Source organism: Bifidobacterium sp. ESL0827 (assembly GCF_052606685.1).
Genome location: NZ_CP199597.1, coordinates 1,903,160 through 1,960,830, shown reverse-complemented (window position 1 = coordinate 1,960,830; position 57,671 = coordinate 1,903,160). Strand labels below are relative to the sequence as shown.

At 56.1% G+C, this 57,671-nt stretch carries 45 protein-coding genes, 1 pseudogene and 1 riboswitch (2 of these 47 running past the window's edge); of the genes and pseudogenes, 35 read left to right on the top strand and 11 right to left on the bottom strand.

The features are described 5' to 3' along the window. Nucleotides 1–923: the 3' portion of a glycoside hydrolase family 1 protein gene (locus tag ACUIAI_RS07910; protein WP_445342081.1), read on the top strand. 262 nt of this gene lie to the left of the window's left edge; the window shows 923 of its 1,185 coding nt (coding positions 263–1,185); the start codon falls outside the window, past its left edge; its stop codon occupies nt 921–923. Here the strand turns inward: ACUIAI_RS07910 and ACUIAI_RS07905 are convergent. Beyond that, the gene (locus ACUIAI_RS07905) at nt 904–1,935 is read right to left on the bottom strand and encodes a LacI family DNA-binding transcriptional regulator (protein ID WP_445342080.1); all 1,032 of its coding nucleotides are present in this window, start codon (nt 1,933–1,935) and stop codon (nt 904–906) included. The genes ACUIAI_RS07910 and ACUIAI_RS07905 overlap by 20 nt on opposite strands. A gap of 166 nt (nt 1,936–2,101) precedes the next feature. On the opposite strand from ACUIAI_RS07905, the gene gtfA reads away from it, so the two are divergent. Beyond that, nucleotides 2,102–3,682 carry a sucrose phosphorylase gene (gtfA, locus tag ACUIAI_RS07900; protein ID WP_445342079.1) on the top strand — a complete coding sequence of 527 codons (1,581 nt, stop codon included), beginning with the start codon at nt 2,102–2,104 and terminating at the stop codon, nt 3,680–3,682. 56 nt (nt 3,683–3,738) lie between these two features. On the opposite strand, the gene ACUIAI_RS07895 is transcribed toward gtfA, so the two are convergent. Then, the gene (locus ACUIAI_RS07895; RefSeq protein WP_110413618.1) at nt 3,739–4,155 is read right to left on the bottom strand and encodes a hypothetical protein; all 417 of its coding nucleotides are present in this window, start codon (nt 4,153–4,155) and stop codon (nt 3,739–3,741) included. 282 nt (nt 4,156–4,437) lie between these two features. Here ACUIAI_RS07895 and ilvC point away from each other — a divergent pair, with 282 nt between their 5' ends. After that, nucleotides 4,438–5,487 (top strand): ketol-acid reductoisomerase, encoded by a 1,050-nt coding sequence (ilvC, locus tag ACUIAI_RS07890; protein ID WP_015022635.1) that lies wholly within the window; start codon nt 4,438–4,440, stop codon nt 5,485–5,487. A gap of 311 nt (nt 5,488–5,798) precedes the next feature. On the opposite strand, the gene ACUIAI_RS07885 is transcribed toward ilvC, so the two are convergent. Further along, the gene (locus tag ACUIAI_RS07885) at nt 5,799–7,304 is read right to left on the bottom strand and encodes an amino acid permease (protein WP_445342078.1); all 1,506 of its coding nucleotides are present in this window, start codon (nt 7,302–7,304) and stop codon (nt 5,799–5,801) included. Nucleotides 7,305–7,509: 205 nt separating this feature from the next. Beyond that, a complete protein-coding gene (locus ACUIAI_RS07880) occupies nt 7,510–8,985 on the bottom strand; it encodes an amino acid permease (RefSeq protein ID WP_445342077.1) in 1,476 nt (491 codons plus the stop codon). 96 nt (nt 8,986–9,081) lie between these two features. After that, nucleotides 9,082–9,260, bottom strand: a riboswitch (Lysine riboswitch). Between the two features lie 313 nt (nt 9,261–9,573). Between ACUIAI_RS07880 and ACUIAI_RS07875 the strand changes: the two genes are divergently transcribed. The 7 genes from ACUIAI_RS07875 to ACUIAI_RS07845 all read left to right on the top strand — a co-directional run bounded on the left by ACUIAI_RS07875 (nt 9,574) and on the right by ACUIAI_RS07845 (nt 21,162). Continuing rightward, the gene (locus ACUIAI_RS07875; protein WP_445342076.1) at nt 9,574–10,899 is read left to right on the top strand and encodes an ABC transporter substrate-binding protein; all 1,326 of its coding nucleotides are present in this window, start codon (nt 9,574–9,576) and stop codon (nt 10,897–10,899) included. A 142-nt stretch (nt 10,900–11,041) separates the two neighbouring features. Next, the gene (locus ACUIAI_RS07870) at nt 11,042–11,998 is read left to right on the top strand and encodes a carbohydrate ABC transporter permease (RefSeq protein ID WP_110413614.1); all 957 of its coding nucleotides are present in this window, start codon (nt 11,042–11,044) and stop codon (nt 11,996–11,998) included. Next, nucleotides 11,995–12,930: a carbohydrate ABC transporter permease gene (locus ACUIAI_RS07865; RefSeq protein ID WP_024627072.1), complete on the top strand. Its 936-nt coding sequence runs from the start codon at nt 11,995–11,997 to the stop codon at nt 12,928–12,930. Before ACUIAI_RS07870 ends, ACUIAI_RS07865 begins: the two co-directional genes overlap by 4 nt. Nucleotides 12,931–12,996: 66 nt before the next feature. Next, nucleotides 12,997–15,162 (top strand): 1,3-beta-galactosyl-N-acetylhexosamine phosphorylase, encoded by a 2,166-nt coding sequence (gnpA, locus tag ACUIAI_RS07860; protein WP_445342075.1) that lies wholly within the window; start codon nt 12,997–12,999, stop codon nt 15,160–15,162. A gap of 28 nt (nt 15,163–15,190) precedes the next feature. Further along, nucleotides 15,191–16,276: a phosphotransferase enzyme family protein gene (locus ACUIAI_RS07855; RefSeq protein ID WP_445342074.1), complete on the top strand. Its 1,086-nt coding sequence runs from the start codon at nt 15,191–15,193 to the stop codon at nt 16,274–16,276. Next, entirely contained in the window at nt 16,276–17,748 is a 1,473-nt protein-coding gene (locus ACUIAI_RS07850; RefSeq protein WP_445342073.1) for a UDP-glucose--hexose-1-phosphate uridylyltransferase, read from the top strand. Before ACUIAI_RS07855 ends, ACUIAI_RS07850 begins: the two co-directional genes overlap by 1 nt. A gap of 39 nt (nt 17,749–17,787) precedes the next feature. Then, nucleotides 17,788–21,162: an endo-alpha-N-acetylgalactosaminidase family protein gene (locus tag ACUIAI_RS07845; RefSeq protein WP_445342071.1), complete on the top strand. Its 3,375-nt coding sequence runs from the start codon at nt 17,788–17,790 to the stop codon at nt 21,160–21,162. Between the two features lie 82 nt (nt 21,163–21,244). Here the strand turns inward: ACUIAI_RS07845 and ACUIAI_RS07840 are convergent, their stop codons facing one another. Next, nucleotides 21,245–22,702, bottom strand: coding sequence for an amino acid permease (locus ACUIAI_RS07840; protein WP_254477728.1), 1,458 nt, complete (start codon nt 22,700–22,702; stop codon nt 21,245–21,247). Nucleotides 22,703–23,007: 305 nt separating this feature from the next. Here ACUIAI_RS07840 and ACUIAI_RS07835 point away from each other — a divergent pair, with 305 nt between their 5' ends. The 14 genes from ACUIAI_RS07835 (at nt 23,008) to ACUIAI_RS07770 (ending at nt 39,908) form a co-directional block, all read left to right on the top strand. After that, nucleotides 23,008–24,495, top strand: a complete 1,488-nt coding sequence (locus ACUIAI_RS07835) for an amino acid permease (RefSeq protein ID WP_445342070.1) — start codon at nt 23,008–23,010, stop codon at nt 24,493–24,495. 388 nt (nt 24,496–24,883) lie between these two features. Continuing rightward, nucleotides 24,884–26,296: an ABC transporter substrate-binding protein gene (locus tag ACUIAI_RS07830; RefSeq protein WP_445342069.1), complete on the top strand. Its 1,413-nt coding sequence runs from the start codon at nt 24,884–24,886 to the stop codon at nt 26,294–26,296. 139 nt (nt 26,297–26,435) lie between these two features. After that, nucleotides 26,436–27,242, top strand: a complete 807-nt coding sequence (locus ACUIAI_RS07825) for a carbohydrate ABC transporter permease (RefSeq protein WP_445342850.1) — start codon at nt 26,436–26,438, stop codon at nt 27,240–27,242. Nucleotides 27,243–27,244: 2 nt separating this feature from the next. Continuing rightward, nucleotides 27,245–28,075 carry a carbohydrate ABC transporter permease gene (locus tag ACUIAI_RS07820; protein ID WP_445342068.1) on the top strand — a complete coding sequence of 277 codons (831 nt, stop codon included), beginning with the start codon at nt 27,245–27,247 and terminating at the stop codon, nt 28,073–28,075. A gap of 54 nt (nt 28,076–28,129) precedes the next feature. Continuing rightward, the gene (locus ACUIAI_RS07815; protein ID WP_445342067.1) at nt 28,130–29,476 is read left to right on the top strand and encodes a glycoside hydrolase family 172 protein; all 1,347 of its coding nucleotides are present in this window, start codon (nt 28,130–28,132) and stop codon (nt 29,474–29,476) included. 29 nt (nt 29,477–29,505) lie between these two features. Next, nucleotides 29,506–30,981 carry a glycoside hydrolase family 32 protein gene (locus ACUIAI_RS07810; RefSeq protein ID WP_445342066.1) on the top strand — a complete coding sequence of 492 codons (1,476 nt, stop codon included), beginning with the start codon at nt 29,506–29,508 and terminating at the stop codon, nt 30,979–30,981. A gap of 100 nt (nt 30,982–31,081) precedes the next feature. Next, nucleotides 31,082–32,050 carry a LacI family DNA-binding transcriptional regulator gene (locus ACUIAI_RS07805; protein ID WP_211121036.1) on the top strand — a complete coding sequence of 323 codons (969 nt, stop codon included), beginning with the start codon at nt 31,082–31,084 and terminating at the stop codon, nt 32,048–32,050. Nucleotides 32,051–32,263: 213 nt separating this feature from the next. Further along, the gene (locus ACUIAI_RS07800) at nt 32,264–34,060 is read left to right on the top strand and encodes an FTR1 family iron permease (RefSeq protein ID WP_445342065.1); all 1,797 of its coding nucleotides are present in this window, start codon (nt 32,264–32,266) and stop codon (nt 34,058–34,060) included. 2 nt (nt 34,061–34,062) lie between these two features. Next, on the top strand, nt 34,063–34,686 hold the full coding sequence (locus ACUIAI_RS07795) for an iron transporter (protein WP_445342064.1): 624 nt from the start codon (nt 34,063–34,065) through the stop codon (nt 34,684–34,686). 13 nt (nt 34,687–34,699) lie between these two features. After that, nucleotides 34,700–35,974: a Fe-S-containing protein gene (locus ACUIAI_RS07790; protein WP_445342063.1), complete on the top strand. Its 1,275-nt coding sequence runs from the start codon at nt 34,700–34,702 to the stop codon at nt 35,972–35,974. Nucleotides 35,975–35,995: 21 nt separating this feature from the next. After that, on the top strand, nt 35,996–37,306 hold the full coding sequence (locus ACUIAI_RS07785; protein ID WP_445342062.1) for an ABC transporter permease: 1,311 nt from the start codon (nt 35,996–35,998) through the stop codon (nt 37,304–37,306). A 16-nt stretch (nt 37,307–37,322) separates the two neighbouring features. Further along, a complete protein-coding gene (locus ACUIAI_RS07780) occupies nt 37,323–38,489 on the top strand; it encodes an ABC transporter permease (protein ID WP_445342849.1) in 1,167 nt (388 codons plus the stop codon). 44 nt (nt 38,490–38,533) lie between these two features. Then, entirely contained in the window at nt 38,534–39,361 is an 828-nt protein-coding gene (locus ACUIAI_RS07775; RefSeq protein ID WP_445342848.1) for an ABC transporter ATP-binding protein, read from the top strand. A gap of 1 nt (nt 39,362) precedes the next feature. Beyond that, nucleotides 39,363–39,908: an FMN-binding protein gene (locus ACUIAI_RS07770; protein WP_445342061.1), complete on the top strand. Its 546-nt coding sequence runs from the start codon at nt 39,363–39,365 to the stop codon at nt 39,906–39,908. A 70-nt stretch (nt 39,909–39,978) separates the two neighbouring features. Here the strand turns inward: ACUIAI_RS07770 and ACUIAI_RS07765 are convergent, their stop codons facing one another. Further along, nucleotides 39,979–41,268: a class I SAM-dependent methyltransferase gene (locus ACUIAI_RS07765; RefSeq protein ID WP_445342060.1), complete on the bottom strand. Its 1,290-nt coding sequence runs from the start codon at nt 41,266–41,268 to the stop codon at nt 39,979–39,981. A 188-nt stretch (nt 41,269–41,456) separates the two neighbouring features. Here ACUIAI_RS07765 and ACUIAI_RS07760 point away from each other — a divergent pair, with 188 nt between their 5' ends. Next, entirely contained in the window at nt 41,457–41,867 is a 411-nt protein-coding gene (locus ACUIAI_RS07760; protein ID WP_445342059.1) for a DUF4186 domain-containing protein, read from the top strand. 9 nt (nt 41,868–41,876) lie between these two features. On the opposite strand, the gene ACUIAI_RS07755 is transcribed toward ACUIAI_RS07760, so the two are convergent. From ACUIAI_RS07755 to ACUIAI_RS07740, 4 genes are all read right to left on the bottom strand, one after another. Then, on the bottom strand, nt 41,877–43,520 hold the full coding sequence (locus tag ACUIAI_RS07755) for an MFS transporter (protein ID WP_110413599.1): 1,644 nt from the start codon (nt 43,518–43,520) through the stop codon (nt 41,877–41,879). 562 nt (nt 43,521–44,082) lie between these two features. Continuing rightward, on the bottom strand, nt 44,083–44,976 hold the full coding sequence (locus ACUIAI_RS07750) for a 3-hydroxyacyl-CoA dehydrogenase (RefSeq protein ID WP_254477756.1): 894 nt from the start codon (nt 44,974–44,976) through the stop codon (nt 44,083–44,085). Between the two features lie 198 nt (nt 44,977–45,174). Continuing rightward, nucleotides 45,175–45,570 (bottom strand): VOC family protein, encoded by a 396-nt coding sequence (locus tag ACUIAI_RS07745; RefSeq protein WP_254477758.1) that lies wholly within the window; start codon nt 45,568–45,570, stop codon nt 45,175–45,177. Nucleotides 45,571–45,626: 56 nt separating this feature from the next. Further along, the gene (locus ACUIAI_RS07740) at nt 45,627–46,673 is read right to left on the bottom strand and encodes an NAD(P)-dependent alcohol dehydrogenase (RefSeq protein ID WP_254477760.1); all 1,047 of its coding nucleotides are present in this window, start codon (nt 46,671–46,673) and stop codon (nt 45,627–45,629) included. A gap of 218 nt (nt 46,674–46,891) precedes the next feature. On the opposite strand from ACUIAI_RS07740, the gene ACUIAI_RS07735 reads away from it, so the two are divergent. Next, nucleotides 46,892–47,779: a helix-turn-helix domain-containing protein gene (locus ACUIAI_RS07735; protein ID WP_110413596.1), complete on the top strand. Its 888-nt coding sequence runs from the start codon at nt 46,892–46,894 to the stop codon at nt 47,777–47,779. 287 nt (nt 47,780–48,066) lie between these two features. Here ACUIAI_RS07735 and ACUIAI_RS07730 read toward each other — a convergent pair whose 3' ends face one another. Continuing rightward, complete coding sequence (locus tag ACUIAI_RS07730; protein ID WP_445342058.1) at nt 48,067–49,938, bottom strand: PfkB family carbohydrate kinase; 1,872 nt, start codon at nt 49,936–49,938, stop codon at nt 48,067–48,069. A gap of 338 nt (nt 49,939–50,276) precedes the next feature. Between ACUIAI_RS07730 and ACUIAI_RS07725 the strand changes: the two are divergent. The 9 genes and pseudogenes from ACUIAI_RS07725 to ACUIAI_RS07685 form a co-directional block, all read left to right on the top strand. Beyond that, nucleotides 50,277–50,912, top strand: a pseudogene (locus tag ACUIAI_RS07725) (ECF transporter S component); the annotation flags it as partial. Between the two features lie 134 nt (nt 50,913–51,046). After that, nucleotides 51,047–51,865, top strand: coding sequence for an energy-coupling factor transporter transmembrane component T (locus ACUIAI_RS07720; protein WP_445342057.1), 819 nt, complete (start codon nt 51,047–51,049; stop codon nt 51,863–51,865). Beyond that, on the top strand, nt 51,862–52,707 hold the full coding sequence (locus tag ACUIAI_RS07715) for an energy-coupling factor ABC transporter ATP-binding protein (RefSeq protein ID WP_254477762.1): 846 nt from the start codon (nt 51,862–51,864) through the stop codon (nt 52,705–52,707). Before ACUIAI_RS07720 ends, ACUIAI_RS07715 begins: the two co-directional genes overlap by 4 nt. Beyond that, nucleotides 52,704–53,528 (top strand): energy-coupling factor ABC transporter ATP-binding protein, encoded by an 825-nt coding sequence (locus tag ACUIAI_RS07710; RefSeq protein WP_110413592.1) that lies wholly within the window; start codon nt 52,704–52,706, stop codon nt 53,526–53,528. Before ACUIAI_RS07715 ends, ACUIAI_RS07710 begins: the two co-directional genes overlap by 4 nt. Beyond that, on the top strand, nt 53,521–54,222 hold the full coding sequence (locus ACUIAI_RS07705; protein WP_110413591.1) for a phosphoribosylanthranilate isomerase: 702 nt from the start codon (nt 53,521–53,523) through the stop codon (nt 54,220–54,222). The genes ACUIAI_RS07710 and ACUIAI_RS07705 overlap by 8 nt, the downstream gene beginning before the upstream one ends. After that, nucleotides 54,215–55,186 (top strand): carbohydrate kinase family protein, encoded by a 972-nt coding sequence (locus tag ACUIAI_RS07700; RefSeq protein WP_445342056.1) that lies wholly within the window; start codon nt 54,215–54,217, stop codon nt 55,184–55,186. The genes ACUIAI_RS07705 and ACUIAI_RS07700 overlap by 8 nt, the downstream gene beginning before the upstream one ends. Beyond that, entirely contained in the window at nt 55,186–56,163 is a 978-nt protein-coding gene (locus ACUIAI_RS07695; RefSeq protein ID WP_110413589.1) for a nucleoside hydrolase, read from the top strand. Before ACUIAI_RS07700 ends, ACUIAI_RS07695 begins: the two co-directional genes overlap by 1 nt. A 31-nt stretch (nt 56,164–56,194) precedes the next feature. Continuing rightward, nucleotides 56,195–56,860 carry an HAD family hydrolase gene (locus ACUIAI_RS07690; protein ID WP_211121059.1) on the top strand — a complete coding sequence of 222 codons (666 nt, stop codon included), beginning with the start codon at nt 56,195–56,197 and terminating at the stop codon, nt 56,858–56,860. 1 nt (nt 56,861) lies between these two features. Next, nucleotides 56,862–57,671: the 5' portion of an iron-containing alcohol dehydrogenase gene (locus ACUIAI_RS07685; protein WP_445342055.1), read on the top strand. 414 nt of this gene lie beyond the right edge of the window; the window shows 810 of its 1,224 coding nt (coding positions 1–810); its start codon is at nt 56,862–56,864; the stop codon falls past the right edge of the window.

Sequence of the window (57,671 nt, the reverse complement as noted above, 5' to 3'; positions counted from 1 at the left end):
CCCAAGCTGAGCTGATGCACTATGCCCGGATGATCGAATCTTGCAGGGCGCATGGCGTGGAGCCCATGGTGACCCTTCACCACTTCACCGTTCCAAGGTGGTTTGCCGCCAAGGGTGGTTGGAGCAATCCCTCCGCACCGGACCTATTCGTTCGTTACGTTCGTTTTGTTCTTCCGATCTTGGATGGGGTCACCTGGATCTGTACCATCAATGAGCCCAACATGGTTGCCATGACTCAGGGAGGGGAGACCGGAGAGGATATGGCTGCTTCCTCCCTCCCGGAGCCGAGCGAGAAGATAGCACGTATCATTCTGCAGGCCCATCTTCAGGCTTCTGCTCTGCTCAGACAGGACAGATCCAAACGTGTGGGATGGTCGGTTGCTGCTCAGGCTTTTCATGCCATGCCGGGCTGTGAGCAGGAAACTAGCGATTACGCCTATTGGCGCGAGACTTTTTTCTTCGAGCACGCGGCTGGAGATGATTGGGTCGGTGTGCAGGCCTATCTGCGTACATTCATCGGCAAAAATGGACCGCTGCCGGTTCCTGCAGAAGCTGAAAAGACTAAGAACGGGTGGGAATACTTTCCTCCTGCCTTGGGAATTGGCGTGCAGACTGCCTGGAATCTGACCGGTGGCGTTCCGGTCTTCGTGACTGAGAATGGCTTGGCCACTGATAATGACGCCCGCAGGATCGACTACACTCACGATGCTCTTGTGGGTCTCAAGAAGGCTATGGACCTGGGGATTGATGTTTTGGGTTATCTTCACTGGTCATTGCTCGACAACTATGAGTGGGGTTCATACGATCCAACATTTGGTCTTATCAGCGTGGACCGCAAGACATTCAAGCGAACTCCCAAGCCTTCTTTGACTTGGCTGGGTCAGGTCGCCAGGACAGGTACGCTCAACGTCCCTCGTCCCTAGGAGCCGGACCGGTGGTGGCCCTGTCGATGATATGGGTCTTGACCTGTGTGTGCGGTTCGGTTAAGGGTGAGCCGTCGATGAGCTGCAGGGCCTTTCTGGCGGCCTCGGCTCCTATGTCTCTGGCCGGCTGGGCTACTGAAGACAAGCCGGCCAGAGCGGCCACATCCGAGGAGTCGAATCCCATGATCGAGACGACGTCGGGCACCCTGATCTCAGCCTGGCGCAGTTCAGACAGAAGAGCCAAGGCGCAATCGTCAGACCAGGCGCAGATGGCTGTGGGGGCTGGTGTCATGGAGGCGATCCGATCCGCTGCTGTCCTGGCAGGATGCTCTCTGTCCGGATCCATGGTGAGTACTCCGCAGTCTACCAAGTGGTAGCGGTCGATGGCTTTCTTGTAACCGATAATGCGTTGGTTGGCGCCCCAGGAGTACTCAGGCAAAGGGTTGAATCTGTCGAGAAAGCAGAACCTTGTATGGCCCAGCGATGCCAAGTGCTGCACTGCTTCAATTTCGGATTCGCAATCGTCTATACGGATGGATCCCTGACTGAACGATGTGGCACCTGAGTGGATCGCGACGATGGGCATGTCCAATTCTTGAAGGGCCTTGGTCTCCTTTTGCGTCAGGGTGAAAGAGACCACGATAATGGCATCGGCGTTGCGCTTGGCGGGAAGATTCCTGAAGAAAGCGGCTCGCTCCTCGCTTGTTCCGGCTCGGTAGATGAGCAGATCGTAGCCATGAGTGCTCAGCACATCATAGACGCCTTCCTGAATGTTCCCATTGAACCAACCGGTTATCTGTTCTCCTATCAGTAGGGCGACTCTTTTGGTCTTTCCACTGACCAGTGCGGCAGCTGATTTCGACGCTGAGTAATTGAGCCTGGCCGCAGCTCTCAACACCCTTTTGCGGGTTTCAGGGGCGACATGAGGCTGATTGCGCAGGGCTTTGGATACTGTGAAGGTCGACACGCCCGCTTCCCGAGCCACATCCTTGATTGTGGCTTGTCTGCTCATGAATCCTCCAGTAGTCCGAGCGAAAATGGCAAGCATATTATTTCCATCTTCGTCCCAGAATCAACGATCGTTTCCGGAGCAGAGATGCAAAGTACTCACTGCATACTATATTAGGCTTATCTAAACGATTAGGTAACACTGTTAGTTGCCGAGCTCAGGAGGACGGATGGACAACAAGGTTCAACTCATTACATATGCAAACAGGTTTGGAGGCGATACCCTGGCCTCCTTGACCAGAGTGTTGCGTACGTATTTTGATGGCGTGTATCAGGGAGTCCACATCCTGCCTTTTTTCACCCCCTACGATGGTGCTGATGCAGGCTTTGATCCCATTGACCATCGTCAGGTGGATCCAAGGCTAGGCACTTGGGACGACGTCGCAGAGCTGAGCCGATCGCACAAAATTATGGTTGACGCTATTGTCAATCACATGTCCTCGGAGTCCGAGCAGTTCCGGGAGGTCATGGCCAAGGGGAAGGCGAGCCCGTATTATTCGATGTTCTTGACCATGTCTTCAGTCTTTCCTGATGGGGCCGACGAAGAAGATCTGGCGCGCATATATCGGCCGCGCCCGGGCCTGCCTTTCACCCACTATACCTGGGCAGGTGAAACCCGGCTGGTTTGGACTACTTTTACCCCACAGCAAGTTGACATCGATACCGATTCGTCCCAGGGATGGGCGTATCTGACATCTATACTTGATCGTTTGGCGGCCAGCAATGTCAGCTACATCCGTTTGGATGCCGTCGGATATGGGGCCAAGCAGGCAGGTACCAGTTGTTTTATGACGCCCAAGACTTTCGACCTCATCACTCGTATCAAGCAGGAAGCAGCCACTCGGGGTTTGGAGACTTTGATTGAGGTCCACTCCAATTATCGCAAGCAGATTGATATAGCCTCTAAAGTCGACAGGGTTTACGATTTCGCCCTGCCGCCTCTGCTGCTGCATTCGATCTTCACCGGAGATATCGCAGCACTGGCCCATTGGATCGAGGTCAGACCGACCAATGCGGTCACTGTCCTGGATACCCATGATGGGATCGGAGTGATAGATATCGGCGCTGACCAGATGGACCGTTCCCTGAAAGGGCTCGTGGATGATGCGGCCGTGGACCAACTGGTCCGGACAATTCACTGCAACACTCACGGCCAATCGGAAGCTGCTACTGGAGCTGCTGCCAGCAACCTGGACCTGTATCAAATCAATACGACCTATTACTCGGCATTGGCTTGCCATGACAGGGCCTACCTGGCTGCAAGAGCCGTTCAGTTCTTCCTTCCAGGGGTGCCTCAGGTTTATTATGTCGGGGCGCTGGCTGGTGCTAATGACATGGCTCTGCTAGCGAGAACCCGCAATGGCCGAGATATCAATAGGCACTATTACACCGAAGAGGAGATTGAGCGGAATCTGACTAGGCCGGTCGTTCGCTCCTTGAACGCTCTCTGTCGATTGCGCAATAAGCTGGATGCCTTCAATGGCACATTCTCTTATCGAATCGATGCGACGCGTAGCGTGCTTCATCTTGTCTGGCAGGGGAAGACTAGTAAGGCTGAACTGATCTTCTGCCCATCCGCCGCTGTCGGCACCTTCCCGGCTCTGCGTGACCGGACGGAGACAGTAGGGAAAAACGGCAGAAGTGTCAACCCCCAATCGTCAGGCGACGATCCCTCTCTTGCCACCTTGGTCTGGTCGGATGCTCAGGGTTCGCACCTATGTCGTGATTTGTTGACAGATCTGGGCGAGTAATCCTTTTAGCCCTTTTCCTGGCATGGGGAGGGGGCTGAGATTGATTTTTCGTCACGTTATGTCAGAGCGGCTTCAAGGTAGGCGTATTCCCAGTTGGTCCGGAGTTGCTTGATGGTCAAAAGTAGTGCGGAAAATTGTGCGTCATTTTGTCCAATTGCTCGCAAGCGAAAGTGAATAGTCCATATTGTGAACCCGTCCGGCGCTCCGCTCTGTAATGGCGATATGGTGCCAGTACTTGGCTCCTGCGGGGAGCTGATTGATGCGAAACAAATGGAGAGGAGGCTTTCAGCGATGACTGCACAGTTCAATTGCTTCTTGGTATTGCTGCGAATTATTAGCTCGTCTTCGCTGATGAGCTGATTCGACGCAGACTCGGATCCTGTCAGCGCAGGCAGGATCCGTAATCGCGATTTTCCGACAATAAGATTCAACATCCTGCCGATGGCGAGATTCAAGTTAGCTGATGAGGCCATACCTGTTCGTGTCGTGAATGTTGACCAATTGATTGTCGGAAAGGAGATGACGCGTATCGGAGCGGCTGGTAGCCGCTTTTCGTCCGAACAATGAGTCGTGGAACTTATGCCAGCCATGTCACGAGTATGGTTGAATGCACAGAAGGTGCATCAGGCAGTTCGATTTCGGCAGACGGACAAAATCCTGCGTTGGGATCGATGAATAGCATCCACTGACTGGAATCAAGTCGTAGAACAATTATGCGTGAAGCGGTTGTAACCGCACATAAAGGAGTGTAGATAATGGCAGCACAGATCTGGTATGAGAAGGATGGGGACCTTTCGGTTCTGGATGGCAAGAAGGTGGCCATCATCGGCTACGGTTCTCAGGGACATGCTCATGCGCTGAACCTGCGTGATTCCGGTGTGGACGTTGTGGTCGGCCTGCGCGCCAACTCCAAGTCGGTGCCCTTCGCCAAGGAGCAGGGTCTGGAGGTCAAGACCGTGCCCGAGGCCACTAAGGAGGCCGACATCGTTATGATCCTGGCCCCCGACCAGTACCAGCGCAACATCTGGCGGGACGACATCGAGCCCAACATCAAGGAGGGTGCGGCAGTCGCCTTCGCCCACGGGTTCAACATCCATTACGGCTACATCAAGCCCAGCGCTGACCACCCGGTCTTCATGGTGGCCCCCAAGGGCCCGGGCCATATCGTCCGTCGTGAGTATGTCGCTGGCCGTGGCGTGCCCGTGGTCGTAGCTGTGGAGCAGGATCCGCGCGGCGACGCCTGGGACATCACCCTGGCCTATGCCAAGGCTCTGGGCGCTCTGCGCGCCGGCGCCATCAAGACCACCTTCAAGGAAGAGACCGAGACCGACCTCTTCGGCGAGCAGGATGTGCTCATGGGCGGCGTCAACCACCTGGTCGAGGCTGGCTTCGAGGTGCTGACCGAGGCTGGCTACCAGCCGGAGATCGCCTACTTCGAGGTCTGCCACGAGCTCAAGATGCTGGTCGACCTGATGAACGAGGGTGGTCTGAACAAGGCCCGTTGGTCCTGCTCCGACACCGCCCAGTACGGCGATTTCACCTCCACCGTGGTGGACGAGTCCACCAAGGACAGGATGCGTCACCAGCTGCAGCGCATTCAGGACGGCTCCTTCGCCAAGGAGTTCATTGACGACCAGGATGCCGGCGCCCCCAAGTTCAAGGAGCTCCAGGAGAAGTACTCCCACGAGAAGATCGAGGAGGTCGGTCCCAAGCTGCGCGCCATGTTCTCTTGGAACAAGGACGTCAAGGATGCCGATGAGGCCCAGTCCTTCACCGGCAAGATCGCCCGTTCCCAGGTGCAGTGACCTCTAGGCTCTGTCGGGAGGACCCTGCCTAGTCCGACTGACCATTAAGCGAGTGGCCGTTCCCTCATCCGGATGCAATGCCGATGAGGGAACGGCCATTTAGTTATCCCTGACATTCATATTTCAGTTGCGCGGTCAGATTGTTCGTTGATCGGATTGGTCATATGGATGTGTGGAATATTCAATGCCAGAGGATATGCGGCGGTGCCCCACGGATGGAACGACCATCTGCGGGGCACCATTGGTTATATGCACCATTTGGTTATATAAGGACGTTGAACTACTTACGGGGTGTCCCTGCGCCTGCTGATTCAGCGCGCGGATTCGGCACCGGACACGTCCATGTCCTTGAGGCGCACGATCTTGGTGTGGTTGACGAACTTGAAGCCCAGGTAGAGGACCAGGACCAGAACCACGCTGAAGTAGGTCATAGCCATGTGAGACCAGTTCAGGCTGAGCAGGGAGGGGATGTCCTGTCCTGCGATGACGATGACGCAGAGCACCATGGCCAGAACCGGACCGAACGGATAGAGCTTGGAGTGGTACTTGAGCTCGCTCAGGTCGTGCCCCTGGAGCTTGAAGGCCCTCCGGAAGCGGAAGTGGCTCAGGGCGATGCCGATCCAGGCGATGAACCCGGTCAGCCCAGTAGCGGTCACCAGCCACATGTAGAAGGACTGGCCGAAGATGCTGGAGGCGAAGGTGGCCAGGGACATGCAGACTGTGGCTACCAGGGCTGCCAGGGGGATGCCCCTCTTGGTGGTCCTGGCGAAGATGGCCGGAGCATAATGATCCTTGGCCAGTCCGTAGAGCATGCGGCTGGAGGCGTAGGCCCCGGTGTTGACGGCCGAGAGTATGGAAGTCAGCACCACAGCGTTCATGACGCTGGCCGCCGAGGCTAGGCCGGCCCGCTGGAAGACCAGGGTGAAGGGCGACATGGCGATGTTTCCGTCAGAGGCTCCCAAAAGGTTAGGGCTGGTGTAGGGGATCAGGGCGGCGATGACGAAGATGGACAGCACATAGAAGAGCAGGATCCGCCAGAAGACGTCGTTGATGGCCTTGGGGACCGCCTTGCCGGGGTTTTCGGACTCGCCGGCGGTCACGCCCACAACCTCGGTTCCCTGGAAGGAGTAGCCGGCGATCAGGAAGACGCTCATGATGGCCGGGAAACCTCCCACGAAGGGGGCGTCCTTGTAGGTGAAGTTCTTCAGGCCGACCGCCGGCTGGAACATGATTCCGCAGATCATGGCCATGCCTATGATCAGAAAGACGATGATGGTGGCCACCTTGATCAGGGAAAGCCAGAACTCGGTCTCCCCGAATGCGGAGACTGTCAGGGCGTTGATCAGGAAGACGATGACCAGGACCAGCAGGCTCCAGATCCATCCTGGGGTGTTGGGCAGCCAGTACTGGATCAGAAGGGCGGCGGTGGAGATGTCCACGGCACCCGAGATGGTCCAGTTCAGCCAGTAGTCCCAGCCCATGGCGAATCCCAGTGCTGGATCCACGTAGCGGGCGCTGTAGGCGGCGAAGGAGCCCGACACTGGAAGGTGGGTGGCCAGCTCGCCTAGGCTGGTCATCAGGAAGTAGACCATGACACCCATGGCTATGTAGGCCAGAAGTCCGCCGCCGGGGCCTGCAGTGGAGATGGTGGAGCCGGAGGTCATGAACAGTCCGGTGCCGATGCAGCCGCCCAGGGCGATCATGGAGATGTGGCGGGTCTTGAGGTTGCGCTTGACGCTGCCGTAGCCATGATGCTCTTGCCCGGCCCGGTCGGATTGATTGGTGTTCGACGCTGCATTGCTGGTGTTCTGCGTCATGATCCTCCTCCTTTTGGCTGGGCGACGCACCGGGGAGTCCGGGGTCGTACTGAAATTGTGATTCCTGATATTGCCGGCTGGATGTCGGAATAGATTCATATGGCCGGGTCCTTGAGCCGGTCCTCGAACGCTTAGGGAGTCTATGCCATTGATATGGCCTTTCGGCTCCCGTGGTCACAATGTGTCATGTCAGCTGGCAAATCTTTCATAGCGATTCCGGATCCCCGCTCAAATCCATGGCCTCCAGGGGCACGATTCGGGTATGGTGTCGGATCTTGTAGCCCAGGTAAAGGGCAAGCACCAGGGGCACGCTTATGTAGGTGACGCCGATCTCCTGCCAGTTCCAGTTGACGAAGGCCTCGATGTTCTGCCCGCCGATGACGACGACGCACAGGATCAGGGCCAGGATGGGTCCCAGGGGGAAGAGCTTGGCATGGTAGCGCAACTCCTCAACCCGGTGGCCTTGGACCACCCAGGCGCGGCGGAAGCGGTAGTGGCTCAGGGCGATGCCGATCCAGACGATGAATCCGGTCAGACCCGAAGCGGCCACCAGCCACATGTAGATCCGCTGGCCGAAGATACTGGCGGCGAAGGTGGCCAGGGAGACCACGAGCGTGGCGACCAGCGAGGCCATGGGGATGCCGTGACGGGTGGTGTGCCCGAAGAAGGACGGGGCGTAATGGTCCTTGGCAAGGGAGTAGAGCATTCGGGTGGAGGCGTAGACACCTGAATTGGCGGATGAGAGGACCGAGGTCAGGATGATGGCGTTCATGACGCTGGCTGCCGAGGCCAGGCCCGCTCGCTGGAAGACCAAGGTGAAGGGTGACATGGCGATGTCCCCCTCGGCGGAGCTGAGCAGATTGGGGCTGGTGTAGGGAATCAGCGCGGCGATGACGAAGATGGACAGCACATAGAAGAGCAGGATCCGCCAGAAGACGTCGTTGATGGCCTTGGGGACCGCCTTGCCGGGGTTTTCGGACTCGCCGGCCGTGACGCCGATCAGCTCAGTGCCCTGGAAGGAGAAGCCTGCAATCAGAAAGACGTTGAGAATGGCGGGGAATCCGCCCACGAAGGGAGCGTCCTTATAGGTGAAATTGCTCAGGCCCAAGGCTGGGCGGAACATAATTCCGCAGATCATGGCCAAGCCGATGGCCAGGAAGACGATCACCGTCACCACCTTGATCAGTGCCAGCCAGAACTCGGCCTCGCCAAAGGCCGACACGGTCAGGGCGTTGATCAGGAAGATGACCACTAGGACCAGCAGGCTCCAGATCCATCCTGGGGTGTGGGGCAGCCAGTACTGGATCAGCAGGGCGGCGGTGGAGATGTCCACAGCCACGGTGATGGCCCAGTTCAGCCAGTAGTTCCAGCCCATGGCGAATCCCAGGGCCGGATCCACATAGCGGGCGTTGTAGGCGGCAAAGGAGCCGGAAGTAGGCAGGTGTGTGGCCAGCTCGCCCAGGCTGGTCATTAGAAAGTAGACCATGAGGCCCATGGCTGCGTAGGCCACCAGCGCGCCTCCTGGTCCGGCCTTGGCGATGGTGGAGCCGGAGGTCATGAACAGGCCGGTGCCGATGCAGCCGCCCAGGGCGATCATGGTGACGTGCCGGGTTTTGAGGTTGCGTTGAACCCGGTCGGTGGATGCGGAGGAACTGGTCTTTCCGCCCTGCCTGGTCGCCATAACTGCTCTTTTCCTTGGACTGACCTGAGAGCCCTATGACGACGGTTTCGACAGGCTCCGCTCAGGCGGAATCCAGACGCCTTGCCTGTCTGTGACACTGCACATAGCGCTCCGCAACATCGGGTTGCGACAGTCCCGGACCTGTTCGACCCGGGCCCAACGGGTCGGATGGGCGGATCCGGACCGTTTCGGCCGGACCTCCTTTCGCCGGGTATGCACGACACCGCACTGTCTGATCCCGGTTACTGATAGGTTCGGCGACCTCTTCAGTGGTTTTGCAATTACGGGACAGCATAGAGGGATTCTCAGACAAGGTTGGAGCGCTTGCCTTATAGGGTATAGGGCGAAGTTGTCGAAAACGCTGCTACTGCAAAGCACTACACCCGCTTAGAGTTCGTTGGATCTACTAGGTCGATATCAATTGTGAATGAAGGTAATCAAATGAAAATCCCGTGGTTTAGCACTGATTTGCTAAATCTACATTTCTTGTAATTAAATTAATAAACTGTCCTTGCAAATAAGTACTGCTATACTGAATATGCACTTCGAGGTTAAGACAATGTTGTTTTTATGAAGGGGTGAGTCAAGATGAGAACCAGCAACAAACGTATAATGGCGGCCATGGCTGCAGTGGCGGCCTTAAGCATGGCACTGGCCGGGTGCGGTTCCTCCGGCGGATCCGATGCCAGCAAGGGCGGTGACACCAAGTCGGGCGGCAAGGTCGAACTGACATACCTGCATCGTCTTCCCGACAAGCAGGGCATGACCATGGTCAAGGACACCGTGGCCAGGTGGAACAAGGATCACCCGAACATCCAGGTCAAGGCCACCAAGTTCAATGGCAGCCCCGGTGACCTGATCAAGAAGCTGGAGACCGACGTCAAGGCCGGGAATGCTCCCGATCTGGCTCAGGTAGGCTACGCTGAGCTGCCTGAGGTCTATACCAAGGGCATTGTCGAGGATGTCACTGCAGAGGCAGGCAAGTACTCCAAAGACTTTGCAGAGGGTCCCAGCAAGCTTATGAGCGTGGACGGCAAGGTCTTCGGTCTGCCTCAGGATACCGGCCCCATGGTCTACTACTACAACAAGACTGAATTCGACAAGCTGGGCATTAAGGTCCCCACCACGGCCGAGGAATTCATTGAATCGGCCAAGAAGGCAGCGGCTCAGGGTAAGTACATCATGACCTACCAGCCCGATGGTGCAGGCATGGCCTTCTCCGCCCTGTCCGGCGCATCATCTCCCTGGTACGAGATCAAGGACGGTAAGTGGGTCGTCAACGTTGATACGCCCGGCTCCAAGGCCACGGCCGACTTCTACCAGCAGCTGCTGGATGCCAAGGCGATGAACCTGACCCCCAGCACCGACCCCTCCTTCGCTGGTGCCTTCCATGACGGCTCCATCATCGGATCCATTGACGCCGCCTGGAACGCCCCGATCATGATGGACTGGATCGGTGATGCCGGCAAGGGCCAGTGGAGGGTCACCCAGATCGGCGACTGGTTCAAGAACGGCGGGAAGACCGGGCCCAACGGCGGTTCGGGCGTTGCAGCCATCAAAGGCACCAAGCACAAGGCAGAGGCCATGGAGTTCCTGGACTGGTTCAACACCCAGGTGCCTGATCTGACCTCTCAGGGTCTGATTGTCGCGGCCTCCACCGAGAAGGCCAAGACCCCTCAGTCCTGGACCGAATTCTTCGGCGGGCAGGACGTGATGGCGGAGTTCGCCAAGGCCAACGCCAACATGGGCTCCTTCAACTACATGCCCGGATTCTCCGCGGTGAGCAGCGCCGTCGGCGAGGCTGCCGACAAGGCCGGGAAGGGTCAAGCCAAGGTCTCCGATGCCTTCGACGCGGCACAGAAGACATCCCTTGCCACACTGAAGGATTATGGCCTTCCGATCGCCAAGGATTGATCGGTAACCGCTCTTCGGCGGATACAGCAGGGAGGCCTTCCCTGACAATCTCACCAGGTTGGGGAACCCGGGTCTGTGGCCCGTGTTCCCCGCCTGCGGGAAGGTCGCTCGCCTTATAGGTTCCGAGAGGATGGTTATTCACATGAGCCATCGAACAACAGCTGAGGCAGGGGCTCAGAAGAAGGGGAGATCCGAGATCGTCAAACGCAACGAACGGACGGGTTGGGCATTCATGATGCCTTTCTGCATCCTCTTTGCGATTGTCTTCATCATCCCCATTGCCTATGCCGTCTATATGAGCTTCTTCCAGCAGGTGGCCTCGGGCGGCGGCGCCTACGGCGGGGGCGAGATGATCAATAAGTTCGTCGGGTTGGAGAACTTCCGATTTACAGTTACCTCCGCAGCCTTCTGGACCGGCATCGGCAGGGTCCTGATCTACACGGTCATCCAGGTCCCGGTCATGATCATCGCCGCACTGGCCCTGGCCATGCTCCTGGATTCCTTCATTGTCAAGCACGTCACCCCCTATCGGCTGGGCTACTTCCTGCCCTATGCCATCCCGGGCGCGATCGCGGCCATCATCTGGGTATTCCTTTACAACGACCAGTTCTCGCCCATCGTCAAGGGCCTGGCAGCCATAGGAATCCACGTCAACTTCTTCGCATCCAACGCTCTGATCGCCTCCATGGCCAACATCACCACCTGGACCTTCACGGGCTACAACATGCTGATCTTCCTAGCAGCCCTCCAGGCCATTCCTCGTGATCTCTATGAGGCTGCCCGAATCGACGGAGCCAACGGTTTCCAGATCGCCATGAGGATCAAACTCCCCAACGTAAGGGGGGCCGCTCTCCTGGCCATGCTCCTGTCCATCATCGGCAGCATCCAGCTCTTCAACGAGCCCCAGGTCATGCAGACCGTCGACAAGGGCATATCGAACTCCTACACCCCCATGATGATGGCCATGAACACATCGCGAGGCATCCTCACCCCCAAGGGTGACGGTCCGGCTTCGGCCATCGCAATTGTCATGGCGCTGATTGCCGGGGTCCTTGCCGCCCTCTACGCATACATCGAGAGGAAGGTGAACGAATCATGACCTCGGCCAATCCCGCACGCCTTGCAAAAAAGCAGGACAAGCTCCTCAAGCAGAAGGCCGATGAGCTGCCCCGCTCCATGAGGCCCACCAAGGTGGTCAAGATCACCACCATCGTGGTCCTGGTCTTCGCCTTGATCTACTTCCTCTTTCCCATTTATTGGGCCATCATCGCCTCTACCAAGTCGCCCTCCCAGCTGGTCAGCAGCAACGGCCTCTGGTTTGCGGTCGACCTGAAGAAGATTCCCCAGGCGGTGGCCACTAACTACTCGATCCTCCTAGGCTGGACACATTCACAGTTCTGGCACTGGGTCTTCAATTCCTTGATTTACTCAGGGGTTTCCGCCCTGATCGGCACAGTGGTTTCGGTCATGGCCGGGTATGGCACAGCCAAGTTCCAGTTCCGAGGCAGGGGCGTCGTCATGACCATCGCTATGTCTGCCCTGCTGATGCCCTCGGCGCTGATGACCATCCCCCAGTACTCCATCTTCAACGCCCTCCATCTGAGCAACACCATGCTGGCAGTGATCATCCCCTGCTCGGTCTCGCCCTTCGGTTTCTTCCTGGGAAGGGTGTACGCCCAGAGTTCGGTCCCTACCGAGCTTCTGGAGGCGGCCAGGATCGACGGTGCTGGCGAGGCGAGGATCTTCTTCACGATCGTGCTGAGGATTCTTGCGCCTGCCATGGTCACGATCTTCCTCTTCCTCTTCGTGGCCACCTGGAATAACTTCCTCCTGCCGCTGATGATGCTCTCCAGCGAGAACCTCTTCCCGGTGACCCTGGGCCTCTATGGTCTGGTCTCTCTGCCGGTCTTTACCGATCGAGGGGCGCTGATGATGGGGTCCCTGCTGGGTGTTCTGCCGGTGATCATCCTCTTCTTCTGCCTGCAGCGGTTCTGGCAGGCTGGACTGACCGCCGGTTCGGTCAAGGAGTAAGAGCCCAAGGCTGTACACAGCTTTTCAGTCATTCCGTTACGAGATATTCCAAGGAGATTTGATTCAATGACCACGACCGGGCGCTTTACCCTGCCGGGCGAAGAAAACTTTGCCGAAAAGACCAAGGAACTGGCCAAGCTCTGGGGTGCGGATGCCATTCGCAATTCGGACGGCACGCGTTTGGACCAGGAGCTGCTGAACTTGGGGATGAAGGTGTACAGCGCCTACTTCCCTACTCGCGCCCACAACGAGTGGATCAGCAAGCACATGGACGAGACCCCACAGGTCTACCTGATGTCTGAGCGCATACTGGCCCACGAAGATCAAGTGCAGATTCCCTTGATGGACCGCTATTTCGACCAGCAGCTCAGGCCCAACAGGGATGCCGACCCCCATCGGTACTGGGAGGTCATCGACCGCACCTCCGGGCGGGTCCTGGACCAGTCGGAGTGGAGCCTGGATCCGGATCAGGACCTGGTTCGCGTGACCGAGGCCACCCCCATGCATGAGTACACGGCATCCTTCCTGGCCTACATTATCTGGGATCCGGTCGAGATGTACAACCACCTGACCAACGACTGGGGCGACAAGGAGCACGAGATTCCCCTGGACATCTACCATCCTGCCACCCGAAAGTTCGTCATGGATGCCTATCGGCAGTGGCTGGATGAGAACCCGGCGACCGACGTGGTCCGGTTCACCACCTTCTTCTACCAGTTCACGCTGATCTTCGACCAGCTCCACCGGGAGAAGCTGGTGGACTGGTTCGGATATGCCTGCACAGTCTCCCCCCAGGCCTTGGATGACTTCGAGACCCGGTACGGTTACCGTCTGCGTCCGGAGGACTTCATCAACAAGGGCAGCTACAATTCCTCCTTCTGCATTCCTGGCACGGCACAGCGCGATTGGATCGATTTCCTCTCGGACTTCGTGCGGGAGAACGTGAAGACCATGGTCGACATGACTCACCAGGCAGGCAAGGAAGCCATGATGTTCCTGGGAGACCAATGGATCGGGACCGAGCCCTACAAGCCGGGCTTCGAGAAGCTGGGTCTGGATGCTGTGGTCGGGTCCGTGGGCGATGGCACCACCTTGCGCATGATCTCCGATATTCCCGGGGTTCGTTACACCGAAGGTCGTTTTCTGCCATACTTCTTCCCTGATACCTTCCATGAGGGCAACGATCCCAGTATCGAGGGGTTGGACAATTGGCGCAAGGCCCGCAGGGCCATCCTGCGCAGCCCCATATCGCGCATGGGCTACGGCGGCTACCCATCCCTGGCGGCCAAGTTCCCCAAATTCGTTCAGACCGTGGCCCGCATCGCAGACGAGTTCCGGGATCTGCATGACAGGACCAATGGGAAGGCGGCCCAGGGACAGCTCAATGTGGCAGTGCTGAATTCCTGGGGCGCCATGCGTTCCTGGATGGCCTACACGGTGGCGCACGCCCTGCCCAACAAGCAGACCTACTCCTACTACGGGGTTCTGGAGGCACTGTCGGGCATGAGGGTGAACGTCCGTTTCATCAGCTTCGACGACATTCTGGCCCGTGGCGTGGATCATGACCTGGATGTGATCATCACCGGTGGTCCGGCCGATACGGCCTTCAGCGGTGGCGGGGTCTGGAAGAATCCTGCCCTACTGGAGATCCTGCGGTCCTGGGTCAACGGGGGAGGGGCCCTGGTCGGCATAGGCCAGCCGACCGCTTTGGAAAGAGAGGGGCGCTTCTTCCAATTGGCCGATGTTTTCGGCGTTGATCAGGAGCGCTTCCACACTCTTTCGGTAGACAAATACTTCCCGAAGGTCGCCGAGGGGCACTTCATCACCGCCGATCTGCCCGAGGACGGCAAAGCGAACTTTGGAGAGCCAGTGGTAAACACCTACCCCATCAACGAGGAGGTCACCCTGCTAAGGGCCGACCAGGGTCAGGTGCAGCTGGCGGTCAACCAGTATGGCATGGGCCGTGGGGTCTACCTGTCCGGACTGCCCTATTCGGCCGTCAATGCCAGGCTTCTTGAACGGATCCTTTTCTATGCCAGTGGGCAGGAGGGCCGGTACAGGGACTGGAGCTGCACCAATCCTCATTGCGAGGTGGCCTACTTCCCACAGGAGGGCGTCTACTGCGTCGTCAACAACACCGACTTACCCCAGGAGACCAGGGTTCGTCAGGCAGACGGCCAGGTCAGGGACATTGTCCTGGAACCCAGCGCCATGGTCTGGCAGCAGGCATAAGGGCAGGTTCGGCAGGAAAGGGGCTATTATGACGACGGTTCAGGATCAGGAGCTGGCCGCGGTTGCTGCCCACTACCCACTCGAAGGGCGTGTGGAGAGCATTGCGCCTTATGGCAACGGGCACATCAATCAGACTTATCTGATACAAACGGACAAGCGTCGTTACATTCTGCAGCGAATGAATACCTCGGTTTTCCCTGATACGGCCTCCCTGATGCGCAACATCGAGTTGGTGACCGAATTTCTGCGCTCGCAGGGTCAAGAGACCCTGGACATTATCCGCAATAGAGAGGGCAATACCTACTGTGAGCTGGCAAGCGGAGCCTGGCGGGTCTATGCCTTCATCGAGAACACGATCTCCTACGATCTGGTCCCCAGCCCAGATGTTTTCAAGGAGGCGGGCCAGGCTTTCGGACGCTTCCAGAATTCTCTGGCGCTCTTCGATGCCTCTCAACTGACCGAGACCATCGCCCACTTCCATGACACCCCCAAACGGTTCGAGACCTTCAAACGGGCTGTTCAGGAAGATATCAAAGGCAGGGCATCCACCTGCCGGGCCGAGATCGACTGGTATATGGAACGTGCTGAGCAGTACCCGGTCATCATGGAGGGGCTTGCCGATGGATCCATTCCACTCAGGGTCACCCATAACGACACCAAGCTCAACAACATCCTGATGGATGCCGCCACCGGGAAGGCCAGGGCCATCATCGATCTGGACACGATCATGCCCGGATCCATGCTCTTCGATTTCGGCGACTCCATCCGTTTCGGCGCTTCGACTGCCTTGGAAGACGAGCGGGATCTGGACAAGGTCCATTTCAACCCCGATCTTTACCGTGCCTATGCCCAAGGGTTCCTGGGAGCGGTTGCCAGCAAGGCCATGGACCGGGAGCTGAGCCTCTTCCCGGCTTCCTGTAGGATTATGACCCTGGAGTGCGGCATGCGTTTTTTGACCGACTACCTTCAGGGTGACACCTATTTCGCCACCGCCTACCCGGAGCACAATTTGGTACGGACCCATACCCAGATGCGCTTGGTCGAGGAGATGGAGGCTGACGATGCCCAAATGCAGGAGATGACCGCTCAGGTGGTCGAAGAGGTGAGGAGCTGATGCTGAACCGGGTTTACCGGAGCCTCGATGCTCTGATCGGGTACGCCTGTGCCTGTCTGGACCTGGATCCGTCCGATGTCGACTGGGCTCGCAATCAGATCTTGGCGCTTTTCTCCTTGGACTCCTACGATTCCGGGGATGGATCTGCTGATTCCGCCTCCGGTGGCGTCGATGATCTTCTGGAATCGTTTATGCAGGCCTTGGCCGATGCCGGGCTTATGGCTCAGGATGACGCCCCCTCCATGGCAGATACGGTTATGGGAATCCTGTCCTCCAGGCCATCCCATCTGCAGCGGCGCTTCATGCAGGTGGAGAGGGCTCAGGGTGGTATGGCAGCCATGCACTGGTTCTACGACTATTGCGTCAAAAACACCTACATCAAGAAGTCCCTTCTGGACAGGAACCCTCGTTTCTCCTCCGGGGGCGTGGTGGTCACCATCAACCTGGCCAAGCCGGAATTCAAGGACATGAAGAAGGCTGCGGCGGGCAACAGCACCGCAGGAGGGTACCCCAAGTGCACCATCTGCCATGAAAATGAGGGCTTCGCCGGGCGTGACAAGCGCACATTGAGGACCATCCCCCTGACTCTAGGCGGCCATGGCTGGTTTTGGCAGTTCTCGCCCTATGGGTACTTTCGCGAGCATGGCATCTGCGTCAACGCTGATCACACCCCCATGCACGTGGACCGGGACACCTTCGGGAACCTGCTGGATTTTGTGGACCGTTTTCCCGATTACTTCCTAGGATGTAACGCCGCCTTGCCTCGTATTGGCGGATCTGTTCTGGCTCATGACCACTATCAGGGCGGAGGAGAGCGCCTGCCCATGCATCAGGCCGGTGCTTGGCGAACCCTGCACTTGGGCGGCCACCCTGATACCCCTATCGAGATTCTGGACTGGCCGGGGACCGTGGTGAGAGTGGTTTCGCCATCACGGCAGGAGATTATCGAGGTCAGCGAAACCGTCAGGCAGGCCTGGGTGGATTACGACAATCCGGACCTAGACATCGCCAGCCAAGGACCAGAAGGGCGGCAATCGGCCCTTTCGCCCAGCCTGGTCAAGACTAACCGAGGCTACGAGATGAGCCTGATCCTGCGTAATAACGGTGTCAGTCCGGAGTTTCCGGATGGCATCTTCCACGTGCACCCGGAGTTCTATCCAGTCAAGCAGGAACCCATCGGCCTGATTGAGGCCCAGGGGCTCTTCGTCCTGCCCGGAAGGCTGGTCGGTCAGCTTGCCTGCCTGGAAGAGGCTATGGTGGCAGGTGCCGGGCTTCCCGAACAAGTAGCGGACTTCAGCTTGGAGTATGACGAAATTACCAAGACTCTGCAGGGATCGCATGATCCGGACAAGGTCCATGAGGCCCTTAAGAGTGAAATCGGTAGTGTCTGCGCCCGGATCTTGGGCAACACCGCAGTCTTTAAGCGGCCCGAACAGACCGAGGAGTTCCTGCGGGGGCTGGGTTGCCGATAGGTGGCGTATATGAATAACACCAATGACAGGGGATGACCGATGGGCAGAACAAGCATGGATGGAAATCAGTCGATCACGAGGGCGGGCGCCACGGACTCTTGTGAGACTCTGTGCACCGAAGTTATGGAAGTGCGCCTCAGGCCTGACTTTCCTTCAGTGATTGACTATCGGCTGAAGACACCTCATGCTGAAGGGAGCATGCTTGGGCAGGTCCGGGATCTGCGTCTGGTGGCCATCAACGGCATCGAGATTGAGCTGGGTTCTGATCAAGTGGAGCTGGAGCGGGAAAACCAGACCAGTCTGGTCTATCGACTTCATGCGATCGCTGCAGGCCAGGGGATCGATGCGGTTTTGGCGGTCCGTATCTCAGTCGAGGACGCCTCTCTGAGCTATAAGGTGATTTCGATTAGGAACCAGTCCGGCCCCGATCATCCAGTCCAGACGGTGGCCTTCCCTGGTCAATGCCTGATTTCCGTGACCAGTACTCAGGCGGATGCGGAGTTTACCGGCGCTCGCATGTCTGCGGATGTCTCCATCAGCGGTGATGTGCACCGGGCAGTCACCGAGCAGATGGAGGAGGACCCTATTGGGCAGGACTACATGTATGGCTTCCTCTCCGCGGATGGCCTCAGCGCCGGCCTCTGGAGCAACTCCGAGCACGATGGGACCACTGCCAGCAAAACGGGAACCGGTGGCGCGCAGAACACCAGAGTTATGACGGTTCGCGACCAAGTGGACGGAGTTACCGTCCTTGGCCTGACCAGTGCACCTTGGATATACAACCGGGTGGTTCAGGATTCCCACGGACGCTCTTATACGGTTGAGGAGACGGACAAGCCCGCCATGGCAGTGGCTCTGGCCGGAGACCTGAACGATGACGGGGTGGTCAACTGGCAGGACGGCGCCATCGCCTTCAGGCACATCATGAACAATCCGTACGGTTCTGATGACATCCCGGACCAGGTGGCACGACGCATAGCTATGAACTTCGGCTCTCAGGCCCAGAATCTCTTCATGACAACCTTGGATAACGTCAAGCGGGTGGCCTTGGCTACCGATGGCCTAGGTCAGTCCGTCCTTCTCAAGGGATATGGCAACGAGGGCCACGACTCCGGCCATCCGGACTACGACGACATCGGTCGACGAATGGGCGGAGTCCAGGACTTGAATACCTTGATGGACAGGGGCAAGGCCTATGGTGCCCGGTTCGGCGTCCATGTCAATGTGGACGAGATGTTTCCCGAGGCCAAGGCCTTTTCTGAAAACATGATTCGCAGGGACGACAAGGGCGGCCTCTGCTATGGCTGGAACTGGCTGGATCAGACCGTGGGTATCGATGGCATCTATGACCTGGCCTCAGGCGCCAGGAGGGAACGCTTTGCCGCCCTCGCCCGTGAGGTCGGCGACAGGATGGACTTCGTGTACGTGGATGTCTGGGGCGATGGGACCTCGGGGGAGGAGGATTCCTGGCAAACCAGAAAGCTCTCGAAGATTCTGACCGATAACGGGTGGGGGATTGGCACGGAGTACGCTTCGGCCAATGAGTATGACGCCACCTTCCAACACTGGTCTCTGGATTTGACCTATGGATCCCCCCACGACAAAGGTGAGAACTCCCAGGTCATGCGCTTTCTGCGCAACCACCAGAAGGATAGCTGGATAGGTGATCACCGAGCTTTCGGAGGCGCGGCCAACGCCCCGCTCCTGGGCGGCTACAGCATGAAGGACTTCGAGGGATGGCAGGGGCGCAATGACTTCGATGCCTATATGGATAACCTCTACACCTGCGACCTCTCGACCAAGTTCATCCAGCATTTCAGAATCATGGCCTGGTACAACGACCCCATCAACGTCGATTCCGTCCATGACTCGACCAGGAATCAGGGGAACGAACAGGTCGAGCTGGTTAATGATCAAGGTGACAGGCTGATCATCTCCAGGGGTTCCAATGAGCAGACATCACCCGCCTACCGCGAGCGCACGATGAGACTGAATGGTCGCGTGGTGCTTGTCGGCGATCTGGAGGCCAATGACCCTAAGGCCGACAAGCCTGGGCTTGAAACTGGAACCGGCGCAGGGGCATATCTGCTGCCCTGGGTCTGGAATGCCAATACAGGGGACCTGCTTGATCCGGATGAGCAGAAGCTCTACCACTGGAATACTGCTGGCGGCTCAACCACTTGGGAGCTCCCGGAATCGTGGCGCGATGCCTCTACTGTCATCGTCTACCGGCTGACCGACCAGGGCAGATCGGAGCCAAGGGAGATTCCGGTGGTGCAGGGGAGCCTCACCCTGGATGCCAAGCCTAGAACACCCTACCTGGTCTGTCGGCATGCGGGCCAGGGAGTCCAGGTGGACTGGTCGGGAGAGCATCTGGTTGATGCAGGGTTCAACGGTGGCGAAAGGCTGTTCCAGTCGGTCTGGTCCGTGAAGGGGCCCGGGCGTGCCTCGATCACCAAGGGCCAGTGCGCCAATCCCATGCTCAGACTTGAGGGCTCGGTCTGTGCTGTGCAACCCTTGACCAGCCTGGTGCCAGGCAGACGGTATGCCCTCTATCTAGGGCTTGACAACCGTGGCGGTCGGGTCGAACTGAGTGTGGAGGCGGACCAGGGTGGGCAGTTGGCTCGTAATATGAGCGGCCCGAGCATTGCCGAAAACTATGTCAAGGCCTACGCCCACAACACCGATGACCCAACGACTGACGGCAGCAGCTACTTTCAGAATGCCTACCTCTTCTTCACAGCGCCCAAGGGTGGGCAGACCCGTCTGGCCTTGGCTCATGAAGGGGGTGGTGTCGCCTATCTTGACGACATTCGCCTGGTCGAGAATGACTATGACGGCATCAGCCTGGACCAGGACGGTCATCTGGCTGAGCTTACCTGTGACTTCGAGGATAACGTCCAGGGGATTTGGCCCTTTGTGGTTGCTGGGGCCGAAGGGGTGGAAGACAACCGAATCCACCTGGCTCAGTTGCATGAGCCCTTCACGCAGGCCGGGTGGGACGTCAAAAGGATGGACGATGTCCTCCAGGGTGACTGGTCCCTGAAAGTGAACGGACTGACGGGGAGGTACGCTCTCCTCTTCCAGACCATTCCCCAGAACGTCCCCTTTGCGCCGGGTCGGCGCTACAGGGTCTCGTTCGACTACCAGTGCGGATCGGACGGCATATACGCCCTGGCAACAGGTAGAGGCGAATACCCCGGTGAGGACCTGAACCTGTATCCTTTGCACAAGGCTCTAGGGGCCACCGCCAGATGCGAGTTCGAGCTGACTGGCGATCCGAATGGCGATACCTGGTTCGGCATTTACTCCACTGACAGAAAACCAGATCTGGAAGGCAGCAGCGGCTCGGAGGCCAACATGGCTGGCTACCAGGATCTGGTTCTCGACAATCTGCGGATTACCAGTCTCTAGTCAAAGATTCCTTAGTCAAGAAGGAAGGGTTGCATGGTCAATTTCCTTAACAGCCGGTCGCGCTTATATTGAATCGTTAATTTCAGGCTCGTCGCTGGGTCAGCTGGTAGGCCACTAGAAGGACGATCAACCAGATGGGCCCGGCGATGACGGCCACCCGGTAGCTGGGCGAGAAGCACATGAGCACCACGATCATGGCCAGGAAGGCCAGGACCGCCCAGGGAGTCACCCGGGCAAAGGGCAGCTTGAAGTGCAGGGCGTTCAGAGCGCTTTCGCCGGTCTTGCCCGCCAGGTCGCCGGGGCCCTCGCCTCGGGCTACGGCGCGCCGGAAGAGCATCTCGGTCACCATGATCATGGACCAATTGATGATGGCCGAGATCGTGGCGATGCTCATCAGGTAGTTGAAGGCGAACTGGGGCCAGAGGAAGACCACGACAACGGCCAGGGCGATGATGCAAGCAGAGGTCAGCACTCCTGCGTAGGGTACCCCTCCCCTGGAAAGCCGTCCCAGGTACTTGGGGGCATTGCCCTGCCGGGCCAGGGAGAAGAGCATGCGGGAATTGGAGTAGAGGGCCGAGTTGTAAACGCTCATGACTGCGGTCAGGCAGACGAAATTGAGGATGCCTGCGGCTGCGTGAACTCCAACCGAGTCGAAGATCTGGACGAAGGGGCTAACGACCATACCTTGGGCATTGGGCTTGCCGATGGCATTCCAGGGGACCACGGCCATGATCACTCCAAGTGTCAGAATGTAGAAGACCAGAATCCTCCAAATGATGGCGTTGGTGGCCTTGGGGATGGTCCGCCGGGGATCGGAGGCCTCCCCGGCGGTGATGCCGATGAGTTCCGTGCCGCCGAAGCTGAACATGACCACCGCCAGCGACATAAGCAGACCGGTCCACTGGCCGTTGGCGCCGTGACGCATAAGTCCGTTGGGCAGGAATCCGCCGCCCACGGTGAACCAGTTGGCGAAGGAGGCCCGAAGCCCGTTGGCCGTAGGCAGGGCCATGACCACGACGGCCAGTCCGCCGATGATCATGGCGACGATGGCTGCGATTTTGATGATGGCGAACCAGAACTCGAACTCGCCGAACTTGCTGACTCCCATCAGATTGGCGGCCGTGATGATTACCAGGAAGAAGGCTGCAGAGACCCAGGCGGGTATTGCCGGGAACCAGAAGTTGACGAAGGTGCCCACCACGGAGAGTTCGACCATGGATACCAGGACGTAGTTCATCCAGTAGTTCCATCCCGACACAAAGCCCGCACGCTTGGACCAGTAGCGGGTGGCGTAGTAGCTGAAAGCGCCGGACTTGGGGTCTTCCACGCTCATTTCGCTCATGGCCCTGACGATCATGAAGATAGCCAGACCGCCTATCAGGTAGGCGATGATGATGGCCGGTCCAGCCAATGAGATGGATTCCCCGGACCCGTAGAAGAGTCCCGTCCCGATGGCGCCGCCCAGCGAGATGAGCTGGATGTGCCTGTTCTTCAGGGTTTTGCGCAGGTTCTTACCCTGCGACTCCTTGGATTGATCCATGGGAATGCCATTCCTTAGGTGGTGATGGTTGTCAACTGGATACCGCCGGCTGACAGGGCCAACCCTATCGGAGACGACCCATGCAGAATGACTATGCCTTTGCATTGTGGAATATAGGCGTCCGCCATATGAGACGTTAAATTCACCGAATCGTGACCGTTGGGTCCTACCATGGGCGTCGGTGCCTGCCGCCTGTTCCCGGTTATCGGCACCTCTGTGGTATTGCTGTCCTACCGGCCTCGAGGGGATGTCCCTTCCTGGACGGCGATGATTAATGGGTTGTGAAGACAAGGAGGTGCAGTCGCATGAACCGTACGGGCAAGGGCCCTTTGGCGCAGCAGAATCAAGGTGACAGCGCCTCGGCAGGCGACGGTATGGAACGCGGTCTGAGCAACCGTCATGTGCAGTTCATCGCCATCGGCGGCACCATCGGCACTGGGCTCTTCCTGGGGTCGGGCAAGTCCATAGCCCTGACCGGTCCCTCCATCATCCTGGTCTACATCGGCGTGGGGCTGATCATGTACCTGCTCATGCGGGCCATTGGCGAGCTCATGTATCGCAGCCCCGTCCAGCACACCTTCATCGCCTTCATCAGCCGCTACCTGGGCCAGGGGTGGGGGTCTTTCGCCGGCTGGTCCTACTGGATCGTGCTCATCCTGATCGGCATGTCCGAGCTGACTGCCGTGGGCACCTACTTCGTCACTTTCTTCGGCACCTTCGGCATTGATCTGAGCGCCTGGCGGGGTCTGATTGAGCTGTGCTTCCTGACGGCCATGGTGTGCATCAACCTGATTGCCGTGAGGGTTTTCGGGGAGACCGAGTTCTGGTTCTCCATGATTAAGATCACCCTGATTCTGGCCATGATTGCTACAGCCGTGGTCATGGTCATCACGGGATTCCACTATCCTGCCGTTCACATGCCGGGACAGGATCGGATCAGCCCGGCCGGTCATGCGGGCCTGGACAACATCACCACTGGACTAAGCCTGGCGCCCAACGGGTGGATGGCCTTCTTCATGAGCTTCCAGATGGTCTTCTTCGCTTACGAGATGATCGAATTCGTGGGAGTCACCGTCTCCGAGACCCAGAATCCCCGTAAGGTCTTGCCCAAGGCCATCAATCAGATCATCCTGCGCGTACTGATTTTCTACGTGGGTGCCCTGGTCGCCATTATGCTGATTGTGCCCTGGCGCTCCTTCCGCCCCAACGCTGACGGCAGCTTCACCTCGCCCTTCGTCATGGTCTTCCGTTACGCCGGAGTGGACTGGGCGGCTGCATTGGTCTTCTTCGTGGTCATCACAGCAGCCAGCTCCTCGCTGAATTCCCTGCTCTACTCCGCCGGCCGCAACCTCTTCCAGTTGGCCGCCGCTGGCCGCTCTCCTGTGATGCGCAGCCTGCATACAATCTCACGCCGCGGCAAGGTGCCCGCCCGGGCCATCATCCTGTCCGGAGTGCTGATCCTCTTATCTCCGGTGCTGCATATGCTGCCCGGCTTTGAGGACACTTTCGTCCTGTTCACCTCCTGCTCCAGCGCGGTCATCATATTCATCTACATTCTGACTCTGCTTGCTCACCGCCGCTACCGGACCAGCCCGGACTTCATGCCTGATGGGTTCATCATGCCGGCCTACCGGGTGACTGGAGCCGTTGCCATCGCCTTCTTTGTTCTGATCTACCTCTCGCTCTTCCTGGCCCCCGACACCAGGTATCCAGCCATACTGGGATTGGTCTGGCTGCTGGTATTCGGCGGCATCTGCCTGTGGAAGCATAGGGAGGATTCGGCGCTGGTCTAAGTCCGAGCCGGCAACTGATCATATCGGGCCATGCATGGCATGTCAGCGGGTCATCGCCCTGGTTCCTGATGGCCCGTTGCTTATTCCCGTCATCGTTGATGGATCTGCTGCACTTCATTTATGCTGCACCCTTTTTGCTGGCCGGACACTATCTACTAAGTGAATTGCAAACCCAAAATTTAGGGGCATATGTTATCCGGTTGACATATGTCGTTATTGATGTAGGCTGTAACCAGCAGGTTCAAGGAAGGCTTGTAAATACAGTTATCTACGACAGATTGCTGATGTAAACCAGTACTCCAGTTTTGGAACTGTACTCAATAGCATCCTGAATATGTTATTCGATTAACATATAACGGATCGCAACTGTCTGATGCTTGGTCTGCTGATGAAGGTGGAGAGTTACTGTGACCGGGTCCAAGACGAACGTGCTCTTGTTTCTGAAGGGAAACGGCTACTGGTGGGTTACAAAAAGGATAAGAAAATGAACAGACACAACGTGGTGAAAACTGTTGCGGCCTGCTTGGCCGGGATTTTGTCCTTGGGCATGCTGGGAGCGTGCGGCAATCAGGGCAAGGATGCCAGCGGGTCTACGATTATCAAATTTGGCATTCATGTGGCCAACCCGAAAAAGCAGGAGGCTGTGACTTATGACATAGTGCAGGCATTCAACAAGAAGCATCAAGGCAAATATAAGGTGGTCTTCGAGGCATCTGACAAGGAATCTCACTCCAAAAATATGAAGCTCGAAGCTTCTGATGGCACATTGCCCCAACTGTTCTGGATCGATGCCAGCGAAGCTCCCGAATACAGTAAGTCCGGCACTTTGTTGGACCTCCGTGATTTTCTGCAGAAAAATCCTTCAGCAGCCAAGGCAATTGCCGGGGGGAAGGACTCGTTTGAAGATAAGCAGACTGGCCAATACGGGCTTCCTTATCAGAGCAATGTGCAAGGCTTTTTCTATAACAAGGGAATTTTCGACAAGTTGGGGATTTCTTATCCCAACGATGACACCACATACGAGCAGCTGATGGAGACGCTTCCCAAGATCAAGGCAGGAGGATATACGCCTATCGCTATAGGCAGCAAAAACAGCTCCTATACGATGTGGGAATTTAACGAGTTCTTGGTTCGATACGGCTGGCAGGATAATCTGAAGAAGATCGAGGCAGGAAAAGAGCAATTCAACAATCCTGATTTTCTAAAGGCATTTAATAAAATTGAAGGGCTGGCAAAGGCCGGTGCGTTTCCGGAAAATGTTTCGACCATTGAATACTTCGATGCCAAGCAGCAGTTTAATGACGGGAAAGCTGCTTTATTCGGATCCGGGCAGTGGGATTGTGCTGAATTTGATTCTTCATTAGGGGACAAAGTTGGATTCTGGTGGGGTCCAAAGTTCAGCGATTCCTCATATGACCAAAATGTATCCATGAGAGTCCCGGCGAATCCTATCGTGGTCAACAAGGCTGTAGGCGATGATGCGACCATGAAAGCCGGTGTCTACGAGTTTCTCAAGTTCTATTACGGGGAGCAGGCGGCAAAGATGTCCTACGCCAAATCGACCTTCCCCGCGACCAGCTATCCAGGGCTGAAAGCGACGTCAAGCCAGTATGCCATGAATGAGATGCTCAAGGCGCTTGGCAAGGATTGGCCTTCCCCGGCATCTGCGCCGGATCTCACCTTGGATGCAGCCAGTCAGCAGGCTCTCTATGACGCTATTTTCGGAGTGATCCAAGGTACTTATACACCTTCCGCAGGCTTGGACAAGATCGATCAAGCCTGGAAAACCAGTCATAAGTAATTGAATATGCCCGCCTCTTCTCCAAACGGGGGATTTGGGGGAATGCGGGGATCATACACGGAAGAAACGGCATTATATGCGCTGGCTCAGCAAAACGCGGTACAAGGTGGGATTTCTGATACCCACGTGTTTGGTTTACGTGATCTTTATCATTGCTCCCATAGCTATAGCTATCTGGTACAGCTTTACCAGATATTCCGGAATCGGACAGGCAAGATTCATCGGATTGTCCAACTATGTTCGACTCATCCATGATCCATTCTTTTGGAAATCGGGCGCGAACACAATAATCATCTTTGTTGTCGCTTCCGTGCTGCTCATGATTCTTTCCTTCTTCATCGCACTGCTTCTCAATAACAAACTACGATTTATTGATCTTTCCAAATCGTTGATCTTCTCTCCAGCGATTATCGCCCCTATTATCGTGGGCATTATTTGGGTCTACATATTGGATCCGAAGGTGGGCATCATCAATGGTCTGCTTAGAGCAATCGGATTGCGGGGGTGGGCCAAGCAGTGGATAGGCGGGACTGTTCTTTCCCCGTACAGCATCGCCATTATCTACTTCTGGCAGCAACTAGGATATCTGGTCACCATCTTCATCGCCGGGTTGAAGATGATCCCTGAAGAGGTTCTGGAGGCCGCTCAAATCGATGGTGCTACGGGCTGGCAGCGCGTGCGTTATGTCGTAATACCGATGATGCGCTCCACAATATCGACTGTTGCAGTCCTAATCATCACAGGGATATTTAAGATATTTGAAATTGTACAGCAGACCACCGGCGGCGGCCCCAACCATCTCTCTGAGACTCTGGTGACCTACAGCTATTCCATGACTTTCACCAGCAGCGACTATGGATATGGCATGTCCATCGCCAGTGTCACGTTCCTTATTTCACTGGCCCTTACAGGGCTGTACTTCATCTTCAGTAGGAAGAGTGAGTAAGCATGCTTGCGAAACGAACAAAACGCATAATGTATGTTCTAATCGCCATCATTACCGTTCTGGTGGTGTTCCCCTTCATCTGGATGCTTGTGCTGTCGTTTAAAAGCACCGCAGAAATTCTGTCCAATCCACTGGCTTTGCCGCATACCTTAAGTTGGGGCAACTACGTCAACGCACTAAAAACACTTGATTATCCAAGGCTATATGCCAATACCTTCATGGTCTGCGTGGTCGCCTTGGCCATCGAGCTTGTCATAACCTTCCTGAGCTCATTCGCTCTTGCAAGGATGGTGTTCGAGCATCCCAATCTGCGGCGGCTGGTCTATGGGTTTCTTATAGCAGGGTTGTGCGTTTCACCCTTCATTCTGCTGTTTCCGGTGTATAAGATCAACATATTCTTCGGACTGCGCGAACAGTGGGCCCTGGTGTTTCCCTATGTGGCCTCGTCCATTTCTTTCAACACCCTCCTCTTCGTCGGCTATCTCCAAGCGTTGCCGCCTGAAATTGACGAGGCGGCGATTATTGATGGGTGTTCCATATGGGATCTTATGGTTCGTATCATCCTGCCCATGACCAAACCGGTCATCGCTACTGTGGTCATATTCAACGTGCTTTACATGTGGAATGAATATCCCTTTGCATCGGTCATGCTGCGCAGGCAGGCCGACTACACACTGGCCATGGGCGCCTCGTTCTTCAAAGGTACCTACACGGTCGACTATGGCGGAATTGTGGCATCCAGCGTCATGATCATCATCCCCGAGCTGATTTTCTATGGGGTCTTCCAAAAGAAGATCGTAGGCGGCATGGTTGCCGGGGCCGTCAAGGGATGAATTAGGAATCACTGCTTGACCATCGCTAATCAATAGACAACGAAAGGGTAGAAAATGAATAACATAAATGGACTGTTTGGAGACCTGACAAAGGTTGCTAATGCGCGCAATGGCAGATTGTCGAGCTGGGACCATAGCGGAAAAAATCAGGATTATTGGGAGGTTCCGGCTGGTAAGACCACTTGCTTGGGCGAAATAGAAGGCCCTGGCTGCATCACGCACATGTGGATGACATCCTCCTGCAGGAGGGTGGTGGCTCCTTCGATCATGGATCCCCAGAAGATGGCACAGGCAGCTCCAGTCATGGAAATCGGTCCCGCCCTAGGCGTGGTCTGGGATGATTATGACCCGTTCTATTATCGGAAAGTGCTGATCAGCATTACATGGGATGATCAGGACAGCCCAAGTGTTCTTGCCCCCCTGGGAGACTTTTTCTGTATAGGGAACAGCTATCCGGGCAATTTCTCATCTCTGCCCTTTAATGTTTCGCTCAAACCTGAAGAAGCAGGAAGATTTGGCGCACCCTGTTCGGTGTCGTGCTACTTCCCGATGCCGTTTAATCGAAAGGCTCGCATCGATATCATCAACGAGGGTGATCTGCCTTTCATTCTGTATTTCAACATTGATTATGAAATGTATAGGGATCGTCTTCCTGCTGATACGGCGTATTTCCATGCTTGCTGGAACAGAACCGCCCGCTGTGCGGGGTGGGGTAACGATCTGCAGGTCAATGCGCCAGAAGTCAATGGAGTACGAAACCTCAAGGGTGAGAACAATTACACCCTTTTGGATGTCAAGGGAACGGGACACTACGTAGGGTGCAATCTGACTGTCCACCACTATCAAGGCAGTTGGTGGGGTGAAGGCAACGACATGTTCTTCATAGATGGAGAAGAATATCCCAGCCTCAATGGTACCGGCACCGAGGATTACTTTAATAATGCCTGGGGCATGCAGAGAAACTCTTTCCCCTTCTTCGGCACCATTGTCCATGAAGCAGATTCAGATGGTGTGCAGGTCTCATATCGATTCCATATCACTGATCCAGTCAGATTCTCTAAGAGTCTGAGAGTCAGCATCGAGCACGGACACGCCAACCAGCTTTCTGATGACTGGAGTTCGACCGCTTACTGGTATCAGACTATGCCTGATGAAACGCCGTTGCATATCCTGCCGGTAGCTCAGCGGATACCCGATGTGCCTACCTATGCCACGCGAGACGGTGATATGCCTTCATTGACTGACGATATGCGTGAGGCCAGGGAATCCTACAAGCGTCGTTGGAAGGCTTATAGACCGTTGCGACAGGAGCAGTTCCGCCTCAAGGAGGAGAAGACTGCTCGCGAGTCTGAATTGAATACGCAGTTTGCCGCAGAGCAACGTCGGGCGTTTGACCGCTGACCATTGACCAAGTGAAAGGAAAACCGGAAATGTCCCAGAAGAGCATGGCCTTTGCCATTGCGCATGCACAACAGCATATTAACGATCATAAGGCTCAGGTGTCTGCAGGAGTTATGAGGCAGGAATACCACTTCATGGGACAGACCGGTTGGATCAACGATCCCAATGGCTTGATCTGGTTCCGCGGGCAATATCACATCTTTTATCAGTTCAATCCCTATAGCGGGTTTTGGGGTCGTATGTTTTGGGGTCATGCGGTCAGTGATGATCTTTTCCATTGGAGATATCTGCCGATCGCATTGGCTCCAAGCGAATGGTACGACGACCATCCGCAAGGTGGCTGTTTCTCCGGGAGCGCCATTGTCAAGGACGACAGGCTGTATCTGCTGTATACCGGCACCTCCAATAATGGCAGAGGGTTTGAGCAGAATCAGTGCCTGGCCTGGAGCGATGATGGCATCCACTTCAGCAAATATGAAGGTAATCCGATCATCAGCGCCCCCGAGGGGGTGTCTCACGATTTCTTTCGTGATCCCAAGGTCTGGGAGCATGAAGGCGCTTATTACCTGATATGCGGGGCGCAACGGCACGGTCAGGCCTGTGTCCTCCTCTATCGTTCCAACGATCTGATCAACTGGCAGTTCCTCAATACCATGGCGGAGAGTAGGGGCGAATGGGGCTATATGTGGGAGTGCCCCGATTTCTTTCAACTTGGTGACCGTTATGTCCTAATCTGTTCGCCAATGGGGGCAGGAGAACGCACAGTCGTCTATTTCATTGGCGATTTCGATTATAGGACCGGACGATTCTCTTATACCTCGAATGGAGAGATTGACTGGGGATTCGATTTCTATGCGCCTCAGACCTTTCTGGATGGTGCAGGACGTAGGATCATGCTGGCTTGGGCGAATTGCTGGGATTGGATGCCGTTTTGGAAGGACTGGGGACCGACATATCGGGAAGGTTGGTGTGGGTCATTCTGTGTTCCGCGGGAGGTACGCCTCGAAGGTGGGGATAAGCTGGCATTCGAGCCTGTTCGAGAGCTCTCACTGTTCCATGTTGACCCGTATGAGTCGCAGCATATGGTAGTGGGGACAAAGCCAACCGATATTCCTGTGTCTGATGGTGTGCATTATGATCTGACCTTTTCGATTGATCTGGCATCTACCACAGCTGATGTCGTCGAACTGCACATGCGTGCAGATAAGCAGCACGAAACCGTCTGCTATCTTGATCTGAAACGCGCACTCATGGTGGTGGATCGCAATCGGGCTGATGGGTGGAGCAAGGGGGCCACCCGGAGTACTTTGACTGGTGTGAGGAATGGTACTTTATCGATTCGTATCGTCAGTGACCGTACATCACTGGAGATTTTTGCGGATGAGGGTAGAGTATGCCACTCGCTCAACATATTCCCCAAAAATGGGTGCAAGGAATTTGCCATTTCGACGCAAGGCGGCGAAGCTAGCCTGTTAGATCTGCAATCGTATGGGGTGCGGATTTGATGTCTTTGCCGCGGCGGCAGGCGTAATCTACTAATGATGCGGGTTATCCCGACGGGTGCTGTGGTTGGCAGAGGTACCGAACACGTGTGATGGAGCCAGTATGACGACGATTAATGATGTGGCACAGTATGCTGGAGTTTCTAAAAATACTGTGTCCCGTTATCTCAATAATCGTGGATACATATCGCAGATGACTCGAGAAAAGATACGCAACGCCATCAATGTCCTTCAATACCATCCCAACCAGATTGCTCGAAGTCTGTACAGCAGCAGGACCAACCTCGTCGGTTTGGTCATACCAGACGTGACTCAGCCTTTCTTTTCGACGATGACTGCCTGTATAGAGGATCAATTGGATCGCAAAGGCTACAAGATGATCCTGTGCGATACCAAAGACTCTTCAAGCAAGGAGAAGAAGTATCTGGAGATGCTCCAGGAAAATAAAGTCGATGGCATCATCATTGGTAGTCATTCCATTGACATACGGTATTCGGACATCAGCGCTCCAATTGTTGCCTTGGACAGGAACCTTGCCGATGACATCCCTGTGGTAAGCGCGAACCATGAGCAGGGCGGACGTATAGCTGCGCAGGCCTTTATTAGGCATGGGTGCAAGAAGGTCATCCAGCTGGTCGGATATACAAAGGTGAGAACACCTTCTGGCAAACGTCATGCGGCTTTCGGCGAAGAAATGATGAAACATGGCATCGCCTGCCACACTTATGAGCTCGGACTGAATCAGTTCGATTTTGACTCGTATCTGGATGTCGCGGATATGATTTTGGATCGGTATCCTGATCTTGACGGCGTGTTCGCTGCTGATATGGTGGCGCTCGCGGTTCAAAAGAGAGCCCTGACAAGAGGGCTGGCTATCCCCAGTGACTTGCTGGTGTTCGGGTATGACGGGTCCTTCATATATAAGACTGCGTACCCGCCATTGCCTACGATCATTCAGCCCTACCGACAACTGGCAAAGGTTGCGGTTTCCGTTCTCATGAAGCTCATTAACAAAGAGAAAGTTGATCAGCTGTCATACACGATCGATGTGAAGCCATCTATGCAAGAGTAGGGCATTTAGGATGGCTGCGGCAAGTCTTGCAGAGCTTGATCAGGGTCTAAAAAAGTAGAGGCGCATTTTCCTCATAGTGCGAAATGGGCAAAAAGTCAAACCTATTTTTTCTGTTTGCTTTGCAGTAGATTAACCCAAGGATCATGTTGTGCGGAAATATACAGCTTTATTGATCCTGGTAACGCAAGTGAGAAGCTGATGCAGGAGGTCAGGATGGCCACGAATGGACGCATATCGGCGCGCATGCCGTCGGTCCTGGCATTGCTGGCTGTCTGCTTCATCCTCTGTTGTTTGCCAGTGCAGGCGGCTCTAGGGGCAAATGCGTCGACCAACTATGCTACTTGGACCGATGTGGTCAAGGCCATTGATAAGGATCTTGATTCTGGACGACAAGCCTATGCTGTTGGTGATCACGCGGGAGCGGCTGCCAATTTTATGGCTGCCTATAATTCAGGCTACATCGGTTCGAACTTTGTTACAGTTACCGCTTCAACATTGGGACAGGATCGACGTACCGGCTTGGATGCACGTTTTCAGTCCCTCCAATCGAAAGCTTATGCAGATGACAATCAAGCTGGCATAGACCAAGATTGCCAAGCTTTGCAAGCTGATCTGGCCGCTGCGGCCACCCAGCTGGATGCCACCCAGGGGCTGGCCAATCCCCGTGCCTATGCCAAGGCTCAGCAGGAGCAGATCAAGGCGGACCGTCGACGGTTGGACGCGGCCAAGAAGCATCGGAACAACGGTAAGGGCGACCGGACTTGGACCCAGGTGGCCCACGAGATGACGCCCATCCTGGATCAGGCGCTCGCGCAGGCATCCAAGGGACAGGGCCAGGCAGGATCCGACCTGGTCAACAAGGCCTATTACCAGTATTACGAAAAGCTGGGCTTCGAGAAGAACGTCATGAATGCCATCAGCGGCAACAGGGTTTCTCAGGTGGAATACCAGTTCAAGGAGACCCGGATGGCCATGGTGGCGGGCAAGCCGGCCAAGACTCTGGTGAACGACCTCAAGAGCATGCTGGTCGAGGACGCAACCATTCTGGACGGAGGTGCTGCGGACAAGGTCAATGGATGGACGTCCTTCCTGACATCCGCTTTCGGCCAGGCCTTTGTGGTCCTATTGAGGGAGGGGCTGGAGGCCATCCTGGTGGTGGCGGCCATCATTGCCTACCTGGTCAAGGCCGGCCATAAAGACAAGGTTGGGCACATCTACTGGGGCATTGCAGCGGGCTTGGTAGCCAGCGGGCTGGTGGCCCTGCTCTTCACCCTGCTCTTTAACGGGAATGGTCCCCAGCAGGAGATTCTGGAGGGCGTGGTGGCCTTGGTGGCTATGCTCATGCTGCTCTACACCAGCAACTGGATGCTGTCCAAGTCCTCTGTGGAATCCTGGAACCGCTACATTCAGAGCCGGACGGTGGCGGCCATCTCGAAGGGCAGCGTGATCTCCCTGGCCCTGCTCTCCTTCCTGGCGGTCTTCCGGGAGGGGGCTGAGACGGTCATGTTCTACCAGGCCATCTTCGCCATGGCCCCCGGCGGCAGACGGGAGATCTGGACCGGTTTTGCGGCTGCCGCCGTGGTCCTGGTCATCGTTTTCGTGCTCATCCGCTTCACCTCGGTCAAGATTCCCATCCGGCCCTTCTTCATCATCACCAGCCTGCTCATGGCGGTTATGGTGGTCATTTTCGCCGGGGGCGGCGTCCATGCCCTGATCGAGGGCGACCTGGTGCCGGCCACCTACCTGCCCGGGGTGCCCACCAGCGACTGGATAGGGCTGTATCCCTACACGCAGACCATCGGTGCCCAGATCCTGGCGGCCCTGGTCGTGGTCGTGCTGGCGATTGTGTCGACCCGCCGCCTGCACAAGCAGAAGCGGTCGCGGTCGAATCGGGACTCCGGCGGGTCGCCGTCGGCAACCGTCCATCGGACGGAAGCCGATCAGGCCGCCGAAGGGGCTGTGCCCTCTGAGGCCACGGCATCCATGCAAACACCAAAGAGCGAAGGATAATCATGAAGAAGAGACAATTGACCGCCCTGGTCGCGCTGGTGCTCTCAGGCACCCTGGCCCTGGCAGGGTGCGGCTCCAGCGGATCAGGCACCCGTGAGGCCCCCGCGCCTGAGGCTTCCAGCAGCTCCAAGTCTTCGGATGGCAAAGGGGCCGGGTTCGAGGAGATTCCGATCCCGCCCGACGATCAGCAAAAGGGCCCTCTGAACATCGGCACGGTCTTCTTCCAGCCCATCGACATGGAGCCCGCTTCCATGGGGCTGAAGGCTGCGGATGCCAGCCTGCATCTGGAGGCTGATATCCACGCTTTGCCCAACAACAACCTGGGCTATGCCAAGGGGGAGTTCGTTCCGGATCTGACCGTCAACTACACCATCCAGAACAAGGATGATCCCAACGACAAGCAGTCCGGCACCTTCATGCAGATGAACGCTTCGGATGGCCCACATTATGGAGCCAACATCAAGATGGAGAAGGCCGGATCCTACAAGCTGACCTATTCCATCGACTCTCCTGAGAAGAAGGGTTGGATGCTGCACGTAGACCCGGAGACCGGCGTGAAGGGACACTTCTGGACCGAGCCCATCGTGGTCAGCTGGGACTGGGACTACACGCCCCACCAGTGGTAAGCTGCTATGCGCCATGCTTGAGCAATTTGTCACGGTCTTGCCGGGGACACTGGCCCCGGCCCTCCTGGTCATGGTTTTCAGTGTGCTTCTGGGGGTTGGCGAGGGCCGCGATCGGCCCCGTTCCTCCTCCTGGCGACTGATTGGCCTGGGGGTCGGCGTGCTGGGGGCATTGGTCTTCGCCCTCCTGCGCGCCACCGTGATCATCAACCGCCGGACCATGGTCAACTATCCGACCCTGGTGGCTTGCGTTCTGGCCGACCTGGCGGCCATCGCGGTGGTGCTGGTCGCTGACCGGCTGGTTTCAGACTGGCATCGCCACCCCTGGGCCATGGATCTGGCCAACGCTCTGGCAGCCCTGGCCATAGCCCTGACCACCTTCCGAGCCCTGCCTGATGTCATCCTGCAGCTTACGGCCTTTGTGGAGCCGGGGGAGCCGGTGCTGACCTCGGCCATGCTCCTGCGGGCCCTGGGCTTCCTCCTGGGTCTGGCTGCCGCTGTGACAGTGGCTGCCATTCTGAGGACCATGCATACCTCCTGCCCCCGGATAGCCTTCCGTCTGGCCGCCCTGCTCATGGTGGTCCTGCTGCTGGTCCGGCACGGCGTAGCCTTGGTGGCCCTGATGCAGACGACCGGCCTGGTTCTTCTGCACGGCTGGGCCTTCCGGATCATGGCCCTGGGATACAACGCCGACCTGATCCTGGTTCTTGCCCAGGTCCTGGTCTTCATCATTCCTGTCCTGGCTTGCTTGGTTGCAGGCTGGCGCATGCCGGTGACCGGAGCCTCCACAGCCGACGACCGCAGCCACCGGGCCTTCCGCCGACGGGCCCTGGCATCAGCGGTCTGGAGCCTGGTGGCCATGATCGGCGTCACCTTGGCCCTGACGGTGGGTACCGCCAAGGCCCACCAGGTGCCTGTGCTCTCGCCTCCGGAGAAGTATTCCTTGACCTCCGATACGGCTACCATCCGTTTCTCCCAGGTGGAGGATGGCCACCTGCATCGATTCAGCTACCGGGCCAAGGACGGCACCGAGATGCGCTTCATCATCATCCGCAAGAATGGCGCAGCCTATGGGGTCGGGCTGGACGCCTGCGATAATTGCGGGGATGCGGGCTATTACGAAAAAGACGGCAAGATTATCTGCAAGAAGTGCGACGTAGCCATCAACCTGGCCACCATCGGGTTCAAGGGCGGCTGCAATCCCGTTCCCTTGCCTTACAAGACAGGCCGAGGGGCCATACTGATCAGCACCGCCGATCTGGATGCGCTGTCCTCGCACTTCAAGAGCTGAGAGAGGGAAGGAGCGGTTGTTATGTTCTTCATGCGAATGATGCTGCGGTCATTCAGCCGCCAGTTCGGGCGAAGAATGCTCATCGCCGTCACAGTCTGTCTGTCTGCCTGCGTGGCTACGGCAATGCTGGGGGTGGTCTTCGACGTGGGCGACAAGCTCAACGCGGAACTGTCCACCTACGGATCCAACATCACGGTCCAGGCCAAGGCGGATGCTGTGGTCTCCGACCTCTACGGCGACCAGGAGGGCGGTCCCTCAGGCGACGAGTCAATGCCGACCGCCTTTCTCAAGGAATCCCAGGTGCCCAAGATCAAGACCATCTTCTGGGCCTACAACATCACCGACTTTGCTCCGCGCCTGGACCTTCGTGGCACCGTGGACCAGGTCGGCGCCCCCCTGGTGGGCACCTGGTTCGGCCGGACCGTCAAGGTCGATAGCGGCGAGAGCAGCACTGCAGGTCTCAAAGGTCTTCGGCCCTGGTGGAAGGTTCAAGGCCGCTGGCCCAAGGATGGGGCTGGATCCGGCGGCCGGACCGAGGCCATGATGGGCAAAGAGCTGGCTGCACGACTGGGCGGCCGTCAGGTTGGCGACCAGGTGAAGGTGGGTCTGGATGGTAAACAGCAGACCGCCACCATTGTGGGCATCTTCGACTCCGGTGATTCTGATGCCTCCTCCCTCTACCTGCCTACCAGGCCGTTGCAGGAGATGTCCGGTCTGACCGATCAGATCGACCAGGTGGAGGTCAAGGCTCTGACCACGCCCGAGAACGACCTGGCCCGCAAGGCCGCGCGAAATCCCGCTGCCCTCTCCCAGGATGAGTGGGAAACCTGGTACTGCACGGCCTATCCGTCCTCAATCGCCTACCAGATCGAGGAGGCCATCCCCGGGTCCATGGCCAAGCAGGTCAGACAGGTGGCAGCCCTGCAGGGCGACGTCCTGCAGAAGACCCAGGCGGTCATGATTCTGATGACTGTACTCAGCCTGCTGGCGGCGGCCATCGCCGTGGCCAACCTGATGGCATCCTCCATATCCGAGCGGTCCTCGGAGTTTGCCCTGCTCAAGGCTCTGGGCGCCACCGACGGGGCCGTGTCCCGACTGGTGCTGGCCGAGACGGCCCTGATCGCCTTGGCCGGGGCACTGGTCGGCGCTCTGCTGGGCTCCGGAGTGGCCCAGATTGTGGGCAGAGTGGTCTTCGGTTCGGGCATCACTATGAGGCCCATGGTTTTCGTGCTGGTCTTCGTGCTGCTGGCCCTGACCGTGCTGCTGGCATCCATCTCGTCCATTAGATCGATTCTGCGGCTTCGGCCGGCGGAGGTGCTTCATGGCCGCTGATCGCCATACAAGCCATATGACCAACACCCGCATGTTCCTGACCATGCTCTTCGGGGCCGTCTTCCGCCGTAGGGGCCGGGCCCTGATGGCCGTGGTGGCCTCCCTGGTGGGTGCGGCCACCCTCTTCTGCCTGGCGGCGGTCTGCATCGAGGCCCCCAGGCAGATCAACCAGGAGATGCGCTCCTACGGAGCCAATCTGGTCGTCTCACCCATCCAGGGGGGCAACCGGTCCGGCTCCGGCATCGAACAGGGCATGGTGGACCATACCACCCATATGGTGAACGCCAAGGCCCCGGCCCGGTACGCCACCTATCGATATGAGACGGTGCAGGTCAACGCCGGGGCCCGCGAGATGGCCGGCATCCACCCCGACCAGGTGCGTCAGCTCAACCGTCACTGGAGTGTGGAGGGTTCCTGGCCGCAGCCCGGTTCAGTCATGGTGGGGCGGGATCTGGCAGATTCCCTGGGGCTGACCACCGGCAGGCAGATGACCATCGGCTACCCGGCCAGCCAGGCCACCAGCACCGGCAAGACCGGAGGTCAGGGGCGAGACTTTCGTGTGGGCGGCATTGTTGATACCGGTGGTCCCGAGGATCGGATCATCTACGCCGACCTGGCCGATCTGGAGCTCCTGACCGGGGCCAAGCGGGGCACCGATGTCATCGAATACTCGGTCAACACCATGACTTCGGGGCTGAAGACCATTGCCGCAGGCATCAACGACATGACCTCCATGGGGGTCAAGGCCCGGCCGGTCACCAGGATCACAGCGGGCGACAGCCATACCATCGCCATGCTCCAGTCGCTCTTCTGGCTGGTTTCGGTGGTGGTGCTGGTCCTGACCTTTGTGGGCGTGGGGACCACCATGGCCTCCATCGTCTCCCAGCGGCGCAGCGAGATCGGCCTGCGCAAGGCCCTGGGCGCTTCCTCGCGGGGGATAGCTATGGAGTTTCTGGCGGAATCGGCCTGCTACGGATTGGCAGGAGGCCTGATCGGCACGGCCCTGGGCTATGGCTTCGCCCGGCTGCTCTGCCTGTCCGTCTTCCAACGGCCGCTGGGCTTCAACTGGTGGCTGGCCCTGGGTACGGTACTGCTGAGCGTGGCCATATCAATGATCGCATCCATACGGCCGGTCCTCCGGGCTTCGCGTATCGACCCGGCCCTGGTTTTGAGGGAGGAATGACAATGACGCAGGCAAAGGCGAGCGAGTCCCAGTCGGGCGGCGGCATGCTGCTGGACTTGGACCATGTATCCAAGATCTACGGCAATCTGCATGCCTTGGACGACCTGAATCTGAGCGTTCCACAAGGTCAGTGGCTGGCCGTGGTGGGGTCATCCGGCTCAGGCAAGACCACGCTGATGAACATTCTGGGCTGCATGGACACCCCCAGCCGGGGCTCGGTCCGTCTGCAGGGGCGGCCGTTGGAGGATCTGAGCCAGTCCCAGCTGGCCGATGTGCGTAAGAACGTAATCGGTCTGGTTTTCCAGAAGTTCTATCTGGTCCCGCATCTGACCGCCCTGGAGAACGTCATGGTGGCCCAGTACTACCACTCGGTGGTGGACGAGGACCAGGCCATGAAGGCTCTGGACCGGGTGGGTCTGGCGGATCGGGCCCGCCACCTGCCCAGTCAGCTTTCGGGTGGCGAGCAGCAGCGGGTCTGCGTGGCCCGGGCGTTGATCAACGAGCCCAAGCTGATCCTGGCTGACGAGCCCACTGGCAACCTGGACGAGGCCAATGAGCGGATTGTGTTGGACCTCTTCAGGCAATTGCATGACCAGGGAACCTCCCTGATTGTGGTCACCCACGATGCCCTGGTGGCCTCCTGCGCCCAGCGGGAGATCATGCTCAACCATGGGGTGCTGGCCGGCGAGCAGTGGAATGATGAGGAGGCCAAGCGGGCCTACCTGGCAGCTGGAGGTCGGCCGGCCTTCAGTGGGGCTCCTGGCGACACCGGGGACCAGGATATTCCCGTGGGCTTCCATGACCCTACTAAGATGGCCAAGACAGGTGGGTCTCTGCCGGGATCGGCCGCTGAATCAGGAGGAAGGCGCTGAAATGGCCAAAAGCAAGTCTCGTGGACTGGCCACTGCTTCGGCAACATTGGCGACTCTGGTGGCGGTCGGCTCCCTTCTAGGCGGTTGCGGCAGCCAGCAGGCCAAGCCCATGGACGATGAGTTCGCCGGATCGGGCGCAGAGGCCAGCTCTGCTCCAGAGTCGGGAGCCGGTGCTGCGGGCGAGGGCAATCCCACGGCCGTCTCCCGTGATGGACTGCCGACCGCCCCGGCTGACACGGGCAACTATCACGATGGCACTTACGCCCTGACGGGCAAGTACGGGCATGACGGGGCTGACAGCATCGATGTGGATCTGGACCTGTCGGGAGGCCAGGTGACCCGGGTCCAGGTCCAGGGGCATTCGGACTCGCCCATTTCGCGCGGTCATATGGAACGCTTCGCCAAGGCTGTGCCTGGAGTAGTCCAGGGGCGTCCGCTCAAGGACCTCAAGGTGGACAAGGTGGCCGGAGCCAGCTGGACTTCGGATGCTTTCAATAAGGCTTTGGACCTGGCTCGGCTGGAGGCTTCGGCGGACAGGTCTTCTTGAGTTCTGAGCTGTAGGGTGGCGGAAAAGAAAAAGGCGAGGAATCGAATCCTCGCCTTTTTTTTCATATCAACTACCGGTCCCACCAGGGGCGGAGCGGATAGGTGTCCGTGCCGGTCTCGGGATCGGGCTTGATGCACTGGAACTGGTGTATCTGAATGTTGTCGAGCTCGAAGTTGAGCCGTGCACCAGCCATGTACAGGCCCCAGAGCCGTGCCTTGGGTTCGCCCACCATGGGTTTGGCCTGGTCCCAATGCTCCTGGAGGTTCTCGGTCCAGTGCTTGAGGGTCAGCGCATAGTGCTGACGCAGGTTCTCTTGGGTGATGACCTCGAAGCCGGTGTCCTGGATGGCCAGTTCGATCTCGGCCGGGCTGGCCAGCTCGCCGTCGGGGAAGATGTAGCGGTCGATGAAGCCACCGGCCCGCTTGTGATCGTGGGAGTTAGTGCGGGTGATCTGGTGGTTGAGCAGGATGCCGCCCGGACGCAGCTTGTCCATCATTTCCTTGAAGTAGGAGGGGTACTGCTTGTAGCCCACATGCTCCATCATGCCGATGGAGCAGATTCCATCGAAGCCGGACTCGGGCACGTCGCGGTAGTCCATCAGCCTGACCTCGGCCAGATCCTGCAGGCCCTCCTGGCGGATCCAGTTCTGGGCCCACTCCACTTGCTCCTCAGCCAGAGTCACGCCGATGACGTGGATGCCGCGGCGTGCGGCCGCAATCTCCATGGACCCCCAGCCGCAGCCCACGTCCAGCAGACGGTCGCCCTTGTTCAGGTGCATCTTGTCCAGAACCATGTTGAGCTTATGCCACTGAGCGTCCTCCAGACTGCCGTCTGCCTTCTCGAAGACGGCGCAGGTGTAGGTCATGGAGGAGCCCAGGAAGAGCCGGTAGAAGTCGTTGGACTGGTCATAGTGGTAACTGACGGTGGCTGCGTCGCCCCGGCGAGTGTGGGGACGGATGCCCTCGGTCAGTCGCTTTGCCAGGGAAGGCCCCTCGATGGCCGGTGGCTCGGGTACCCTCACCCCGTGTGAGAAGACGGCTGCAGCTGCTCGGGCCAGCTCCATCTTGCTGGGATGCTTGACGAAGTGCTTAAGACCCATCAGATCCTTGAGAACCTGATAGGGGTTGCCTGGCAGCAGCTCAGGAGAATCCAGATCGCCCTGCAGGTAGGCACGGGCCAGACCCAGGTCGTTGGGATTCTCCGTGATGTAGTACATGGCACGGGAATTCTTGACTTCCAGATGCAGCGGCGCTTGCTCCTGCCCGAAGACCGACCCATCAAAGGCGGTCACCTGCACAGGCGCGTCAGGGGTGAGGAAGAGCCCGATCATCTCGGCTACAGTCATCTTGCTTTTGGCCATAAAGCCCCCTTGTGTGACCCGACATGACCGAACATGGCGGGTCTGGTAGTTAGTGGATACAAGTACTGTCTTCACCCTACCCCTGACACTGGTCCCTGTTGGTCCTATGTTCGGGGAATTATTCCGCATGGGAAACCTTGCCTGGGTACAGACTCTTTGGTAAGGCTGAGCATGGAGGCAAGCAGGAAATGACCAGCAGCGGATCAGCGTCGGTTGGGGCAGATGAGGCCTGGGTTCAGGACACTCTTGCCAGATTGGGGCATTCGCGCTTCCGGGCCAGTTTCTCCCTGTCGGCCAAGGATCGCGCCTACGCTCGCGCCAAGGGCAAGGATACCATCGATCGCCACGCCCATGAGATGTTGGCCAAGCGTGTGGGGGCTGCCCACCCTTTGAAGGACGGCAAGCAGACCCCCTACCGCGGGCATCCGGTCTTCACGGCCCAGCATGCCACGGCCACCTGCTGCCGGGGATGCATCGAGCGCTGGCATCACATTCCGCGCGGCCGGGCTCTGACCGATGCAGAGGTGGATGCCCTGGCCAGGCTGGTCATGGCCTGGATCGAGCGCGATTTGGTGAACCATCCGGTCCATTCGGTTTGACAGAGGTCGTTATTTCTTGTTCTTGGCTTCGGAACGGGGAATGCCTAGAAGTTTACGCGTCTCGGCAACCAGCTTTTTCGGCGTCTTACGCACCCCACTCTCTTCCGCATCCTTGATGATAGTCTTCACGTCCAGGTCGGGGTTGTGATCCTGGGTGGCCACTAGGTCGCGTGCCTCCTGCCGGTTGAGCACGGTGGGCAGTGTGCCGGGCATGGGACGCCGGGCGGTCTCTGCCAGGAAGAGCACAGTGATCAGACCGCAGGTCGAGGTGAACATAATCCAGTAGGCAGGTGCCAGGGACTTGCCGGTCGCAGTTACCAGTCCCTCCATGATGACAGGCGCGGTTCCGCCGAAAACGGCTACGGCCAGGTTGTAAGACAGTCCCATGCCTCCGTAACGGGAAGCGGTGGGGAAGAGGGCCGGCAGGGTGGAGGCCAGGTTGGCCACGAAGAAGATGACTGGTATGGCCAGCAGGACCAGTCCGCCGAAAACGGCGCCCGTGGTCTCGTGCTCCAGCAGTCGGAAGGCCGGCAGGGACAGACAGAGTCCAGTGAATGCTCCCATGAACAGCACCTTTTTGCGCCCAAAGCGGTCGGAAAGGGCTCCAGTGATGGGGATGCAGCAGGCCACCATGAGCAGGACCGGCAGGGAGAGCAGGTTGGCCTGGGCTGTGTTGTAGTGCAGGGTGCCCGACAGGTAGGTGGGCATGTAGGCGGTCAGCGTGTAGCTCAGGGTGTTGGCCGCAGCCACCAGAATGAAGGCCATGAGCAGCTCCCGCCAATAGCCCCGGATCAGGTCCAGCAGGCTCTTGTGCTGGCTCTTGGTCTTCTCGTCGCTTGCATCCTGGGCCTGACGGAAGGCGGGGGTGTCCTGGACCTTGGCCCGGAAGTAAACAGCGATGGCGGCCAGCGGCAGGGCGATGATGAAGGGGATGCGCCAGCCCCAGGCCAGCATGGCTTGCGGGGAGATGGAGAACTCCAACAAGGAGACCAAGGCTGCTCCGAAGGCATAGCCCAAGTAGGATCCCACGTCCAACAAGGATGCGAAGAAGCCGCGATGCCGGTCAGGAGAATATTCGGTGACCATGGTCGAGGCGCCTGCGTATTCGCCGCCGGTGGAGAACCCTTGGATCAGTTTGAGCAGGATGAGCAGGATGGGTGCCAGGGGACCGACGGCCGCATAGCTGGGCAGGAGGCCGATCAACAGGGTGGCTGCAGACATGCTCAGCAGTGTAAAGGCCAGGATGCGCTGGCGGCCGACCTTGTCGCCCAGCTGGCCCAAGACCACGCCACCCAGGGGTCGGGCGATGAAGGTGACAGCGAAGACACCCAATGAGAAGAGCCGTTGTACGGCATCGGATGCGTCAGACAGGAAGACGCGGCCGATGGTGACCGCCAGGTAGCCGTAGACCCCCACGTCGTACCATTCCATGAAGTTGCCGACCACGGTACCGGCGATGGCCCGCTTGAGGGTTGACCTGTCCACCACGTTGATGTCGGTCAGATGCAGGCGCTCGCTCCAGCCCCGATGTGGACGTGGGTTGCGCTTCTTGGCCTTGCGCTTAGCTACGGCTTTAGCCTTTTTGGCCTGCTTTTGTTTCTGCTTCTCGTCGGTGCTGTATCCGTCAGTTGAACTTGTGTCGATTTGTGCCATTATTCCTTCTCGGGCTCTAGGCCGTTGTGCGTATCGAGTGTCTTTGTTTGCCTCAGTGGTCTCCTGTCCGGTGTCCTTTGAAAAATGTCATAAACATCTATTATAACACTTCAGTTATTTGCAGATAGTTTGGGGGTAGGTCGACTGCCTGTGCCGGAATAATGCTGCACCTCGGCTTATGCCGGTCGTTTGAATAGCCACATCGTGAATCTGATTGCCAAGGGTGAGCAGAAGCCTGGCCTGAGAAGAAGGGCGGCAAGAATAAGGCTATCCCGAATAAGTCAGGTGATATCCCTGCTTGCATGGCGGAATCTATTGTATGAATATATGTGAATTACTGGCTTAGCCTCTGATGGATAGGAGGTTAGCTTTGCTAAAAAAATGACATGGAATCCTATATTCCATGACAGTGTATGCCGATTGCTTGTCTGGCTAACAGCAGGGTCCAGAGGACTCCATAATGGAGTCCTCTGGACCCTATTGATTCTCGCTGTGATCAAGCCGTCAATCTGCCCGATGAGCTGGGCCGGATTATATGGCGCCTGGAGTCAGCTCAGCTGAATCATGCCTTCAGGAAGTTGGGATCCTGGAATTCGGGATTCGGATAGTGGTAGAAGCCTTGTCCGGATTCTTGCCCCAGCTTGCCTTCGTCGATCATGGCCTTGAGCTTCTCGAGTAGGGGCTTTGCCTGAGGGTTGTCGCCTTGGCGCTGGCTGATGATGTTGTAGGCAGTGCGCAGTCCGACCATGTCGAAGATGGCAAAGGGTCCCTTTGGGGATCCCATGGCGATCATCCAGGTCTTGTCGATGGTTTCCGGATCGGCTATGTCGTGGGCCCACAGCATGCCGCCGGCGCCCATGAAGGGCATCAGGAGTGAATTGAGCACGTAGCCTGGTTGTTCCTTGTGAAGCTCAATGGGTACCATGCCGATTTCTTTGGCGAACTCGACGATTTCCTCGTATATGGCGGGATCAGTCTGACTGCTGCCCATGATTTCCGCAGTGTTCATCAGCCAGATTTGGTTGGCGAAGTGAAGGTTGAGGAATTTCTCGGGGCGACCAGTGTCTCCTGCGAAGGTGCTGGGTACATAGGTGGAGGAGTTGCTGGCGAAGATTGTCTTATCGGGAGCGACTTTGGCCAGGCTGGTATAGAAGTCATGCTTGATCGATGGCTTCTCAGGAATTGCTTCAATAACCAGATCGGCGTCAGCGACAGCCGTTTTGAGATCTGAGGTGAAGGTCAGGTTCTTCAGTCCGGCATCGAATTGTTCATCGGTTGCTTGGATATCGCGCTTGTAGGAATCCCGCAGAGCGTTGACGCGCTTCTCCGCAGCTGCCACCGCATCGTCGTTAATGTCGTATACGGTGACTTTCTTCCCCTTAAAAGCCGTCTGATAGGCAATCTGGCTTCCTAGCACGCCACCACCAGCGACGGTAACTTGCTTAATATTTGTCATGCGCAACTTCTTTCATTATTGGTATCCATCGTCGGATACGTACTTCAATCCTAATACAGCGCTGTTCTCACGAATCTGGCGGTTTCCAGGAAGAATGCCGGTTTTTAGCCAAAACTGGCTGTTGGCTCCAGGTTGGGTCACTGATAATTTTGTATTGTTCCTCACATTTACAGCCGGCCCGAATGGCCATAGGCCGGATCAGCAGATTTGGCAGAATTCGATTGTCTCCCTATTGGGTCCATAGACGTTGAAGTAGCGGATGCCCTTGTCCCAGAATGTAGGTATCGATTGAATGCTGTCTTCTTTGATCTCCAGCCCTAAATCTTTCGCGTTCTGATAGGCGGCGTTGATGTCCGGGGTGTCTAAGGCCCAGTGGTTGATGGCTCCCGTAGTCATCGGCGCTTCGTCACCTTCCCATGTCTCGATGGTCAGATGCCCGTACCGAAGAAAAGCGCAGCGGTTCTCTTTATTGGGGAATATCCCTGCTATTTCGAAACCGAGTTTGTTGGTGTAGAAATCAATTGTTTCGTCCAGATTCTTGGCGATCATGCCCGAGTGCTGGAAATCTGTAGTGAATGATGACATGGGTTGCATGGATTGCTCCTTGAAAATATGCGTTGACAGTTATCTGTAGGTCTCCTTGCTGCCCTTTAATGCTTCTGAGGTACTTCGATCTGGATTTTGACGTCTTCGGGGTGGCCCTCGGCAAATCTGTCGAAAGCTTCCTTGGCCTGCTCCATGGGATAGGTCCGGGAAACGAATGGCTTAAGCTCGATCTTGCCGGAGGCCACCATGTCTATTGCTTTCTGATAGACGTTGGCGTAGCGGAATACATTTTCGATTCTAGTCTCGCGCGCTTGGACTTCGGTGACGTCCATGGGTATCTTTCCATCGGCAGGAATGCCGATGATGACAGTAGTGTTGCCGGGAGCTCCCAGTCTCCAAAGATCATTGTACGACTTGAGGTTTCCTGAGGCTTCGAAAACCCGGTCTGCACCCCAGCCATCAGTTTCCTCCATGACTCTGTCAAGGAAGGATTCTTCTTTCAAGTTAACGGGAATGACTCCCGGGATGCTGGCTGCCAGCTCTAATTTATCCTGTGAAATATCGGAGATCAGCACTTTAGCACATCCGCCGGCTATAGCTGATGCTGCTGTCAGGAGGCCAATTGTTCCAGCACCTGCTACGGCCCCAATGTCTCCGGGCTTGATGCCAGCTTTCGTTGCAGCCCACATCCCTACTGATAGCGGTTCCATCAGGGCCCCGTCTTCGTAGGTGAGGTTGTCGGGCAGTTTATAGGTAAAGGCAGCCGGATGCACGACTTCCTCGCTCAGACACCCATCCACAGGCGGAGTGGCGAAGAAGCGAACAGAAGGGTCAATATTGTACAAACCGAGTTTTGCGGCCCTGGAGTTCATATCAGGAATGCCTGGTTCCATGGCTACTCTATCGCCAACCTGGAACCCCTTGACTCCCGGCCCTACCTCTAGAACTGTGCCAGAGGCCTCATGCCCAAGAATCATAGGTTTTTCCACCACGTATTTTCCGACGCGTCCGTTCAGGTAATAGTGCGCGTCGGATCCGCAAATGCCCACGGTATGGGGCGAAATGAGGAGCTCGCCAGGACCTGGGGCCGGAGGGTCCGGCACTTCTCGAACATTGATGACGCCTTTCTTCTCAAGGACGACAGCTTTCATAATCATGCTCCTTTGCCAGATTGAAGGTCTCTATACCAAGAAACCAGTTGTTTGATTTCATCTTAAGGGCGCCCGAGGGTAAGAAGGCGTGCTCTGATAACGAGTTTTGATACTATTTTGATTCTTTGCTGTTAGAATGAGAGAAATAGTTCTTTCTGCGTCCGTGCACAGGCTGTTGAAGTGTCGCCTTCCTGCACGTGCTGAAGGCGGTTGAGTGCATGAATCATAATGTCATCGATCCAGGGTCCCTGGAAATTGTTGTACCCAAGGGAAATGAGTCTATCCGATGGCTCGAGCACGGGTATCCATCAGCCTTGGCCAGGTGGCATTACCATCCTGAGATAGAGATCCACCTTATTCGAACGAGCATGGGAACCATGATGGCCGGTGACGGAATGGTTCCCTTTGGCCCAGGTCAGGTATCGCTCTTAGGCAGTAATGTCCCCCACAATTGGATATCCGAGATGGGGCCGAATGAGAAAACAAGCATACCAAATCGTGATGTGGCTTGTCAGGTGCTTCCTAACCGGATTCAAGCCCTAGCGCAGATTTTTCCCGAGGCCATGCAAATAATGACTCTGCTGAGACGGGGTGACCAGGCCATTGTCCTTAATGGTCAATCCGCGCGCAGAGTGGCCTCTATCCTGACTGCGATGGGCGCGCATCACGACTTGGATCGGTTAATCGATCTTCTTGAGATCTTCCGCATCTTCGTACAGGCTCCACGAGGGGAATGGACAACTGTGGTCACCCCAGGCTACCAGCCTGAGGCTTCGGCTGGGATGGCGAAACGAGTCAACCAGGCCCTTGCTTATATAAAGGCCCATATCGGAGACCGCGTCACCCTAGAAGAGGTGGCAGCTCAGGTGGCAATGGATCCGTCAGCATTTTCCCGGTTCTTCAAAAAAGCCGCAGGTATCAATTTTTCAGAAATGGTCTGTCGTTTGAGGACAGCTCGTGCCTCGCTTCTTTTGGTCACTACAGACCTGACGATTGCGCAGATTAGGACCATGAGCGGATTCAGGAATGCGGCCAACTTCAACCGACGCTTCAAAATGGAAACAGGCACTACTCCTCGCGCATACCGGCAAGCGCATTATCGTTAGAACCGGGTATTTCGTTGTGAACGGTGACTTCCGATCTATTGATGCTCTGATCTTTCATCGTCACGGAGTAGAAGCCAACAGAGGATTCCCCTAGATCATCACCTCTATAGAGGAGATTGCAGTGTAAGTGCAGAGGTAGTGATTTTTCTTTTCGAGCTCATAGAGCTCTCGAAGTCGGTTTTGATGCATATAAGAAGATGTTTTTTGATATGTCACATCGAGTCGTTGAATACGACCTCTTGTTTTAGTGCCGGAAGCCCGCAAAGAAATATTTGGCGGTAGCGCTTTCAGGCTAATAGGGACTTCAGCTGTTGCCTGCTGATCAGAGATGGGATAGCACCTTCGTGAGCAACGCTGAAACCTGCGGCGAGGTTAGCTATGCGTGCGGCTTCTTCCAGTGTGCGGTTCTCCAAAAGGCTGGATGCAAGACAACTGATGAAAGCATCGCCCGCACCTGTGTCATCAATGACCCTGGCTTGTCCTGCAGGGAAAAGCGTATGGGTTTTCTCTGTAACCAGAACGCAGCCTTGATCACCCAGCGTTACTATAACTGTTCCCACGCCTTTTGATATGGAGTATCGTGCTTTATCAACTATGGAACCGGGTTCCGGAAACAGCGCCTCTATTTCATTTTGGTTCGGAACAAGAATATCTATTAAATTTAGAATGTCATCAGGGAGATGGGGGCATGATGACGGTTTCAAAATTGTGATTGCATGATGTTTTCTTGCCACTATGCAAGCTTCTTTCACTGTTTCAAGTGGAATTTCGGTTTGTACCAGGCAGTAGGCCGTATTGCTAAAGATATGCTCTCTTCCGTCAATGTCATCAGGCGCTAAGGTGCTATTGGCTCCCGATACCAGGGAAATCATCGATTCGCCATTGTTGTCGACAAAGATATAGGCTTTGCCGGTATCGGTTCTTTTGATTCGCATTACACCCGTGGTGTCAACATGAAATCTATTCATGGCCTGGTAGATGAAGTCGGCCGAGGTATCGCTGCCTACGTTACCGATCAAAGAGACATGATGCCCTAACTTTGCCACACCCACGGCTTGGTTGGTGGCTTTTCCTCCGGGCGTTGAGGCGAAGTTGCGCGTCGTGACGGTCATGCCAGGCTTAGGCAGCGTCGGCGTAGCAAGATATGTGTCAACATTGATGCTGCCGATGACGACGATCTTCTTATGTCGCATGTTAGGCGGCTGGCTTACGGTGTGTTCATTATCCAGAATGAAAATGTGTTTAAATTCTGTCTGTTCGGTTTTGTTGTGCTCGATTGCGTCGATCAGTCTGGAGCACAGATGAGTTCCAAAGTCCGCGTTCCTCATGTTGTAGGAGGATATTTCTGGTATTCCGGGATAGTGCAGAGGCTCATCGGAATCGTTCCTGAGGGTGACAAGTGAAAAATCCTGAGGAAGGCGGTAATGCAGCGATTGTGCATATTGTTGCAGCTCCACGGCGTGGCGGTAGTGTGACGCGACGAAACCTGTAACGTGGCGGTTTTCCATGACTGTGGTCAGGTTGTCGTCAATATCGTTGAACACCATATCGTTGTGGAAGGCAATGTTGTTCTCGAAAAGGCAGCGACGGTATCCCCTCAGAAAGCTTTGCGTCCGTCTGCCAGGAGATAGAAGGCAGGCGATGTTGCTATGGTTTCGATCTATGAGTTCCTGCGTTAGGTTATATGCCGCTTCTTCATATGGAAGCAGTGCAGATCGATCGTCACCCAGAGGGCCAATGATTAGCTCGGGAATTTTTTTCGCTGTGATGGTTTTATTGAGCTTTAGGCTGCTTTTATCAATCGGTTCCCAGATTATCCCGTCCACACGGTGCTCGATCGCAGCCTGAATATTCTGTTCTTCCTGCTCCTGACTCGAGTAGCTGTTGAATACCAGTGTTCCATAGCCGCTTGCCTGCGCTTGCTGAATGATGCCATCCAGAGTTGAGTCAAGGGAGATGGAGGAGCTCAGAAGCACGCCGATGCGCCAGCTGGTTGTATTGGGCTTAGATGAAGCATAAGGAGTATAGTGATATTTTTTTACTAAATCGAGTACCTTACTCCGTGTTGCTTCTGTGATACTCGAGTCTTTGTGATTTACGATTTTTGAAACCGTTGAAGTGGAGACGCCTGCAAGTTTGGCAATGTCCTTAATGTTCATGGATCTCCTTGCCGAATCTTGTATTCCTGTGCCTTGCGCGGTTGTTGCCTGCAAATACTGTCTTATCCGGACGGACTTTCAGTCTACTCGGCTACTTGCACCAGTTTTATCATTTCCCTCTTCTCGAGTCGGTTGATAGCTTGCTTGGCAGGCTTATCGGTTAGCTTCTGGTTGCTTCAAGATTGCGCCTTCCGAATTTGACACACCTTCTGGCGGCTGATACTCTCTGACTGAGAAAACATTTTAGGAAAATAATTTCCTAAGATAAGCAGGCTAGATGACTTGAGACATTGATTACCTGGAAAGAAAGTAGTCAAGGACCAAAGGTGGCGCAGAGGATGAAGTCAAAATCGTTTTTGAAAGGTATCGCTGCACAGTTTTCCACGAAATCATTGGTTCTGATTCCCATCGCAGTGGGGATCAATCTTATCGGCGGCACATTGAGCTCGACACTGAAGCTTCCGCTCTTTCTGGACATGATCGGCACTACTGTCATAGCCTGCTTATCCGGTCCTTGGGTGGCCGCTCTATGTGGGTTGTTGACCAACGTCTTTCTGTCTTTGGTCGCTAATCCCGTTTACCTGCCTTATGCGCTATCAAGTGTCCTGTGCGGCCTGGTAGTTGGCTACATGGTCAAGGCTGGACTGTTCAAGAAGATCTGGGGCGTAATACTTGTGTGGTTGGCTTGCGCCCTGGTCAATACCATAACTGCTTCTTTAGTGACGGTTTTTGTATACGGAGGTGCAACTGGCGTCAATGGCACTTCCGTACTGACGGCGGCCCTGGTGGTCGCTATGAAGAATATCGTTATTTCCGTCGTTTCCTCTTCAATGCTGGAGAACTTGGTAGATAAGGGAATTACCGTATTCATCGCTTATGTCATAGTGCGCCGTATCCCCAAGCGGTTCTTGAGCCAGTATGCTCTTGATGATACTGACGACGACGAATTGGACGACATCGATGAGGACGATGATTCGGCTGAAGATTCGTCTGAAATGTCTGTGAAGTCTACCGAGACAGCGACTGATCACGTTGAGGGCGCTCCTTCGGAATCCGTCGAAGGCAATGATGAGACAAGCAATGACTCGAGAAATCAGGGAGCGCGCTGATGTCCGGGCCTGCTTCCGTTGCCATACCTGACTCGCCCTTAGCGCGAATGCATCCCATCGCGAAAATCGTAGGGATTTGTTCGCTTGGTTTGTCCACGATAGCATGGCCGGACTTTACCCTTGGGTTGTTTTTTATCCTCGTGCTTTTCTTGACGGCTACAACAGCACATGAGCTCAGGCCGTTCGCCAAGATCATGCTTGGTTTCGGCATACCGGTGACGATCATGCTGCTCTTCATCCAAGGCTGCTACAGTCCAAAGAACACCAAGACCATACTTGATTTGGGATTTGCAAAGATGGGGCTGGAAGGCAGTCTTTACGCAGCCAAGATAGTGGTCACCCTTATGGTTTTCCTGGGGTCTTTCTATCTGACGACCAAGACCACATACATGGGCCGTTTGGTAGCCGCATTAAGCCAGGTTGGAGTTCCGTCCAAAGTTGGTTACCTGATACTGGCGAGCTTGAATGTTGTCCCTCAAATGCAACGCCGAATAACGGTTATCGAGCAATCCCAGCACTCTCGTGGGTTGGAAACAGGCGGGAACATTATTTCCAGAGCGAGAGCTTTCATACCGCTGCTGGGGCCGGTGGTTCTTTCATCCCTGACTGACTCTCAAGAGAGAGGCATGACATTGGAGACCAGAGGGTTTGGCATCAAGGGAATTCGCCAGACCAGTTATATCGAGGTCCAGTGGAGACGGGCAGACACCTTGTTCACTGCATGCATCACGCTTCTTTTTTTGCTGGTCCTGGCAGGTTCCATCCTGTCTGGCATGGGTATCGTCCCCCTTGGCATTCAGTGGGGAGGTCGGGCATGAGAAAAGCAATTGAGGTGAAGGATTTCTCGTTCCGCTATCGAAATGCCTCGTCAAGTGCTTTGAAGCGCGTCAGTTTTGCAGTTGAAAAAGGCAGCTTTTTCTGCATCATCGGTGCCAATGGGGCTGGAAAATCAACCCTCTGTAACGCACTGGTCGGATTGGTCCCGCACTATTTCGTGGGCAAGTCTAAAGGGCTGGTTCAAATTGAGGGTGTCGATGTTGCCAAGACGACCATAGCTGAATTGTCGAAGACTATTGGCTTGGTTTTTCAGAACCCATTCAATCAGCTTTCGTATACAGCCGGCACAGTGGCTGAGGAACTTGCATTCGGTCTTGGCAACTATGGAGTGCCACGGGAGATCATGCATGAAAAAGTGCTCCAGGTGGCGCACCTTATGCATCTGGAAGAACTGCTCGACAAAAACCCCTTGGACTTGTCGGGCGGGCAGGTTCAACGAGTGGCGTTCGGTTCTGCGTTCATCATGGAGCCCAGCATCTTGGTGCTTGACGAATGTACTGCTCAGTTGGATCCCTTGGGAAGCGAAGAGATATTCAATATTGTCAAAGACCTTAATTCCAATGGGGTGACTGTCGTCATGGTTGATCATGACATGGAACGCGTCGCCCAGTATGCCGACCAAGTCATGGTAATGCGCATGGGCAAGGTTGTCGCTCTGGGAACGCCAAGGGAAGTATTCACTGACCCCCGTACGTCGGATTGGGGCATTGATGTGCCTGACTATGTCAAGTTGGGCAGAGGCCTGCAGTCTGCTGGTTTTGATCTTGCTGAGTTGCCTATTGATGAGAGTCATGCTGTTCAGACGATCAGGGGTTTGCTATGAAAATTGTTGTCGAACACCTGAAGCATGCCTATCCGAATGGCTATTGTGCCCTACAGGATGTCAACCTGACTTTTGAGGGTAACCAGCCTGTGGCCTTGATTGGTCAGAACGGTGCCGGCAAGACGACCTTGGCCAAGCATCTGAATGGAATACTCAAGCCCACTTCTGGTCGAGTATTGATCGATGGGGTTGATGTCGCGACTGCGCAAACAGCTCAATGGGCCCGAAAGGTAGGGTATATCTTTCAGAATCCGGATGACCAGCTGTTTCTGGATAGTGTGCGTAAGGAATTTGAATTTGGACCTCATCAACTAGGTGTGAGCCAGGAGGAGATAGAGCACAGGATAGCCAAGATCGCCGAATTGGTCGGGCTGGAGAAAAAGCTAGACAGCCATCCCTTCGATTTAAGCCCCACCGAGAAGAAATTCTGCGCTATCGGTTCTGTACTCATGATGAATACCGGAGCCTTGGTGTTTGATGAGCCGACTTGCGGACAGGACAAGCTTGGGGATGACCGCCTGGCGACCATCATTTCAAGGCTGAAAGATCAGGGCAAGCTGTGTATCACGATTTCACATGATATGAAGTTTGTCGCCAGAAATTTTCCTCGTGTGGTCCTTATGCGAAAAGGACAAGTTCTTTTGGCGGGAAGCAGGGAAGAGGTCTTTTCGCGCCAAGAGATTCTTCAGAAGGCCTATGTGACGCCTCCTCCAATCACGCGAGTGGCGCAGGAAGTTGGCATAGCCAAACCAGTTTTCACTGTTGCAGCATTTACCGAAGTCATTCGACAAGCAGGACAGAAAGGAAAAGAACGTGGCTAAGGTCATCGTCCAAATCTACGGCATCAGAAGCGTTGAGGATGCACGAATGGTCATCGATGCAGGGGGTGACCACCTTGGCGTCTCCTACGGAAGCATCAAACGCACCCCAGGCCAGCTCGATTGTGCACAGGCCAAGGCGATATTTGATGCCATAGGTAACGACGCTGTCAAAGTCGGGCTTACCGTTGCTGAAGATATTGACGAAATCAGCGATAACCTCAACGAAGCCTTGCCTGATGTCCTGCACCTTTCTGGTGACATCGATGCCATCGAACCCGATCAGATACGGGTTCTCCGCAAGCGGTTCCCGTCTTTGCGAATCATGCAGGCCATCCCGGTATTGGCCGGCGTTCCGCTGGATGAGCAAAGAGTCATGGAATATGTCAAGGAATACGAGCCAGTTTCGGATTTCTTCCTCATCGACACCAAGACGCCTGAGGCCGGAGATATTGGTGCAACCGGTCTGACTCATGATCGCAGCATCGACAAGGCCATCATCGAGGCTACTGACGTCCCTTGCATCATTGCCGGCGGACTCGATGAGCAGAATGTGGCTGAGGCAATAGCGCAGACAGATCCATATGGAGTCGATTCGTTCAGCTTTACCAACTACTCCGATGAGCGAGGTGATGGTCTTCACTGCAAAGATCCCCAGAAAGTCATAGCTTTCGTCCAGGCGGCGCGCGATGCCTGAAGTAGCAGTTGTAGGCGATGCCAATGTGGACATCATTGTTCCTTTTCCGCGTTTTTTGAATCCGGAGAGGACCAGGGTCGAATACCCGACTCCAGAAGTCGTAGGAGGGGGTACTTGTGCCAACACGGCGGTGGCTCTTGCGAAGCTGGACCGCGATGTGCTCTTCGCTGGCACTGTGGGTGATGATTCTTACGGCCGCTTTACCAAAAAGGACTTGATAGCGGCGGGAGTGGATGTTGACGGTCTGATAGTTGATCGAAAGGTCAATACTGTCGGTGTTTTCGCCTTCATCGATGAGACCGGCGAACGGTATCTCTGGGGCTGGCCGAGGGACCATCAATCCTTCAAAGAACTGGATTGGGACAAGCTTCCTATGAAGAAGCTTGCCGAGGTCTCCTGGATCCACAGTTCAGGCATGTGCTTGACCTATGCGGGTGGTTCACGAGACAGCATCATCCGCTTGTTCGCTTGGGCTCGTGAGCGAGGGATTCGTACTTCACTGGACCTGAACCTTCGCGTAGACAATGGAGAACTGGATCCCGACTTTGCCGGCGCATTGAATGAGATCTTGCCTCAGGTGGATTATTTGCTTGGTTCAGGGCCCGAAGAATTTGCCTATCTGGGTCGAGATAACTGGAGGGAGAACGCCAGGAAGCTTGCCTGCGATGGCCGTGTGGTGGTCGCGCGTGATGGCAGTCGGGGTTCCATCGGATTTACTCAGGGGAACCCGGAGATTAATGTTCCTGCTTTCAAGGTCGAAGTGGCAGACACCGTCGGCGCTGGAGATACCTACAATGCGGGTTTCATTAGTGCCATTCTGTCCGGCGAAGAACTCGTGGGGGCGTTGAGACAGGGAAACGCTGTATCGGGTTACGAGGTCAGCCATAAGGGCGCTCGGCACTGTCCCGATATTCAACAGCTTGACGATTTTTTCAACAATCACGAATTACTCAAGGAGGAATAATGAAGAAAAAAGTAATCCTGGACTGCGATCCTGGACATGATGACGCTTTCGCAATGATGCTGGCGGTCCAAAACCTGGATGTGCTGGGCATTACGACGATCGGTGGCAACTGCACCCTGGAAAACGTAACGCGGAATGCCATCAAGGTTTTGGAAGTCATCGGCCAGGCTGACAATATTGGTGTTTACCCTGGTCATAGCAGGCCAACGGTCATGCCTCTGGTCACTGCCCCTCAGTTCCATGGGGAAACCGGACTGGATGGTCCCGATCTGCCCGAGCCCACCCATTCGCCGCAGGACAAACATGCCGTCGACTTTATTGTTGATACGGTCATGAGCACTGATGACGTGACCCTCATTGCCACGGGACCGTTGACCAATATCGCTGCTGCCCTTAATCGCGAGCCGCGCATGGTCGACCGCGTCCGTGAGATTTGCATCATGGGCGGATCGGTGACTTTTGGCAATTGGACTCCTACTGCGGAATTCAATATTTATGTTGATCCCGAGGCCGCTTATCGAGTCTTTAATTCTGGAATTCATGTCAAGATGACAGGGATCAATCTGACGAGGCAGTGCTGTCTGACCGAGAAGCATATTGCAGATTTCCGGAATATTGGCACCAAGGCTGCCAACTTCGCTGCTGATTTGACCGAGTACTTCCTGAAAACCTGCGAAGATGAAACGCAATTGACAGGAGCCACCATTCACGATGCTTGCGCAGCGGCCTGGATCATCAATCCTGATCTCATCAAGTCGGCTCCCATGCATATTGATATCGAGCTTAAGGGTGAATTGACCAGGGGAATGACGGTATGCGATTACCGGCACCTGCGTGGCATTGATCCAGCTGTCGACATCGAACGTACGCCGCAGATGGATTTCCGCGGGGAGCAACCCAACGCGGAGGCAGCGCTTGAATTGGATTTCCCTGGTTTTGTGGATCTGCTGTACAAGACGCTACGTCAGTATGACTGAAAACTAAACGACAGGAATTAGGAGTTTTTTGGTGGGTATTCACATGGTGCTGTGGGACTTCGATGGGACCCTTGCAGACAGCAGCAGCGATGTATGGCGCTCGCTTGTGTATGCTGCAAGTCTCGAAGGCGGTGGCTTCCCAGCTGCATTCATGCAGGACAATAGTAATTTGAGCGCCCCTATGAGGACCATTTTCAACCATGTGAATCCCCGCCCTAGCCCAAACAGGCTGGAAACTTTCGAAAAGAACGTGAACACCCACTACCGGACCATAAATGACTTCCCCTCTACTCGGCTATATCCGGGTATAGCAATCATTCTTGAAGAATTGAGATGCAAAGGCATAGGAAACGTAATCGTCACCATGAAGCCGAAGCCGGCTCTTGAACGATTGCTGACCACCAAGGGCTGGGAGGACAAGTTCCAAGGATGGATTACCCCTGAAGTGGCTTCCGGTCGAGAGATGACCAAGGAAGCCATGGTCTCTTATGTTTTGGATCGATGGCACCTATCTGCGCAGGACTGCCTATTGATCGGTGATAGCCAGGGAGATATTAGGGCTGCTGCAACTCATGCAGTCAGGTCAGTCGGTGTGACCTATGGCGACGGTGATACCGAGCATCTACTTGAAGCGAATCCGACTTATGTGGCTCACGAGGTAATTGATTTGGCTTCGATTCTGAAGAAAGAAGTATGATATGTTTCAAGATTTCACTATCTGCATTAACACCAGATTCATTTTTGGACGAGGTGCTGAGGAACAAGTAGGCCAGGAATTTGCAAAACTCGGGGTGCATAAGATCCTCATCCACCATGATGATGGCAGCTACCTGCAAACCACGGGTCTTCTGGACACGATCAAAAAGAGCTGCGACCAGGCTGGTGTCAAGTATGTCGAGCTAGGCGGTGTGCAGCCTAATCCCAGGTTGAAGAAGGTGCGAGAGGGCATTGAACTCGCCCGCCGCGAAGGTGTGGAAGGCGTTCTGGGCATCGGTGGTGGCAGCAGTATCGATTCCGCCAAGGCTATTGGTCTGGGCCTGGCGAGTGACCGCGATGTCTGGGACTACTTCACGGGCGCTGCCGAGCCCCAGGCAACGGTTCCGGTAGGTGCAGTCCTGACCTGCCCTGCAGCCGGCAGTGAGTCGAGCCAGGTGGCAGTAATAAACAATGAGGATGAGCACCGCAAGTTGCTGGTGAGCAATCCCGTTGTTCGCCCGGCTTTGGCTTTTATGGACCCGCTGCTTTCCGAGTCTCTTCCAGCTTTCCCGACCGCTTGCGGAGTTGTGGATATGTTCTCGCATATCTGTGAGCGCTACTTCACCAAGGATGACACTTTCGGGCTCATAGACCGTATGTCTGAAGGCGCTCTGCGTACCCTGGTCGCCATTGGCCCTAAGTCAGTGGCAGACGGGAAAAACTATGAATACCGTGCGCAGATAATGTGGGCCTCGACGATAGCGCAGAACAACACCCTAGGGGTCGGTCGTGAACAGGATTGGTCAACCCAC

Excerpts from the sequence above, each read along its gene's own strand:
- ACUIAI_RS07905 (WP_445342080.1), bottom strand. The coding sequence starts at position 1,935 with ATGAGCAGACAAGCCACAATCAAGGATGTGGCTCGGGAAGCGGGCGTG.
- gtfA (WP_445342079.1), top strand. The coding sequence starts at position 2,102 with ATGGACAACAAGGTTCAACTCATTACATATGCAAACAGGTTTGGAGGC.
- ACUIAI_RS07895 (WP_110413618.1), bottom strand. The coding sequence starts at position 4,155 with ATGGCCTCATCAGCTAACTTGAATCTCGCCATCGGCAGGATGTTGAAT.
- ilvC (WP_015022635.1), top strand. The coding sequence starts at position 4,438 with ATGGCAGCACAGATCTGGTATGAGAAGGATGGGGACCTTTCGGTTCTG.
- ACUIAI_RS07885 (WP_445342078.1), bottom strand. The coding sequence starts at position 7,304 with ATGACGCAGAACACCAGCAATGCAGCGTCGAACACCAATCAATCCGAC.
- ACUIAI_RS07880 (WP_445342077.1), bottom strand. The coding sequence starts at position 8,985 with ATGGCGACCAGGCAGGGCGGAAAGACCAGTTCCTCCGCATCCACCGAC.
- ACUIAI_RS07875 (WP_445342076.1), top strand. The coding sequence starts at position 9,574 with ATGAGAACCAGCAACAAACGTATAATGGCGGCCATGGCTGCAGTGGCG.
- ACUIAI_RS07870 (WP_110413614.1), top strand. The coding sequence starts at position 11,042 with ATGAGCCATCGAACAACAGCTGAGGCAGGGGCTCAGAAGAAGGGGAGA.
- ACUIAI_RS07865 (WP_024627072.1), top strand. The coding sequence starts at position 11,995 with ATGACCTCGGCCAATCCCGCACGCCTTGCAAAAAAGCAGGACAAGCTC.
- gnpA (WP_445342075.1), top strand. The coding sequence starts at position 12,997 with ATGACCACGACCGGGCGCTTTACCCTGCCGGGCGAAGAAAACTTTGCC.
- ACUIAI_RS07855 (WP_445342074.1), top strand. The coding sequence starts at position 15,191 with ATGACGACGGTTCAGGATCAGGAGCTGGCCGCGGTTGCTGCCCACTAC.
- ACUIAI_RS07850 (WP_445342073.1), top strand. The coding sequence starts at position 16,276 with ATGCTGAACCGGGTTTACCGGAGCCTCGATGCTCTGATCGGGTACGCC.
- ACUIAI_RS07845 (WP_445342071.1), top strand. The coding sequence starts at position 17,788 with ATGGGCAGAACAAGCATGGATGGAAATCAGTCGATCACGAGGGCGGGC.
- ACUIAI_RS07840 (WP_254477728.1), bottom strand. The coding sequence starts at position 22,702 with ATGGATCAATCCAAGGAGTCGCAGGGTAAGAACCTGCGCAAAACCCTG.
- ACUIAI_RS07835 (WP_445342070.1), top strand. The coding sequence starts at position 23,008 with ATGAACCGTACGGGCAAGGGCCCTTTGGCGCAGCAGAATCAAGGTGAC.
- ACUIAI_RS07830 (WP_445342069.1), top strand. The coding sequence starts at position 24,884 with ATGAAGGTGGAGAGTTACTGTGACCGGGTCCAAGACGAACGTGCTCTT.
- ACUIAI_RS07820 (WP_445342068.1), top strand. The coding sequence starts at position 27,245 with ATGCTTGCGAAACGAACAAAACGCATAATGTATGTTCTAATCGCCATC.
- ACUIAI_RS07815 (WP_445342067.1), top strand. The coding sequence starts at position 28,130 with ATGAATAACATAAATGGACTGTTTGGAGACCTGACAAAGGTTGCTAAT.
- ACUIAI_RS07810 (WP_445342066.1), top strand. The coding sequence starts at position 29,506 with ATGTCCCAGAAGAGCATGGCCTTTGCCATTGCGCATGCACAACAGCAT.
- ACUIAI_RS07805 (WP_211121036.1), top strand. The coding sequence starts at position 31,082 with ATGACGACGATTAATGATGTGGCACAGTATGCTGGAGTTTCTAAAAAT.
- ACUIAI_RS07800 (WP_445342065.1), top strand. The coding sequence starts at position 32,264 with ATGGCCACGAATGGACGCATATCGGCGCGCATGCCGTCGGTCCTGGCA.
- ACUIAI_RS07795 (WP_445342064.1), top strand. The coding sequence starts at position 34,063 with ATGAAGAAGAGACAATTGACCGCCCTGGTCGCGCTGGTGCTCTCAGGC.
- ACUIAI_RS07790 (WP_445342063.1), top strand. The coding sequence starts at position 34,700 with ATGCTTGAGCAATTTGTCACGGTCTTGCCGGGGACACTGGCCCCGGCC.
- ACUIAI_RS07785 (WP_445342062.1), top strand. The coding sequence starts at position 35,996 with ATGTTCTTCATGCGAATGATGCTGCGGTCATTCAGCCGCCAGTTCGGG.
- ACUIAI_RS07780 (WP_445342849.1), top strand. The coding sequence starts at position 37,323 with ATGACCAACACCCGCATGTTCCTGACCATGCTCTTCGGGGCCGTCTTC.
- ACUIAI_RS07775 (WP_445342848.1), top strand. The coding sequence starts at position 38,534 with ATGCTGCTGGACTTGGACCATGTATCCAAGATCTACGGCAATCTGCAT.
- ACUIAI_RS07770 (WP_445342061.1), top strand. The coding sequence starts at position 39,363 with ATGGCCAAAAGCAAGTCTCGTGGACTGGCCACTGCTTCGGCAACATTG.
- ACUIAI_RS07765 (WP_445342060.1), bottom strand. The coding sequence starts at position 41,268 with ATGGCCAAAAGCAAGATGACTGTAGCCGAGATGATCGGGCTCTTCCTC.
- ACUIAI_RS07760 (WP_445342059.1), top strand. The coding sequence starts at position 41,457 with ATGACCAGCAGCGGATCAGCGTCGGTTGGGGCAGATGAGGCCTGGGTT.
- ACUIAI_RS07755 (WP_110413599.1), bottom strand. The coding sequence starts at position 43,520 with ATGGCACAAATCGACACAAGTTCAACTGACGGATACAGCACCGACGAG.
- ACUIAI_RS07750 (WP_254477756.1), bottom strand. The coding sequence starts at position 44,976 with ATGACAAATATTAAGCAAGTTACCGTCGCTGGTGGTGGCGTGCTAGGA.
- ACUIAI_RS07745 (WP_254477758.1), bottom strand. The coding sequence starts at position 45,570 with ATGCAACCCATGTCATCATTCACTACAGATTTCCAGCACTCGGGCATG.
- ACUIAI_RS07740 (WP_254477760.1), bottom strand. The coding sequence starts at position 46,673 with ATGAAAGCTGTCGTCCTTGAGAAGAAAGGCGTCATCAATGTTCGAGAA.
- ACUIAI_RS07735 (WP_110413596.1), top strand. The coding sequence starts at position 46,892 with ATGAATCATAATGTCATCGATCCAGGGTCCCTGGAAATTGTTGTACCC.
- ACUIAI_RS07730 (WP_445342058.1), bottom strand. The coding sequence starts at position 49,938 with ATGAACATTAAGGACATTGCCAAACTTGCAGGCGTCTCCACTTCAACG.
- ACUIAI_RS07720 (WP_445342057.1), top strand. The coding sequence starts at position 51,047 with ATGTCCGGGCCTGCTTCCGTTGCCATACCTGACTCGCCCTTAGCGCGA.
- ACUIAI_RS07715 (WP_254477762.1), top strand. The coding sequence starts at position 51,862 with ATGAGAAAAGCAATTGAGGTGAAGGATTTCTCGTTCCGCTATCGAAAT.
- ACUIAI_RS07710 (WP_110413592.1), top strand. The coding sequence starts at position 52,704 with ATGAAAATTGTTGTCGAACACCTGAAGCATGCCTATCCGAATGGCTAT.
- ACUIAI_RS07700 (WP_445342056.1), top strand. The coding sequence starts at position 54,215 with ATGCCTGAAGTAGCAGTTGTAGGCGATGCCAATGTGGACATCATTGTT.
- ACUIAI_RS07695 (WP_110413589.1), top strand. The coding sequence starts at position 55,186 with ATGAAGAAAAAAGTAATCCTGGACTGCGATCCTGGACATGATGACGCT.